Raw genomic sequence first — 57,671 nt, 5'->3', positions numbered from 1 at the left:
GTTCAATATTTCCCGGGAAGATCAAGACCTTTTTGCCTTTCGCTCCCAGGAGAAAGCTTCTAAGGCGCAACAGGAAGGACGCTTCGCCGAGGAAATCGTCCCGATCAGTATCCCGCGCCGTAAGAAAGAGCCGCTTGTATTTGACACCGACGAGCATCCGCGCAACACGACTCTAGAAAAGCTCGCTGCCCTACCCACCCCGTTCCGGGACAACGGCAGCGTGACCGCTGGCAACGCTTCCGGTGTGAATGACGGTGCAGCCGCCATGTTTGTGGCCAGCGAAATCGCTGTAAAAACCTACGGACTGAAACCAATGGCAAAAATCCTCGGCATGGCCTCCGCCGGGGTTGAACCCCGGGTCATGGGAATTGGGCCGGTTCCCGCCGTGCGCAAGCTGCTGGAGAAACAGGGCATGCGCATTGATCAAGTGGATCTCATTGAGCTCAACGAAGCCTTTGCCGCACAAGGACTGGCCGTATTGAGAGAACTCGGGCTGGCCGACGACGATCCCCGGGTGAACCCCAACGGAGGCGCGATCGCGCTGGGCCACCCACTGGGTATGTCCGGTGCAAGACTGCTGCTGACCGCCGCCCACGAACTTAAGCGCAGCGGTGGCCGCTATGCGCTGTGCACCATGTGCATTGGGGTTGGCCAAGGCATTGCCACACTCATTGAAAGAGCCTGAGGCTAGGATAGTACACAGCGTTTCTGAAGTACGAAGACCATCCGGTCTGATACCGTCTGCTAGGTGACCTCGACAAACCGCTGCTAGTAAAAGACACCCCTAGGTATGACCCAGGGGTGTGGGATGGACACATGATTCCTACACTTCTGGACAAATTCCGTATTCTGACTCGAGATTTGCCTGGGCACGGAGCAAGCGCAAGCTAGCCAGATGAATCCGACAAGAATACCCCAAGGCCTGACCGAGGAAGCCTTGGCGCTCGCAGCGGCGGCCAGCGCAAAAAAATTCCTCTTTGTCGGAACATCCATTGGTGGTGCTATCGGCCAGAAACTCATCAGCCAGCATCCTGACCGGTTGATTTCCGTCACGCTCACCAATACCGGTGCCATTACCGGTACATTCGAGGCTTAGGATACCCGCTCCGCCCACGTACTGGAGCTTGGCCTCATCACCATGGCGGTGGCTATCATGCCCCGCTGGTTTGGCCCGTCGGTTCGTGACCGACAGCCAGCTGCGGCGGAAGGGTGGCGCAAGATCACGGGGCGTGAAGATAATCGCAGTTACGCCCTGTTACGCGAAATGCTGGCGTATCGACTTTCGCGATCACCTCAGAGGCCACCGCGTACCACTCCCTTTGATTGGTGGCTCCGATGACGTTACCCCACCTTCGGAAACGCTGAAAGCACTGGCCCACTGCAGTAGTGCACCAGTTTGAATATCTTTCGGAATCTTCTTGGGAAACCAGTCTATCCAATCGTGCCTGTCTTTAGCTCCAAAATACATCGTTCCGCCAGCCAGGGTAATCCCCTACCCTCTTCCGAGACAGCGGGGAACTCATCAAACACCCCTTTCGCTCTTTGATTCCAACTCGTATGCTAACGAACTCGCTCAGAAACCAAGACCTGTCCATTTCCAGACACCAGAAACCGGACAGGATTGAAAGTGTTGAATATGAGCAATGCGTAGGCCAGCCTTTATTGGACAAGTGGAGCGCAGCGGTCGGTAGTTTCAAGACAAAGCTAACCGGACAACCATGTCCCCAGAAGCGACGTAAATCGTGCAACCAACGTTGATATAGGGGTTTTCTAAGAGCTCAAAAGTTGAAACCAACCGATTGAATATCTTGTATTGTATTAAATTCGATTAACCCCGCATGAAAACACCAAGTAATAACGCCCTCCAGAGGCAACGGTCTCGGGTTCGAATCCTGACTTCCTCCTTGTGACTTCGCGTCTCCTAACAGACTGTCTCCAGAAGCGTCTCCAGTGTCCATCGGAACCTCTATAACCTCACGTGATCTAAACAGCCCACAGTCATTGTTAAAACCACCGTTTTCTTGATGTCGGACGACGTGACTCGTACGTGCTGGTAGACCCGTTGGGTGAGCGAATGCCGATTGAAATGTTCTTCAATGCGTTCGATATCAGCCGTTCCAGCTGCTACGAATACCGCCAACGGCGAAACCATGTGGTTAGTGAGCGCCTGGCCCTGAGGACTTAGATAAATCGTCTGTACACGACGAGCCGCAGCTCTGCCGGTAGCCGGACAATCAAAGGCCAGCTCCGCGAAGAAGGCGCTGTTGGTCACTTCAAGGTGCAACGTCTGATGAACGAGTTAGGGCTGATCTGTAAGCAGCCAGGCCCTGATGCTTACGCGCAGGTCACCGTCGAACGACCGGATATCCCGACCACTTGGCCCGTGAGTTTACGGAGTACAATACTGGAGCCAGAGATGTGTTTTTGGCGGCTAATTAACCGTTTCCCGCAATTAGCCGCTTATTACTCATTTATTGCTTGCTTCTTTTGCCAGAGGTCGATGAAAGGTACTTCTCATAAGCGTTCATCAACTTCCTGCGTTTTTGGACGAGCTGGTCCCGTTTATAGGCCTCTCGTGTGGACGAAGTATCGATATGCGACAGTGCAAGCTCCGATACGTAGTCCTCCGCATGGTTAATCTCAGTGGCCCAATCTTTGAACGCCGACCGCATCCCGTGAGCAGTTGCTATTCTCCCCGACTCGGGGTCCAGAAATCCATTTCCTCCATTCTTGATGTCAATCTCGTGAAGCTCTTTGACAGCATTGTTTAGAGCATTCTCACTCATTGCTGGTTTGCCACGATATCCGGGGAAGACATATGCCCCATTACGCGGCATCGACTTGAGAATCTCGATGGCCCGTTTCGTGAGCGGAACTTTATGAGGTTTTTTCTTGTCTTTTCGACCCTTTACTTTCCATCCGGGAATTGTCCATAACCTGTTTTTGAAATCTATTTCGTCCCATTCTGCAAATCTAATCTCTCCCGGACGACCTGCTGTGAGTTTTTGGAACTCCACCCCCCTTTGCAGGAATGGTATCGCGCTTCTGAAGCAGCGCCCAAAAACTGGGTATTGCTTTATACCCGACAGTCGGCTGGTGTTCTTCATCATGAATTGCAGCAGGAGATGCAAGGAAATTCTCAAGGTTTCCACGCCACTGGGCTGGGTTCAATCCGTTCCGCAGCACGCCATCATTTCGAACAATCTCACACACATTTTGTATCGTGATTCGTACACGCTCAGCAGTGGGATTCTTCTCCATCCAAATCTCATTGAGTGCCTGCACCACCTGTCGGGTTTCAAGGTCTGAGATTAAGATTTGGCCAAGCAACGGTAGGCAATAGTCCTGAAGGTGCTGTTTAAGTCTCCGCGCCTGTTGTTCCGGTTCGCGCCCCTTAAACTCCAGGCACTTTTTCTCGTAATACTGCCATGCCAGATCTGCAAACGTTCTCTGTTTCGCTTGCTCGGCTAGCAGCTTCGATTTGACTTCTTTTTTTGCCGCTATCGGGTCATAGCCTTCAACACGGATTCGTTCTTTGAGCTCTCCAGCCTTCTCTCTCGCCTGGGCCAAAGAAACCTCAGGGTAAGGGCCCAATCCCAGATCAACACGCCGTGACCCAACGACCGTTCTTAATATCCAAGAGCGTGCCCCAAACCCGGCCGATCCATTTGGTGGCCGGCAATACAAACAAAAGCCTGAAACACCACCTACCGGATGAAGCGCTGGACACGGGTCGCCAATTTATTTGCCATTCTTCGCTCTTTTAACTGTCCCGTGTTTTAGCCGTTTAACTTGAACAGCCGCCAATTCTACTGCAATTTTAGGCATTCTCTGACCTCCCGAAGCTCGATGCCCCATCATCTGTCCCATCATTAACCGAGCGATTGACCGCAATCGGATAAGACAAAACGATACTGAAATTTAAGCGAATAGGAAGATTTAATAATACAGATCAGACAGTTACCGACTTCTTGCGGCGGGATGAGACATGAAAGTGGTGCCGCCTCCGGGCACCAAGATTCAGTTACTGGGCAGTTGTTTACCCCCTTTCTCTCACTCATTCAGTCAATGCAAATCCCGCTCGATGCTTCCGGCGCGCCGTATTTGAACAAAACTTGATCAATCAGGCTATAGATCTACACTTGGTTTGTGAACGTGCGTTCAAGGGCGGTAAGCACGCTGGAAAATCCTCAATAACGATGGGAGCGAACTGCAATGTCTCAAAAACTGCCCAAGCGGTATCTTGGCCTATTCGCAGCTACTGTCCTGGTTGCCAGCCTGCCGATGACCGCGAACTCAAACACTGACACCCCGAAGCTTGACCAAACCACCGTGCTATCCGGCCTGGAAAGTCCATGGGATATGGCTTTTCTCCCTGACGGAACCATGTTTTTCACCGAGAAGTGTAAAGGCCTGTCGGTACGGTTGCCCGACGGGAGTGTTAACAACCTGCTGGGAATGAGGGACTCCGAAGGCTATGCGACCAAGGCTGACGATCTAGCCTGCGAGGGGCAGGCAGGGATGAACGGTGTTGCCGTCGACCCTGACTTCACTGACAACCGAATGATCTACCTCTACTCAGCCTCCAGGATGAGCAGCCCCCCTACCAACCGGGTACTCAGGCTGGAAGTGAACAGTGATCTCAGCGGTGTCTCAAACCGCACGGATATTGTCGAAGACATCCCTTATAAGGAAGCCGCCAGTGACCATCCGTTCGGCGATCCTGGTGCGCACAACGGCGGACGCATCCGCTTCAGTCCGGATGGCTACCTGTATGTGCCCACTGGCGATAACCATAATAGTGCACTGCCCCAGGCCGGGGACAAGCTTGGTGGCAAAGTACTGCGTATAGACAGGAACGGCAAAGCAGCACCCGATAACGCTGCAGCCACACCGGAGGGCTTCGACCCGCGGATTTTCACCTACGGACACCGCAATGTTCAGGGCCTCGCCTTCCATCCGGAAACCTCTCAGCCGATCATAACCGAACACGGCCCCTGGCATACTGATGAGATCAACGCTCTTGTGCCTGGCGCCAATAGCGGCTGGGATCCACGCCCAAACATGGCCGGACGGGGCGATTGCCCGGACGACTACTGCGGCTACCAACCGAATCAGAATGAAGGCATGGATCCGGAAAAAAGGTCTGACTACATGCCGATGACCGACACCAAAACCTACCCTGACGCCATGACACCTGTGTGGGACAACAATGGCCTCTCTCAGGGCATCAGCAGCGCTGCCTTCCTGACTGGCGAGCAATGGGGTGCCTGGAATGGTCGCCTGGTCGTGAGTTTCCTCGGCATCGGCTTCGGGGAAACGCCTGTCGGACAGCGGATTAATGTTATCGATCTCGAGAAGAACGCCACTTCGGTAGGAGATATTGCCGAAATGAGTGTGCCCGAGGGCTCGGCACGCTTCCGCGCACTGGTCCTCGGACCAAACGGCGATCTGTTTACTGCAGTGGATGAGGGGCAGATCTACAGGCTCACTCCAAACTGAGACTGCTGCTGAGCGGCACTGTCCGTAGACGGTGCCGCTTCTAACGATTGCTGGCCGGATTGGGCCGCCACTTTACTTCACAACACAGGTGCCCGCTCTGCGCTCGAGAATCGCCAGCGCATCTTCCAGCTTGCCAATACCACTGACACCACCGTTTTCGGCAAAGTTGCCCGCGGCCGCCATTTTGGGCCCCATGGAGCCGGCTGGCAGCTTCAGCTTGCGGGCTTCGTCGAGGGTCAGCTCATGGATGGGTGTGGCGGACTCCTTGCCGAAGTCGCGGTAGATGGCATCCACGTCGGTGAGCAGCAACAGGGCATCGGCACCCAACTGGCTGGCCAACAACCCGCTGGCGGCATCCTTGTCGATGACGGCTTCGATGCCGATCATACTGCCATCATCCCGGCAAAGAATGGGGATACCCCCGCCTCCGGCGCAGATCACCACAACGCCCTGTTCCAGCAGCAGCTGGAGCACCCGCATGTCAGGTATTTCCAATGGCTTGGGCGAAGGCACTACCCGACGCCACTTGTCGCCATCCTGGGCGATGTGCCAGCCCGCGGCTTCGGCTTTATTCTCGGCTTCTTCCTTGTCGTATACCGGCCCGACAAACTTCGTGGGTTTGCTGAAGGCGGGGTCCTCCTTGTCCACCAGTACCTGGGTGAGCAGGGTTGCCACAGGCCGGTCGTGGCCCAGGGCGTTTTCAAGCTCCTGCTCGATGATGTAGCCGATCATGCCTTCGGTTTCCGCGCCCAGTACGTCCAGCGGATAAGCTTCGTCCGGCTTATAGGCGGCTCCCTGAAGCGCTAGCAGGCCTACCTGTGGACCATTACCGTGAGTGACCACCAACTGGTGGCCGGCGCGGACAATTTGGGCCAATGATTCGGCGGCGATTTTCACGTTGGCGCGCTGGGCCTCAGCTGTGAGGGGCTCACCGCGCCGCAACAGGGCATTACCTCCTAGTGCTGCTACCACAAGCATGTCGATCTCCTTGTCTCAGCTTCCAAGAGTGGCAACGAGCACCGCCTTGATGGTGTGCATCCGGTTCTCGGCCTGATCAAACACGATGGAAGCAGGGCTTTCAAAGACGTCGTCGGTGACTTCCATGGCGTCGATGCCGAACTCCGCCTGCATCTCCTTGCCCACGGTGGTTTCCGTGTTATGGAAGGCCGGCAGGCAATGCATGAACCTTGCACGGGGGTTGCCGGTTTTCTCCATCAGGGCGGCGTTGACCTGATAGGGCTGCAACAATTTGATCCGCTCCGCCCACTTTTCCTTGGGTTCACCCATGGACACCCAAACGTCGGTGTAAACAAAGTCCACGCCCGCAACGGCGGCATCAATGTCTTCGGTGATCATGATCCGGGCGCCGGTTTCACTGGCAATAGCCTGTGCTTCTTTCTGAATTGCCTCACTGGGCCAGCAGGCTTCGGGGGCACACAGGCGTACGTCCATTCCCATCTTGGCACCGCCAATCAGCAAACTGTCACCCATGTTATTGCCGGCGTCGCCAATGAATACAAACGCCACCTCCCTTAGTGGCTTTTCCACGTTCTCCTGCATGGTCAGGAAGTCCGCGAGAATCTGTGTAGGGTGGAATTCGTTGGTCAGGCCGTTGTAAACCGGCACGCCTGCGTATTGTGCCAGCTCCTCAACCACCGCCTGGCCAAACCCCCGGTATTCGATGGCGTCGTATACACGCCCCAGCACCCGGGCCGTGTCCTTCACGGATTCCTTGTGTCCGATATGGGTGCCCGTCGGGCCCAGATAGGTTACCCGGGCGCCCTGATCAAACGCTGCCACCTCAAACCCTACCCGGGTCCGGGTGGAGTTCTTTTCGAAGATCAGTGCTATGTCCTTGCCCTGCAACTGTGGCACCTCGGTGCCGGCGTACTTGGCGGTTTTCAGGTCGGCGGAAAGCTTGAGCAAAAAACTGATTTCCCGGGGCGTAAAGTCCCGCAGGGTCAGGAAATGCCGGTTCTTGAGATTGAAAGCCATGGTTCTATTCCTTCCTTGTCAGACTGCGTCTCGTATTGTCGGGCAGCTCATGCAGCGGCCACCGCCCCGGCCCCGGCCCAGTTCCGCGCCAGGGATGGCGAGCACTTCTATTCCGGCCGCTTCCAGGGCAGCATTGGTGTCGTCGTTGCGGTCGTAACCGATGACAACACCCGGGCTCAGGGCCAGTACGTTGTTGCCGTCGTTCCACTGCTCCCGTTCCCGCTCTGCCGGGGTATCTCCGCCGGTGGCGACCACCTCCAGGGACGGGTAACCAAGTACCTCTGCGACAACGTCAAACAGCGGCCGGGGGTCCGGGCTGAACGAGAGGTGTTTATCACCCTTACCCGGTCGCAGGTCGTAGCACACCATCTGGTCGGCGACTTCCTTGAAGGTTGTCACTACATTGCCACCACAGAAGGTGAACACGGTATCCAGGTGCATGGCGGAGCGGGTTTTCGGAATCTGGCAGGCGATCACCCTGTCCGCCGTGCCGTTGGCAAACAGCGCCCTGGCCAGCTGGCCGATGGCTTGCGGGGAAGACCGCTCCCCCATTCCCACCAGTACAGCGCCATTACCCACCGGCATGATGTCTCCTCCTTCCAGGGTCGCCAGGGCATGATCAACAAGAGGGTCGCCCCAATGCACGTTCACCTTGCCGGCGAATTTCGGGTGGAAGCGGTAGATCGCGCTCATCAGTAGCGTTTCCGGTTTGCGCGCCGCCCAGTACATCGGGTTCAGGGTGACACCCCCATAGATCCAGGCGCTGTTGTCCCGGGTGAACAGGAAGTTTGGCAGTGGCGGCAGTACGAACCCGTGCGGCCCCAGGTGATTACCAAACAGTCCGGAGGGATCGAAAGGCAGATCTCCCACTTCCAGGCCGCCGATGAGGAACTCCGCCAGCATCTGGCTCGGAAGTTCATCCATCCAGGTTCGGAGGTCGGAAACCATGCCTACCCCGATATGATTCCAGGTGATCCGGTTATCCAGAATCCAGGCGCGTGCCTCGGGAATCCCAAGGGTGTCCGCCAGCAGTTCGTTCACGTCCAGCACATCCACGCCCTTGGCGCGCATGACTCCGGCGAATACGTCATGATCCTTCTGGGCCTGCTTGACCCAGAAGACATCGTCAAACAGCAAGGCATCGCAGTTGGACGGGGTCAGCCTGCGGTGGGCAAGCCCGGGGCGGCAGACAATCACCTGCCGCAGGGTGCCGGTTTCGGAGTGAACTCCAAGAGTCTGTTCAGCCATGTTGCATGCTCCTTTGCTCTGGATTAAAGAAACGCTCCGATGCTGATCACCACGGTGATAAACACAGTGAGAATCAGCAGCAGGGGCCAGATGAATGCCAGCCAGCGGTCGTAGGAAACACGGCCGATGGCCAGGCCACCCACCACCACGGCAAAGGTCGGGTTTATCAGGTTTACCAGGCCGTTGGCCGACTGATAGGCGGTGACCACGAGATCACGTCCCACGTTGGCAAAGTCCGCCAGCGGCGCAAGGATCGGCATGGAGAGTACCGCCAGGCCGGACGAAGAGGGCACGAAGAAGCTCATACCCACTTCGATCCAGAACATCAGGTTGATAAAGGCCAGTTGCGGTAACCCGCCCAGAGTGGTTTCGGCGCTGTGAAGGATGGTGTCCGCAATCATGCCCTGCTCCATGATCACCACAATGCCCCTTGCCAGACCAACTACGAGGGCCACACCCAGCAGGTCACGGGCACCGTCAACAAAGCTGCTGGTCAGTTTTTTCTCACCCAGCCGGGCGATGATGCCGATCACAATGGCGGCACCAAAGAACAGTGCGCCCATTCTGGCCATCCACCAGCCCTGAGAGGAAACACCCCATATCATTACGATGAAGGTCAGTGCGAAGATGACCAGGGCGATTTTCTGGGTGCCGGTGAGTTCGAAATCTTCCAGCTCATCGTGGCCCTGAAGGAAGAGTTTGCGGTGGGCATCCCGCTGTTTGGCAACCACGGAACGGGACGGGTCCGCTTTTACCCGCTGGGCATAGCGCATAACGTAGGCCGCACAAATAATCAGCCCACCCAGCAGAAGTACAAACCGCAGCACAATGCCGTCTGTAAAGGGAATATCCGCAGCGTTGGAGGCAATGACCGTTGCAAAGGGGTTGATCGTTGACCCCAGCACACCAATACCGGCCCCCACCAGAATGATGGCCACTCCGGTAACGGCGTCATAACCCGCCGAGATGATCACCGGAATCAGAATGGCATAGAACGCCAGGGTCTCCTCTGCCATGCCGTAGCTGGTCCCCCCTAACGCAAACAGCGTCATCAGAATCGGTATCATCCATATTTCGCGCCCTTCCAGCCTGTGCATGGCGCTGCGAATGCCTGTGTCGATGGCCCCGGTGGCGTTCATCACGCCGAGAAAGCCACCGAGAAACAGTACGAACAAGGCCACGTCAATGGCGTTGGCGGCGTAGCTGTCCGGGTCGTAGAAGCCTGCCGTAGGTGCCAGCATCACATCCACAAAGCCCTGAGGATTGGGGTCAACGGTCTGATAGGTGCCGGGCACCGCAACTTCACGCCCAACCTCTTCGTTCATCGAGCGCTCATATTGCCCCGCCGGAATAATCCAGGTGAGTGCTGCCACCAGAATGATCAGCAGAAACAGGATGGTATAGGCGGTTGGAAATCGTGTCGCAAGGTCTTCCTCGGGGTTCGAGGAAGGGAGTTTTTCATCAGTCACGTGGCGTCTCCTGTCCATTGTGGCTTACTGATGGGGCTTTCCACCGTTTCAAGTATGGCCCTCGAGGTCGTTCCAGAACCTGATTAGCGTCAATTCCACATCAAGCTGACATTGCCACTACTACCTATCCGCATAACTGCTGAGATGGAAGAATCGAGGTTTGCGTCTAACATCCTCACCACCCAGAATGACTCAGGTCATTCAACCTGCTGACCCTATCGGCACATACTCAAGGAACTACCATGCTTCTCTCGTTTCTGGCTATAGTCGCCGGCCTTGCTTTACTGGTGTGGAGCGCCGGAAAGTTTGTAGAGGGCTCGGCAGTCACCGCCGGGCACTTTGGTATGCCCCCACTGTTGATCGGTATGGTGGTGGTTGGCTTTGGCACTTCGGCGCCAGAGATGGTGGTATCCGCACTGGCCGCAACACAGGGCAATCCTGGCCTGGCCCTGGGTAACGCCTACGGTTCCAATATCACCAACATTGCCCTGATCCTGGGCATTACGGCCCTGATCAGCCCGATCGCAGTACATTCACAGGTGATGCGCAAGGAACTGCCGATCCTCACGGCAGTGACAGCACTGGCGGCCTGGCAGTTATGGGACGGTGAACTGACATTTGTGGATGCCCTGGTGCTGCTGGGCGTGTTTTTCCTGTTGCTGGCCTGGTCCATCCGCCAGGGCCTGACCCAGCAATCCGACGCCCTGGGCGCGGAAATGGCCGATGAAATGATTCACCGAACCATGCCACTTCGTACTGCGATAATGTGGTTGATTGCCGGCCTGCTGGTACTGATTGTCAGCTCGAGGATTCTGGTGTGGGGCGCGGTTGAGATTGCCCACGGCTTTGGGGTGAGCGATCTGATTATCGGCCTGACGATTGTCGCGGTGGGTACCTCCCTTCCGGAGCTTGCATCGTCTGTGATCGCTGCCCGCAAGGGAGAACACGACATTGCATTGGGCAATATCCTCGGCTCCAATCTCTTCAATACCCTGGCGGTGGTGGGCATCGCCGGCACTATCAGCCCTATGGCGGTGGCTCCGGAGGTGTTCTACCGGGATATTGCGGTTATGTCTGCGCTAACGCTGTCTCTGTTCGTTCTGGGCTATGGTTTCCGAGGCCCAGGGCGGATCAACCGGATTGAGGGCGGGTTGCTGCTGGCCTGTTTCGTTGGTTACACGGCCTATCTTATTTCAACTACCTTCACCTCATGAGCCGACCGGGCCGGCTCAGCCAAGCATGCACTCCCGTGACAGCTTCTGGCTGACCTCCCGACGCTGTCGTCGCAGACGGTTACCCTTATCGTTGGAGTAGCCGGCCCGCAGCTGCTGCTGAATGCGCTCAAGCCGTTCCCGGTATCCGGCGCAACGGGCATTTTTGCGCTTGAGCTCGCGGGCTTCCTGCTGCGCGGAGGCCTTCTGCTTGCCACCATCGTTCGCTTCCAGGCTGCGATTGACCTGGCGATTGATAGTGCTTACCCGCTCGCCCCGGCTGATGTTCTCGCGCATGGGGATAAGCGAAGGGGGCCTCAGCTCCACCTGCCTGTGCTCGCGGTCACTGGGTTTTATATCCGTAAAATGAGCGACACCCTGCTCGTCGATCCAGGTGTACATTTCAGCTGTTGAAACGGCTGGAATCAAAAGCAATAGAAATATGGCGGCCTGCCTCCATGGCATTGGAATCCACTCCCTGTGGTCTGTTTAATGGCCCCGGCATTATAAACAAAACCACAGGCGAGTAAGAGGTGCACGCCACACATCAGGCGTCCAGTAATTCAATCCAGTGCTGAACCGGCACCTTTGCCTTTGTTTCCAGGTGCATCTGGCAGCCGATGTTGGCAGTCACAATCTTGTCCGGGTTATCCACAGTCAGGGCCTTGAGCTTGTTGTTCAGCAGGCGCTGGCTGAGTTCGGGCTGAAGGATGGAGTAGGTTCCTGCCGAACCGCAGCACAGGTGTTTCTCTCTGGTTTCCGCCAGTTCGATACCCGCCTTGCGCAGCACCTGATCCACAACCCCGCTTTGCTGCATAGCGTGCTGGAGCGTGCAGGGGCAGTGGAAGGCAACCTTGCCGGCCGACTTCGGAACATTCAGTTTTTCCAGGTCCTGCTTTAACAGGAAGGCACCAAGATCAATGGTCATATCGCTGACTTTCTGGGCCTTCGCGGCGTATACCGGGTCGTCTCTCAGAAGGTGGCCATACTCCTGCACCATGGCGCCACAACCGGAGGCAGTCATGATGATGGCTTCGGCGCCGGCATCAATAGCGGGCCACCAGGCGTCGATGTTGCGGCGCATGGCGTCGAGGGCTTTTTCGTGTTCCGACAGGTGGTGATTGACGGCACCACAGCAGCCAGCTTCCGGCGCTTCCACCATGGTGATACCGAGGCGGTCGAGCACGCGGGCAGCCGCCGCGTTGGTGTTCGGGGTGGCGGACGGCTGAACGCAACCGGCCAGGGCCAATACAACGCGGTCGTGACTGGCCGAAGGCCATGGACTGGCCTTTTTTCTTGGTGGCACTTTGGTTCGCAATACCTGCGGAAGGACCGGGCGGAAAACCTGCCCCATTCTCAGCAAAAGGCCAAATAGCTGGCGATTGGGGAGAACCCGGGCCAGTGACCAGCGAACCCATCGCTGCTGAGGGGGCCGGGGCATTTCCTGTTCCATCAGGCCACGGCTGATGTCCAGCAGGCGCCCATATTTGACGCCGGATGGGCAGGTGGTTTCGCAGCTGCGGCAGGTAAGGCAGCGGTCGAGGTGTTCGCGGGATTTTTCAGTGACTTCTTCGCCTTCCAGGAACATTTTCATCAGGTAGATGCGGCCTCTTGGGCCGTCACGTTCGTCGTTCAGCTCCTGGTACGTTGGGCAGGTGGCGGTGCAGAAGCCGCAGTGTACGCAGGCTCGCAGGATGGATTCGGCTTCCTGGCCTTCCGGAGTGTTGGCGAATTGTTGGACTAGGTTGGTTTGCATCTTTTACCTGCTTTCTGAATTTGGAGCACAAGTGAGCGTTTGGAGCACAAGTGAGTGGTACCCCCTTTTCTGAAACACGCTCCTTCGGCACGTCCATGTGACGCTTGGACTCCGCCATCCATGGCTCCGTACAGTTTCAGAAAAGGGGCTACCACTCACTTCCCGGGCATCTCAGAAGGGCCGCTCATCTTCCGTCACATATCACTGGCTGCTACAGCCAGCTATACAGTCTCCCCGGGTTAAAAATACCATCGGGGTCGAAGGACTTTTTCAGCCGTCGCTGGATTTCCTTTAACGCCCTCGGCTGATGGTGCATCACCTCGTCCGTGCGGTCACCACCACGGAACAGACTTACCTGGCCGCCGGCGCGCTGGGCCAGGGTTTCCAGTTGGGCCATGTCGGCGTCTCCGCGGTACCAGCGCTGGGAGCCGGCCCAGTCGATCAGCCAGGGGCCATCGAGCTTGGGGTTCTCTGCGGTGGAGCCAACGGAGAAGCGCCAGAGGGGGTCGTCTCCGGCAAAGAAATCGTGTTGCATATGCTGAAGTTGATGCCAGAACTGATCGCCCTGCTCCATTATCTCTCCGGACCATTTTTCTGCGGTGGCTTCTACCGCGGATTTGGCGCCTGCCAGGCGCAGGTAGACTTTTCCATCCACCCAGGCAGCCCCGGTAATGGGTTTGGGTTCCTTGGCGCGGCTGTTCATGTAATCAATAACATCGTCTATCGGCATGTCCTGCACCAGGGTCAGGGACATGGCCGGTCTGGGCATGACTTTCAGGCTGATTTCGGTGATGGCACCCAGGGTGCCCATCGCGCCGGCCTGGAGCCGGGAGGTGTCGTAGCCGGCCACGTTTTTCATGACCTGACCGCCAAAGCGCAAGTGCTCCGCCTTGCCGTTGAGCAGTCGGATACCCAGGACCTGGTCTCTTACCGAGCCGGACCACGGCCTTGCGGGACCGGAAAGGTTGCAGGCCAGGGTGCCTCCGAGAGTAGAACCGTCACCAAACCTGGGTGGCTCGAAGTGGAGGCACTGGCCTTCTTCCGCCAGGGTGGCTTCGATTTCCGCCAGGGTGGTGCCCGCGCGGGCCGTCAGCACAAGTTCAACCGGGTGGTATTCAACAATGCCGGTATGTTCACCCAGTTTCAGGGTGCCGGCCTCTGTGTCGGCGGCGCGCCCCATAAAGGCCTTGGTGCCACCGCCCTGGATATTGAGTTTCTGGCCGGATTGCCGGGCCTGGAGAACCTGCTCTATCAGCGCCTGTGAGATATCAGCCATGGGCAGCGTCCACCGTGTCGTGCTTGTGTTGTTTGTGTTCCAGCGAGCGGTATTCCTGGCAGAAACGCAGCGCCGGCACCCCTTTGCCCGGGTTGAGGATACCGGCAGGGTCGAAGGCGGCTTTCACGTCGTGGAACTGTTGTAGCTCTTCATCATTGAACTGCACCGCCATCTGGCGGATTTTTTCCACGCCCACCCCATGCTCCCCGGTGATGCAGCCGCCAACGTCCACGCACAGGTTGAGGATTCGGCCACCGAAGGCTTCGGTGCGTTCAAATTCCCCGGGTACGTTGGCATCAAACAGGATCAACGGGTGCAGGTTGCCATCGCCGGCGTGGAATACGTTGGCGACCCGCAACCCGAACTCTTCCGACATCTTTTCCATTTCCAGCAGCACATGGGCCAGGTACCGCCGCGGGATGGTGCCATCCATGCAGTAATAGTCCGGCGATATACGGCCTACCGCCGGAAACGCAGATTTGCGGCCCTTCCAGAGCAGTGCCCGTTCTTCCTCGCTCTGGGAGGTCTTTACCGACGTAGCCCCCAACTCGCGGAACAGGGCTTCTGCCTGTGCAATATGCTCGTGCACTTCTTCTTCCGTGCCATCCACTTCACACAACAGCAGTGCCTTTGCCTCCCGCGGATAACCCGCCTGGGCGAAGTCGTCGGCGGCGATAATGGCGTGGCCGTCCATCATTTCCAGGCCGCCCGGGATAATACCGTGGGAGATGATGCCTCCCACGGCGTCGCCCGCTTTCTGTACGCTGTCGAAACCGGCCATCACCACCTGGGCTACCTCCGGTTTTGGCAGCAGCTTCACTTTCACTTCGGTCACGATACCCAGCAGGCCTTCAGAGCCGGTCATCAAAGCCAGCAGGTCCATGCCGCAAACATCCAGAGCGTCACTGCCAACGGTAACCCGCTCACCCTCCGCTGTGATCATCTCCACGCTGAGGATATTGTGAACCGTCAGTCCATACTTGAGGCAGTGCACGCCGCCGGAGTTTTCGGCCACGTTGCCACCAATGGTACAGGCGATCTGGGAGGAGGGATCAGGGCCGTAATAGAGACCGAACCGGGCGACTTCCTCGCTGATCGCCAGGTTGCGAACCCCCGGCTGCAGTCGCGCCGTCCGTGCCAGCGGATCGATGTCGAGGATGCGGTTGAACTTGGCCAGCGACAGCACCACGCCCTCCTGGTGTGGCATGGCGCCGGCACTCAGCCCCGTACCCGCGCCACGGGCAACCACGGGCACCCCGTGCTCGTTACAGATGCGCATTACCCTCTGCACCTGCTCGGCGGTTTCCGGCAGCACCACGAGCATGGGCATCTCGCAGTACATGGACATACCATCGCATTCATAGGGCTTCATGGTTTCGTCATCGGTGATGACAAAGTCCGGGTCTATAAACGCGCGGAACTGTTCCGCCAGGTCCGCTCTGCTCACTTTCGGCTTGATGGTCATATCGTTCTCTGGAGTGATGGGCTTCAGGTGTGACAGCCCTCAACCACGTTTGGTTTCAAAATAATCGATGCCCGCCTGCGCACAATCCATGTCCTGCTGCGGCGTGCCGGAGCTGATGCCAATGCCCCCGACAACCTCACCGTCGACAATCACTGGCAGGCCACCACCTACAGAGCTTATGCGGCCACCCACCTCGGTGTGGATGCCGAATGCCAGCTTTCCGGGCACGTTGACAGCGTTGTAGTCGTGGGTCGCCTTCTTCGCGGCCGACGCAGTGAACGATTTGTCCTGGGCAATGGTCACACTGGTGATCTTGCCGCCGTCCATCCGCTCGAACGCAATCAGGTTGCCGGACTCATCCGTGATGGCGATGCACATGGGCACGCCGATTTCACGCGCTTTCTCCGCGGCACCCTCGATCAATAGTCTGGCGTCCGCCAGATCAAGACGTTTAACGGTCAACATAAGACATTGCTCCTCTTTTTAGCCATAAACCAGATTGGGCAGCCAGGTAACGACGCCCGGGATGAGCACACAGATAAACAAACCGAATGCCTGGATGGCAAGGAATACCAGGGATGATTTGAAGATCGTACCCATGGTGATGTCAGGCGGGCACACGCCCCGGATATAGAACAGTGCATAGCCGAAAGGAGGGCTGAGAAACGACATCTGCATGTTCACCAGGTACAGCACACCGAACCAGAGCACCACGTCGGACCCTTCCACGCCTGGCAGTCCGAACAGGCCCGGAAACTCCAGGGCCTCCACTATCGGGATGAAAATCGGAACCGCCAGCAGCAGGATGCCCACCCAGTCCAGGAACATGCCCAGCACTACCAGCAGCACCATCAACAACAGAAGGACGGCGTAAGGAGACAGGCCAATGCCCAGGATTGACTCGGTAATGAAGTCCTGGCCGCCCTGCAGGATATAGAAGCCGACAAAAACCGAGGCACCGAACATGATCCACAGCACCATGGCCGACGCCTTCGCGGTGGTTACCGACGCGTCACGCAGGGTGGCAATGGTGAATACCTTGTGTTTCATCGCCACCAGAATTGCCCCAAAGGAACCGATACCCGCAGCTTCAACCGGGGTGGCGACACCGCCGAACAGAAGGCCCAGAACCAGGAACACCAATATCAGTGGCGCAATCAGATCCTTCAGCAGAAGCAGCTTGTCCTTGAGACCGATGCGTTCCTCCTCTGGCACGGGCGGGCCCAGTTCGGGGTTCAGCCAGGAGCGGATTCCAACGTAGAGAATGTAAAGCGTGGACAGAATCAGACCGGGAAGCACCGAGCCCAGGTACAGCTCGCCCACTGACTGCTGCGCTACTACCGCGTACAGAATCGCCAGAATCGAGGGGGGAATCAGAATGCCCAGCGTTCCCCCGGCCATTATCGACCCCAGGGCGATCTTGTGGTCATAACCGCGTTTGAGCATCGCCGGCAGCGCAATAATACCCATGGTGACCACTGCCGCCCCGATAACCCCCACCATGGCCGCCAGAATCGTGGAAGCGACGATGGTTGCAATGGCCAGACCGCCGCCAATGCCGCCCATCCACTTGTAGACCACATTGAACATTTCCTCGATCAGTCCCGCCCGTTCAAGCATGGACGCCATGAAGATGAACAGCGGAATCGCCGCCAGGTCCGAGTTGGTCATCATCGGGAAGATCCGGCTGGGAACGATGTTCAGCATCATCGAATCGCCCACCAGATAGATAAAGGCAATGCCCAGACCACCAGTAACAAACGCCAGCGGCAGGCCCATCATCAACAGCACGGCCAGAGAGCCGAACATGATATAGGTCAGCGGTCCTATCCTGATATCCGACATACTGCCCGAGAACTTGAACAGGAATTTCTCATCGCTGAACGGGTCGTAAAACAGGATATTGATCACTTCAACCAACATCACAAAAGCAAGAGCAACCGTGGCGATAATCATCAACCAGGTGCCGAGCTTACCAGTCAGGGAGCCACGCCCCTGTGTGCTTGCCATATCGGAACTCATGCGTGTTGCTCCCGGCCAAGTTTTATAAATATTGAGATATCCTTCAGCAGCTTGGACAGGCCCGCCAGGAAGAGCAGTGTCGAGCCCAGCAGCATCACGGCCTTCACCGGCCAGTACTGAATGCCCCAGGTTTCAACGGTTCGTTCGTCCATCGAGTAGGAGTTCTCAAAAAACGTCCAGGAGGTAATCATCAGCGCGATGGCGAACATGAAAAAGAACATGGACGTAAAGATGTCCATGCCCACGCGACCACGCAGAGGCAGGAAGTTGTACACCACGTCGACCCGCACATGGGCGCCGTGGAGCAAAGCAAAGGCACCAGCCATCAGGTACTGCATGCCAAACAGCAGGAAACTGGCCTCATGCACCCATATGGTGGGTTGGTTGAACGCGTAGCGCATTACCACTTCGAAGAAATAGAACACCACCGCGTTCACCGTCCAGAAGGAAATGAACACGCCGGATTTCTCGCTGATCCAGTCCACCGCTTTGGTGAACCAGTTGCCAACGTTGCTGTAGTCAGCGCTTTTCTTCAGTTCTGCTTCAATCTGCTGAAGCTTTTCATTGGCCTCAGCATTTTTGTCGACGGCTTCCACGCCGCGCCGGGACAGCCACCGGTCAAGCGCCATCATGATCAGCGGCATGACCGCCAGCCAGCCCCAGTAAAACCAGTGAGGCATTACAAAGCCGAACGCACTCAGGTCAGACATGTTTTGTCACCTTAATCACAGAGCGGGGAAGGCAGGTTGCGCCGCAAGTGCACTCCCTGGCCTTCCCCGTGATCAGTTTTGTTATGGTTATACAGGCTTACATGCCTTTGATGTCTTCCTCGTCGATATAGCCGACGGTCTCGTTCATCATGTATTCAAGCTGGATATCGAGAATCGCCCTGGCATCGTCATTCTTGCTGGCCCAGTTGAACCAGATCGGAATGGCTGCCTTACGGAATTTCTCAAGATCCTCCTGGCCAAGACGAGTCACCTTGGAGCCGTCTTCCTTGAACTTCTTCATGGCCTCGATGTTCCGCTTCTGAATGGTCAGGTAGTGCTTCTGGGAATAATTGCGCACCTCATCCTCAACCAGTTGCTGCAACTCCGGGTCCAGTGCATTCCAGGCCCGCAGGTTGACGGTCAGGTCCATCAGGTCCACCGGCTGGTAGATGGACATTACCCCTGGAGGGCCGAACATGATGTAGTCAGTCACCTGGGAGAAGCCCAGTTCATAGTTCACGGCGGGGCCAACATAGTCCGCCGCATCGATGGTGCCCTTCTCCAGGGCCGGGAAAATATCGGAACCCGGCAGGCTTACCGTTGACACACCGAACTGCTGGAAGACCTCGGCCACCATGCCGCCCGGCACCCGCATCTTCATGCCTTCCATATCGGCGAGGCTATTAACCGGCTTTTTGGAGTGAATGATGTTGGCGTCGTGCTGAATCGGTCCAACATAGAACAGGCCGAACTTCTCATAGATTTCCCGCGTCTTTTCCAGCATGCCCATGGAATAGAACATGATGTCCCACTGATGGGGCTGATCAGGGCCTGCGGGATAGGACGACAGGAAGACCGAGGCCGGTATTTTTCCGGACCAGTACAGGGTGAAAGGGTTCATGCCCTGCAGAACACCGTTGCGAACGGCTTCGAAGAGGGCGTTGTTGTCCGCTGCCACCGACTTGGCCGGGTAGGGCTTGATGATCAGTTCGCCACCGGACTTCTCTTCCATGCTGTCCGCCCATTCCTCGAACAGGTCATAGCCGACAGTGCCGGCATCCCAGACAGACTGGATTTTCCAGGTGGTTGCGGCATAGGCCTGGCCCGCGCCCAACAGGGTCGCTCCACAGAAGGTGGCGGTCAGTGCGGCTGTTTTGAGAAAGCTGCGCCTTGGGACGACGGTTTGCTCAGTATTGTTGTTGGTACTCATCGACACATCTCCGTTGACGTTGTTGTTATCTGCGTCAGGTAAACGCCGACAACTGCCGGCATTAAATCGATATTCGTAGCCCGGCCGGTTTTAGTCCAGAAGAATGCCCGGTGGTCTGACCAGTTTCGTAAATGGCCGATGGACGAATGCCCCGGAATGAGCCATATTTACTGACCCCGGAAGAAAATCTTCGGTTAACGGGGAAACAAAAATAACTGGTCAGACCAGTAGGCATAAACAGGAAAACCATGGCTATTGCGCAGGACATTTCCTATCGACTCGAACGGCTGATTCTGGATGGCGGCCTGGCCCCCGGGCAGAAAATGCCCTCGGAGCGACAACTGGCAACACGGCTGAGCGTATCCCGCGCCATCATCCGTGAGGCATTGCATGAACTGCAGGGCCGCGGCGTCATTGAGACCAAACACGGTAAGGGTTCTTTTGTGGCGCGAATCGTGCCCGGTGTTGAAGAAGACGGCGGCGACAGTCCGTTGCTGCAGATGTTCAACGGCCATCCCCGCACCCTCTATGACCTTCTGGAAATCCGGGAGCAACTGGAGGGCCAGGCGGCGTACCTTGCAGCAAAGCGCGCCACCACCCAGGACCTGCACCGCATTACCAAGGCCTACGCCGCACTGGAACAGACCGACCCACTCTCTAACGCCAGGCCAGACCACAACTTTCATCAGGCGATTGTGGAGGCGTCCCACAACCCGGTGCTGGTGCATGTTCTGAACGGCCTCAAAAACCTGATGCTGTTGACAGTGCAGGCATCGGTGGCCAACCTGAACCCTCGAGAGGAAATGCGCAACAAAATCGCCCGGCAGCACAAACGTATCTACCAGGCAGTGATGGCAAAGAAACCCGAGGCAGCCAAACGCATTGCCATGGCTCACGTACGCTTTGTCAGCGACGCCATGCGGGAAATCGAACAACAGGGTACGGCTATCATCCGGGTGCCCGTTAATGCGCCAGCCTCCAAGGCTGCCGCCCCGCAAAACGCATAATTGGCGGAATACTTGCGCGATGGCTCCAGTGATTCACAATTACTGGGTATTGATTTTCGGGACCACTGTCCGTAAAACTTGCGCCTTTGTTCAGACAGCCTCAGGAGCCATCTATGGCGGAAACAGCGCCTCTGATCTGCAGGGATATTCACAAGACCTTTGACCAGCTGGAAGTACTCAAGGGTATTTCGCTGGAAACCAGGAAAGGCGATGTCATATCCCTGATCGGCAGCTCCGGCTCCGGTAAAAGCACCTTTCTGCGTTGCATCAACATGCTGGAAACCCCCACATCCGGCGACATAATTGTGCACGGCGACCCGATTCGGTTCACAACCAACCGCAAGGGTGAGCGGATACCCGCGGACAACAAACAGGTGGAGCTAATTCGCGCCCGGTTGTCCATGGTGTTCCAGAGCTTCAATCTGTGGTCCCACATGACGGTGCTGGAAAATATCATTGAGGCCCCTGTTCACGTTCTCAAAGTCCCTAAAAAAGAGGCGATTGAAAGAGCGGAAGCCTATCTGAACAAGGTGGGTATCTATGAGCGCAAGGACTACTACCCCGCCCAGATGTCCGGGGGGCAGCAACAGCGGGCGGCGATCGCCCGGGCGTTGGCCATGGAGCCGGAAGTCATGCTGTTTGATGAACCGACCTCGGCACTTGACCCGGAACTGGTAGGCGAAGTGTTGAGAGTCATGCAGAACCTGGCCGATGAAGGCAGAACCATGATCGTGGTAACCCACGAAATGTCTTTTGCGCGGGATGTGTCGTCCCAGGTCCTGTTCTTGCATCAGGGTGTGATCGAGGAGCAGGGAACGCCGGATAAGGTCTTCGACAATCCGGATTCAGAACGGATGAAACAGTTTCTGGCTCCCAACTTTTGATGTGCGTGCTATCTTGAAATCAGCAAAAAGGCAGACTACTGCCGATAATAAAGCCCACAAGGCAAATAACGACTGGAGAAGTGACTCATGAGAAAACTGATTGTTGCAGCAAGCGTTGCCCTCGCCATGATGGCAGGCGTTGCTCACGCCCAGGAACGTAATCTACGCATCGCATTCGACGTGCCTTACGAGCCGTTCGAATACAAGGACGAAAACGGCGATCTGACCGGTTTTGAAGTGGAACTGGCTGAAGCCATGTGCGAAGAAATGAACGCCAACTGCGAGTTCGTCATCCAGGCGTGGGACGGTATGATTCCGGGCCTGCTGGCACGGAAGTTCGACCTGATCATGTCCTCCATGTCCATCACCCCGGAGCGCGCGGAGCGGGTGCTGTTTTCCGACCCGTACTACAACACCCCGGGCGGCTGGTTCGGCCCTGAAAGCTTCAATACCGACGTGACCGACATGGAAGCCATGGAAGGGAAAACCGTGGGTGTGCAGCGCGGCACCACCATGGACACCCATGTGACCGAGGAAATGGGCGGTGTGGTTTCCATCAAGCGCTACACCACCGCGGATGACATGGTTCTTGACCTGGAAGGCCAGCGCCTGGACGTGGTTTTTGTGGACTACCCTGTCGGTGAACAGACCGTGCTGAGCAAGGACGGCTTCAAGGAAGTGGGCGAGCCGGTCAAGCTGGGCCAGGGCGTAGGTGTTGCCATGCGCAAGCGTGACAAGGAACTTGCCGAAGAGGTGAACGCGGCACTGGCTACCCTGAAGGAAGATGGCACTTACGACACCATCATGGACAAGTACTTCAAATACGATATCAAGATGTAAAACAGGCCGAGGGGCAGCCGTTTTGGCTGCCCCTGCTCACCGGATGTTCCCATGATTGATTTGAAAGGCTATGGGCCGGCTCTGCTGGACGGGGCTGTGGTCACCATTCAACTGGCCTTCCTCTCCCTTGCTCTCGCATTGGTTCTCGGGCTTATTGGCGCCTCCGCCAAGCTGTCCAGAAGCCGGGTAGCCATAGGGATTGCCACCACCTATACCACTCTGATCCGTGGCGTACCGGATCTGGTCATGATGCTTCTGTTTTACTACGGTGGTCAGGTGGCCGTGAACAACCTGTCCGATTATCTGTATGACGCCTATGGCATAGACTTCTTTTTCCAGTTTGATCCGTTTATTGCGGGCGTTCTCACGATTGGCCTGATCTTTGGTGCCTACATGGCAGAAACCTTCCGCGGCGCCTTCCTGGCCGTTGAAAGCGGCCAGATTGAAGCGGCCCGGGCTTACGGCTTCAGCCGCTGGCGCACGTTTCACAGAATCATATTTCCCCAGATGCTGCGCCACGCCCTGCCCGGCATTGGCAACAACTGGCAGGTACTGCTGAAAACCACGGCACTGGTTTCCATTATCGGCTTGACGGATATGGTCCGTGTGGCGGAGGAAGCCGCCAAGGCGGAGCGCATGCCGTTCCACTTCTTCATCCCGGTGGCATTTGTCTACCTCAGCCTGACAGCGGGCTCCGAGCTCTTCATCAAATGGCTGGACAAGCGCGCCAATGTCGGCGTGGTACAGGGGAACTGAACCATGCCTGACTTTATTGCTGAACTGCTCAACCGCAACGATATCTTTACCGCATGGACCATCATGGAATACTGGGGCGGCCTGGTCACTACCGTCCAACTGGTCTTCCTGTCGCTGGTTCTCGGCCTGGTGCTTGCCGTTCCGCTGGCAATCATGCGCACGTCGAAAAATCCGCTGATCAATGGTCCGATCTGGTTCTATACCTATATTTTCCGCGGCACACCGCTGCTGATCCAGCTCTACATCATTTACTACGGTCTCGCCCAGATCGAGGGTATCCAGCAGACATTCTGGTGGGACATCTTCCGGGAAGCTTTCTACCCTGCCCTTCTGGCCTTCACCCTCAACACGGCGGCCTACACCACGGAGATCATTCGCGGCGCCATTGTGGCGACCCCCAGCGGTGAGATTGAAGCGGCCAAGGCTTACGGCATGAGCTGGGCATTGCGGATGCGCCGGATCATTCTGCCCAGTGCCGCCAGGCGGGGAGTGCAGGCGTATTCCAACGAAGTCATTTTCATGCTTCACGCCAGTGCGATTGCCAGTGTGGTGACGCTGGTGGACCTGACCGGCGCGGCACGGAATATCTATTCCCGGTTCTATGCACCCTTTGACGCCTTCATTTTTGTGGCGCTGCTGTACATGGCGTTAACTTTTTTACTGGTGTTCGCATTCCGCAAACTGGAAAACTATCTGTTGCAGCATCAGCGGCCAGTGAGTGGCTGACATTCAGATCTGGTTCCTGGGATAACGGGGAGTCACATGAGCGTTCGTGAATTACTTTTTGGTCCTGGTCGCGACTGGCTTTCCCATACCCTGTCTACCGCCGAGCATGCGTCTTCAGAAAAGGTTGTGGTACTGGATGATGGCACCGGCCTGCAGCTACAGGACTCGGGGCTTTTATACCTGGAACCGCCTGCCGGCCGCGCTAACCCCGATAATGAGGCGCTGATAGTCTCCGCCGGCATTCATGGCAATGAAACGGCACCCATCGAGGTGCTGAACAATCTCCTCAACGAACTGCTCGACAACCAGTGGCAACTGGCCTGCCCCATGCTTCTGATATTGGGTAATCCGCCAGCGATGGACGCCGGTAAGCGGTTCATCGATGCGAATCTGAACCGGCTGTTCGGCGGCGCCCACCGCAACCCCGAATACCAGGGTCTGCCTGAGGCAGATCGGGCACAGGTTCTGGAGCGAGCCTGTGACGCGTTTGCCGCAAAGCATTCCACCAACCTCTGTCACTATGATCTGCACACCGCCATTCGCCCTTCCCTGCGGGAAAAATTCGCACTTTATCCGTTTGTTGACGGGCGGGATGTGCCCGGGGAACAGGTGGATTTTCTACTGGAGGCTGAGGTCGACACCCTGTTACTGCAGCATCGCGAGGGCACTACGTTTGCGTCGTTTTCCTCAACATCGCTGGGGGCCGAGAGTTTTACCGTGGAACTGGGCAAAGTAAGGCCGTTCGGGCAGAACGACCTCACCCGGTTTACCGGGATCAGCAATGCGCTGCGACGGCGCATGAAAGGAGAGAAACCACCGGTGCGGGATAAAGCCTCCGACCAGATAACCGTGTTCGAGGTGGTGCATGAAATCCTCAACACCGGGGACAGCTTCCGCTTTCATGTACCCGATGACGTCGCCAACTTCACGATGTACGACCCCGGCACCGTGATCTGGGAAGACGATACCAGCTGCCACAAGGTTGGCAGCTGCCCTGAGGGTATTGTCTTCCCCAATCGCCATGTGCCGGTGGGTCAGCGCGTTGGCCTGATGGTGAAGCGCCGTAACTAGCTAGGCCGGCGCGTTTTCAGGCTCAGCCACCTTACAACTGATCACATGGGTACACACAGACGGTACCACCAGCAATGTCAGCACCGTGGAAGCCAGCAAGCCGGAAATGATAGCCCAGGCCATGGGCGGCCACAGCGTGGAACTGGAGAATGCCAGCGGCAGCAAACCCGCAACCGTGGTGCCAGTGGTCAGCAGGATGGGCCGGGTGCGCTGCTCTACCGCCTTGCGAACCGCATCGCGGATGTTGTCCCCTTTTTCCAGCTGCCGGTCCATCACATCCAGCAGTACAATGGCGTTGTTAACCACAATACCCACCAGCGCAATCACACCCAGCAACGACTGAAAACCGAAGGGCGAACCGGAGAACACCAGCCCCGGGAAGATACCCACGGTCGCCAGTGGCACGGTCAGCAGGATGATCCCGACGCGCCGGAACGAATTGAACTGTATCAACAGGAAGAACAGCAACAGCAGTACCCCGATGGGCGCGGTGGTCAGCAGGGCATTGTTGGCATCGCCCGAGCCCTCGGCATCACCGCCCATTTCCAGCCGGGTTCCGGGGGGCAACGGGTTGTCCTGAAGAGCGGCATCCAGCCCTTCCAGGGCCTGACTGAAACTGTAACCGGTATGCAGGTTGGACCAGACCGTGTTCATCCGGGTGCCGTTACGCTGATACCGGGCAGCGGACTGCCATGAGGTTTCCACCGAGGCAATCGCTGACAGGGGTACGGCATCACCCTGATCGTTATAGATATTTACGGACAGCAATCTAGGCAGCGAAAGGCTGGTTCCTTCCCGCGACCGCAGCACCAGTGGGATCGGATCGTCCTCCTGCCGGTACTGCTCCGCCACCACGCCAAAGCTCTGACCGTACAGGCTCTGGGCCACATCCGATCTGTTCAGGCCATAGCGGGCAGCACTGGCGTCGTCCACGTTAATGGCAAGGCTGGGAACCCCCATATCCAGGTTATGGCGCACGTCCACGGTGCCCTCAACACTGCGAAGGGCTGCAAATAGCTGCTCCACCGCCCGGGCACGGGTTTCGTCGTCAGCGTGATAAACCCTCACCTCGACAGGTGCTGCCCGAGGCGGCCCCTGGCCAAGAATACCGGCGGTTACCTGCAACTCGGGCATTTCCTGCGCGGCATATTCCCGTATCCACCGCACCAGGCCCGTGGTTTCCTCCAGGGTGGGTGTCGCTACCACGATACGCCCACGATTCGGCGCCTGGGGTTCCCGCTGCAGGTTGTAATAGAAACTGGGGCCGGTAAAACCGGTGAACCGGTGCACTTTGAGCGCCTCTGGGCGGGAGCGTATGGCCCGTTCAAGGTCGGCGGCCACACTGGAGGTGCGCTCCTGGTCCGTGCCTTCCGGCATGTACAGCTCTACCACAACTTGCGGGCGATCAGCGTTGGGGAAAAACTGCTGCTTCATGAACGGTGTCAGGGAAAGGCTGAAAACCACAAGTGCGGTACCCGCCAGAATCAGCGTTCCAGGCCGCCGCGCGACCAGGCTTCCGAGAAAACGGGACAGGCCGATCAGCCTGTCTTCCCTGGCGTCTACTTTACGGGGCTTGAGGAAACGGGCTGCCAGCAAGGGTACGGCGGAAATGGCCAGCAGGTAACTGACGGACAATGTAAGCATGATCATGACTGGCACACCACGGGTAAAGTCCGCAGTGCCGCCCTTGGAGAGCAGCAGGGGCATAAACGCCGCTATGGTGGTTCCCGTAGAGGCGCCCAGCGGCCCCGCGAGTTCCCGTACCGATCGTTTCAGGGCATCCAGCCGCCGCATGCCGTCATCCAGATACCCCTGGATGCTCTCCACAATCACAATGGCGTTATCAATCAGTATGCCCAGTGAGATCACCATGCCGATGACGGCAATCTGATGCAGCACGCCGCCGCCCAGGTCGTAGAGGCCAATACTGATCAGTGCCACCATGGGCAGGATGGAGGCCACCAGAATACCCATGCGGATACCCATGCCGGTGAATACCACCGCCACGATGATGATTACCGACATAACCAGGCTCCACGCAAGGTTATCCAGCCGCTCTTCCACCTTGTCGGGCTGGAAGAACATCTCGCGGATGTCGTAAGGAGCGAACTCGTCACGAATCAGCGACAGCCGCTCGCGGACTCGCTCTCCAAAGCGTATGGCATCCGTGCTGCCCTCCTCCATGATCAGCGAGACCAGTACCACCCGCTCGCCGTCGTACCAGGCCTCGGGCTGCCTGGGTTCGGCCGGCCCCCGCCACACTTCTGCAGCGGCAGCCAAAGGCACCTGTGAGCCGTCAGGCAGTTCAATGGGTGTGGCGCGAATGGCTTCAACACTGGTGAATTCGCTGTTGGGCAACACCGACAGACGGCGCCCATCCGCCACGATAAAACCACCGGGAGTGGTCTGGTTACGGCGGGAAAGGGTTTCCAGAACCCGGGCCGGTGATATACCCAGCCGGTACATGGCGGCATCGTCCAGCGCCAGGGTGATCTGCTCGTCCGCATCGCCGTCCAGCTCAATACGGGAAACCCCGGGAATATCCGCCAGGTTCTGCTTCAGGCGTTCAGCAACGTCGCTCAGCTCTGTTACCGAACCCGAGCCGCTGACAGCCAGGGTAATTGCCGGAATATCGATCATGCGATCATCCAGCACCATCTGGCCGACATCATCCGGAAAATCCAGCCGCGCCCGGTCCATCGCCTGGCGCACCCGGTCCCACGCGGAATCCGTATCGTAGATGGTATCGTTCAGGCGAACATTGAAAACGGCCACACCGGTTCGTGCGGTGGCCTGGGTGAAATCCACCTCTTCCACCTGGCGAAGCTCATCGGAGAGCGGCTGCAGTACCAGGCGCTCTACGGCCTCGGCACTGGCCCCCGGGTAATTAATGGTGATCAGGCCGGCACGGTAGGGAAAGGAAGGGTCTTCCTGACGCGGCATAGTGCTGTACGCGGCGATGCCCAGCAGACACAGCATGGTCACCACCATGCCCAGCAAACGCTGGAAATTCAGCAGGCGCACTGACATTAGCGCACCTCCACCGCATCGCCGTCGGAAATCCGGGTCATACCGGCATAAACCACCTGGTCACCGGCTGTGAGGTCATTGGCGTCCACTACAACGCGCTCGCCGATGATCCGTTGAACCGTAACCGGCACCCGGCGGGCAATGCCATCGGACACACGGAACACACTGGCACCGCCATTGGATTTCATTACCGCCAGTAGCGGTACAGTGGTGGCGACGGTTTCCCTGGGAGTAATCCCTACCTCTACTGGCTCACCGGGCTCCAGAGTGTCTGCAGGAAGGCTTACAAGCACCGGATGCAGCTCCCCGCGTACACCGCCGGACTGGGCAATTTCCACGATCGATCCGGTTTCCGGCGCGCGGTTGCGCTCCTGCACTGACCACACCGGCAATAGCTGCCCCAGTGAGACATGGTTAAGCATGTAGGCTGGCACCCGAACTTCCACCTCGCGGCCATCGGGAGACGACAGGCGCATCACCGGCTGTCCGGCCGCCACAAACTCGTCCCGTTCCACCAGCAGGGCTTCAACACGGCCATCGAACGGGGCTTTCAGTTTACTTTCCTGCAGCAGGCGCGTGGCTTCCGCGAGGGAAGCTTCCGCAGTCGCCATGCTGGCTTTCAGGCTGTCACGCCGTGAGGCCAGTTGTTCCAGCCCCTGCTCCGACACCACGCCCCGTTCATGCAACCGGCGGGAACGCTCCCATTCCCGCTGGGCCTGCTCATACTGGGTTCGGAGTTCTTCAAGCCGCGCCGCAGCGGAATCCCGGGCCGGCTCCAGTGCCGGATTGTATACCCGTGCCAGCAGGTCACCGGTTTTCACCGTCTGCCCCAGTTCAACCGCCCGCTCACGCAGGGTACCGCTGACCTGAAAGGTCAGTGTTGCCCGCTGGGCCGCCCGCACAATGCCGGAGAAACGAAGCGACACACCTTCTGTCTGGCCACCGGTCACCTCGGCAGCACGCACGGTGACAGGGGCAGCGCCCTGATCCGGCGCCGGCTCACTGGATTTACAGCCGCTGGCAAGCAGGACGGCAAAAGCCGCGGGAAACAGGATGGCGGAACGCCAGATGGTGTTCATTGAGAGACCCTCTCTTCCATGTTCATGATGTTTGTTACTCGCCCATCCGGTGGACAAAATATTATTATCAGACATAATGTCATTCTTTGACAATTTGTCAATAATCAGCTTTCATTCCCAACCATGTATCATGAGAATGCCGTCCCAATAATCCGGAACCCCTATGAGTGAGCCGTTAAAGACCCGTAGAGAGAAAGAAAAGCAGGCCAGGTACGAGGCCATTCTGGATGCCGCGGAACTGGCGTTTTCGGAGAAAGGCTACGAGCGCACGTCGATGGATGACATTGCCCGCACCGCTAGCCTGAGCAGGGCGTTGCTGTACGTTTATTTCAGGGACAAGGCCGCCATCCAGCGTGGCATCATGCTGCGCGCCGGCCACAGCCTGTGTCGCCGTTTCGAGGAGGCACGCCAGACGGCAGACACCGGCCTGGCGCAGATTCGGGCCATGGGGGCGGCCTACTACCAGTTCTATCGCGATCAGCCGGATTATTTCTCGGCCCTGACGACGGCTTCGACAGCCATGGCAGAAGCAGACGACGAGTTGGCAGACGAGATGTTCTGCTGCAAGACACAGACCATGGACCTGATGGTCGGCGCAATACATCTGGGCCTGGAAGACGGCACCATGAACCGCAACCGCATCCATGATCCGGTAGAAACGGCGCTATACCTTCGGGGCGCCCTGCACGGAGTGATCATGCTGTGCCAGAGCGAGATGGCCGAAAGCGGCCTGGAAGAGAGCTTTCCCGCCGAATCACTGATTCGTCACACCATGGAGATGCTGACGTCTTCTATTGCGTCCTGACCCGGGAGTTATCAATGCCTGTCGGATTAGCCGAAGGCGTAACCCGACAAAACTATCACAACTGAAAGTCGTAAATCGATCCGAGCCCCAGAATCCCGGTCAACTCATCCAGGGCCTTGCGAACCTCTTCGAGCAACATCGGATCCCCCAGGTCATCCTGGGACAACTCCTCCCGGTAATGCGCCTCCACCCAGGTGGTCAGCCGCTCATAAAGCGCATCAGTGAGCAACACACCATGATGCATGGCCTTGAGCTCGTCGTCATTCAGCACCACCCGCAACCGTAAACACGCCGGGCCACCGCCGTTGCGCATGGACTGTTTGACGTCGAACACCTCCACCGAGGTGATCGGCCCCACCCCGTCCACAAGCTCGTCCAGGTAACGGCTGACCGACTCGATTTCCCGGCACTCTCCTGGCACCGCCAGCATCATGCCATCAGGCGTGTTCAGCAACTGGCTGTTGAACAGATACGAGGCCACGGCATCTTCCAATGGCACCTGGTCACTGCTGACGCGAACCGCTTCCAGCTCTGCTCCGGTCAGGCGAGCGCGGATGTCGGCAAGCACCCGCTCCTCATCCAGAAACGCCATCTCGTGGTAGAAAAGGGTATTGCCATTGCCTACCGCAATCACGTCGTTGTGGAAGACGCCAGCATCAATGGCTTCGGGGTTCTGCTGCGCGAAGACCACATGACTGTCTTTGAGGCCATGCAAACGGGCGATAGCCTGGGAGGCTTCCAGGGTCTGGCGCGCCGGGTAAAGCCTGGGCGCCGGAGCCTGGTCGTTAAAGGCGATCTGGCCGTATACAAACAGCTCCACGCCCGGCTCGCCATACCCCCTGCAAAGTCGGGTGTGATTGGCCGCACCTTCGTCACCGAACTGGCTGACCGATGGCAGTGCCGGATGGTGGGCAAACCAGGAGTCGTCCGAAAAGATCGATTTCAGGGCCCGGCCAGTGACCGGGTGTTCGATGGAGCGATGAAACTTGGCACTCAGGTTCGCGGGCGTAAAATGCACCCGGTGGTCAGAGGTATCAGCGCTGGGGGAAACGGTGGCGGCATTGGCCGTCCACATGGTAGAGGCCGAAGACACTGCTGCCAGGATAGATGGGCTCTGCTCGGCGACAGCCCGTAGTACGTCGCTGTCAGAACCGCTGAAGCCCAGTGCCCGCAAGGTCGGGATATGCGGGCGTTCGTGGGGTGGAAGCACACCCTGCACGTAACCCCGGTCTGCCAGCCGTTTCATCTTGGCCAGGCCCTGTAACGCCGCTTCCCTGGGGTTGGAGACGGACCGCACGTTGGACCTGGAAGCCACATTGCCCCAGGACAGGCCGGCGTAGTTATGGGTGGGCCCTACCAGGCCGTCGAAGTTGGCTTCTACCGCATGCTTGGCCATATTTCGTTTCCGTCAGTCGAAATTCAATCCCGGTGCAAGGCTATCCGGCATTTCGCTCTTTTTTGCCTCCAGCGAGGCCATCGGCCAGGCGCAGTAATCAGCAGCGTAGTAAGCACTGGGGCGATGATTGCCGCTGGCACCAACCCCACCAAAAGGAGCTGCACTGCTGGCCCCTGTCAGTGGCCGGTTCCAGTTAACGATGCCCGCACGCACTTCGTCCGCAAGCCGCTCGTAAAGCTTGTGGCTATCCGTCAGAATACCCGCGGACAAACCATAACGGGTGTTATTGGCCAACTCCAGCGCTTCGTCAAAGCTCTTGTAGCGGTAGACGGTCAGCAGGGGACCAAAGAACTCCTCGTCCACCAGATCCAGGCCAGTGGCATCTACAATACCGGGCGACAGCAGGCCTGTGTCCTGCTTCAGCTGTTTCATTTCCAGCAGGGGTTTGCCGCCGTGGGTCAACAGAGTGCTCTGGGCCGACAGCAGCTTGTCGGCCGCTTCAGGTGATATCACCGAGCCCATGAAGGGCTGCGGGTCTGCGTCGAACTCACCCACTTTTATGCGGCTGACGACCTCTGTGAAGCGTTCCAGGAACTGGTCACCCTTGGTACCTTTGGGCACCAGCAAGCGGCGGGCGCAGGTGCAGCGCTGACCGGCAGACAGGAAGGCCGACTGCAGTGCATGGTGCACCGCGCCATCCACGTCATGGATGTCCTGCACAATCAGGGGGTTATTACCGCCCATCTCCAGAGCCAGGATTTTCTCGGGCTGGCCACCGAACTGCTTGTGCAGCAAATGCCCGACGGTAGAACTGCCGGTAAAGAACAGACCATCGACGCCGGGATGAGAAGACAGGGACATACCGGTTGCCGCTGCCCCCTGGACAAGATTGATCACACCGGAAGGGATGCCGGCCTTCTCCCACAGCTTCACTGTCATCTCGGCGACGCCCGGAGTCAGTTCACTGGGTTTGAATACCACGGTATTGCCTGCCAGCAAGGCCGGCACGATGTGCCCATTGGGCAAGTGCCCGGGGAAGTTGTAGGGGCCGAACACCGCCACTACACCATGGGGTCTGTGTCGTAGCACGGCGTGGCCGCCAGCCACGTCGGACTCGGAATGGCCGGTACGGTCGTGGTAAGCCTTCACGGATATCCCGATCTTGCCGATCATTGCGGCCACTTCGGTGCGGGATTCCCACAGGGGTTTGCCCGTCTCCAGTCCAATCCGGTACGCCAGGTCTTCCTTGTTCTCCTCCAGCAACCTGCCAAACTTTTCCACCAGTGCCTGGCGCTCCTCGAACGGGCGCTTGCGCCAGTCAACAAACGCGGAACGGGCTTCGCGCACGGCGGCGTCGACATCTTCGATACTGCCGCTGACGCCTTCCCACACTGTCTCGCCGGTAACAGGCTGGAGGGATTCAAACGGGTCTCCGTGGCCTTCCAGCCAGAGCCCGTCAATAAATAATTGACCGCTCATGTTATCCATTCTCGCTACCTCCTTCCGGTATCTTTCAAAGGGGCCAGCCGCACACGGTCCCCGGATTCAACCTCCAGCGCCTCTGCCACTTCGGCCGGTATACTGACAGTATCAAGCTCGACACATCCGGCGGGTATGGTGGTTACCCGAAAGTCCCGAAAAGAACCGTTGGATATCATCACCTGATCTTCCGGCGGCACGTTCGAATCCAGGGGCTTCTTGCGGATCATCACATGGCGGTTGATACCTTCGCGTACAGTGCGGATGTTATGGATAAAAGCCTCCACCACCGGGCCACCATCAAAAATATCCACCATTCCGTTGAAGTTGAACCCTTCCGCCTGCAGCATCCTGAGCGCCGGCGCGGTGTTATCGTGGACCCGGCCAATCACAGCCCGCGCTGCGTCTGGCAGCATTGGCAGGTAAATGGGGTATTTCGGCATCAGTTCGGCAATAAACGATTTGTTGCCCAGGCCCGACAGCATATCCGCTTCGCTGAACTCCATATCGAAGAACTGGCTTCCGAGGGCATCCCAAAGCGGGCTCTGGCCGTTGCCGTCGGAAACGCCCCGCATTTCAGCGAACACTTTCTCCGAGAAATGCTTTCGGAAATCATCCAGGTACATGAACCGACAACGGGACAACAGCAGCCCGGCGCCACCGCCACGATGGGAGCCGGACAGCAGCAATGAACAGATCTCGGTGGTATCCGTCATGTCATTGGACAGGTGCAGCGTTGGCGTGCGCACATGCACGCCCAGCTCACGTGACGCATTCACGGTGACGCTCAGCCGGTAGTTGTAGAACACCTCATCCAGACCAACCCGCGCCTGAATGCCGCTGATACCCACGCACCGTTTCAGTTCGGTATCCTCCAGCGCAAACAGATAAAGCCCGGCTTCCGGGGCGCATCGCTGGTTGAACGTTTCCCGGGCATGGGCGATTTTTTTCTGCAGCAACTCCCGGTCTGCGGGCAGCGTGGTCAGCCCCTTGCCGGCTCCCTGCGCCATGGCATACAGGGCATCCAGATCGTTTTCCTGTAGTGGTCGGATCAACAACATACCGGCCTCCTGCGTGCGATCGCCCTGTTCATAATGGAGTGATCCTTACCTCGTCACCAGAGCTCCTGCCCAGGCACTTCCAGGTTTTCAGTGGCACTTTAACCTCGTCAGCGAGGCCTTCGGCCAGTGGTGTCAGCGTACAGCGGAAGTCTTCCCCTTCACCGCCGGAAATCAGGCATAGCTCGCCGTCGTCAGTATTTGCGGCATGCAGAATTTTCGGGTGGCTGGTAACCACGGATTTGAGCGCGTCGGTGCGGGCTTCAAGCACCGGCCCGGCATCAAAAATGTCCAGGTAGCAGCCGCAGTGGAAGCCCTCATGCTGCAGTAGCTGAAAAGTTGCACGGGTCTGTTCGTGCGGCTGCCCCAGAGCTTGCCTTGCCGCCTTGCTCAGCAAGGTGACATAGATCGGGTTGGGAGGCATGAGTTCAGCAATAAAGGTTTTGCTCAGCATGCCGGAATACTGGTCCGCGGTTTCAAAGTCCATATTGAAGAAATGCCGGCCCAGACTGTCCCAGAACGGCACTTCGCCACTCTCCGTCTGCACGCCCTGTATTTCCACCACGGTGTGATCCGTGAACAGGTGGCGGTAAGCCGCAATAAACAGCATTCTGGCCCGTGACAGCAATTCGAAGGCGTCCGTGCCACGCAACTCCGGTTTGATGGCAAACGAGCACAGCAGGGTGTGGTCGGTCAGTGCATGGGAGGGGTAAAGAACTTCCACCCGCCGCGAGACGCCCAGCTCGTGGGACGCATGGATCAAAGCGTCTCTACGGTAGTTGTAGAATGGTTGTCCGTTCCCCGCCCGGGCATCGATACCGGACACGCCATGGACTTTGCCGGTGGCAGTGTCTTCCAGCACGAACAGGAACCGTTTGGCTTCATCCGACCTGTTGTTGCCGGCAAACGAGCGGGCGGACTGATCAATCTTGAGGGACAGTGCCTCTTCTTTTTTTGGCAGCGTGGAGGACATCCGTGGGCCCTGGCCCCCGGCGATGTCGAGAATATCTTTCAGGTCACCCGGCTGAGCCGGACGTACCAGCCACATAGGCAGCTCCCCTGGTTACTTCCTGGAATTTATTTCCCGCAAACCTTTTTAACGCCGGCCTCAAACCGCACCAGTGCTTCGTCAATATCCGGCTCTGGAATAATCAGCGATGGTGCCAGCCGAACCACGTTGGGGCCGGCAATCAACACCATCACACCTTCCGCCAAGCCGGCATTGAGAAACTCCTTGGCCTTGCCTTGCCATTTTTCCGTCAACACGCAGCCCAGCAGCAGGCCTGAGCCACGCACTTCGCTGAAAATCCCGTAACGCTCACCGATATCCACCATGCCTTTGCGCAGCCGGTCCGAACGGGCTGCCACGCCCTTGAGGATGTCTGGCTGGCTGACGGTGTCGATTACCCGCTGAGCAACCGCACAGGCCAGGGCGTTGCCCCCATAGGTACTGCCGTGGGTGCCGACACCCAGGCTTCTGGCAACTTTTTCAGTGGTCAGCATGGCCGCTACCGGGAAGCCCCCGCCAAGGCCCTTTGCCGTTGAGAGAATATCCGGCGTTACTCCGTACATCTGGTACGCGTATAGATGGCCGGTACGGCCAACCCCGGACTGGACCTCATCAAACACCAGCAGGGCATCGTTGTCATCGCAAAGCTTACGCAGGCCCTTCAGGAACTCCGCATCCGCGGGCATAACGCCACCTTCACCCTGAATTGGCTCAACCACCACTGCGCAGGTTTTCTCTTTGGAGATCAGCTTCTTCACAGATTCCAGATCGTTGTAATCGGCGTGGTGAATGCCGCCCGGTGCCGGCTCGAAACCCTCCAGGTATTTGGGCTGGCCACCGACGCTGACAGTGAACAGGGTGCGGCCGTGAAAGGCATTTTTGAAGGCGATGATTTCGTTCTTTTCCGGGCCAAAGTGTTCCCAGCCGTAGCGACGCGACAGCTTGAAAGCGGCCTCGTTGGCCTCACCGCCGGAATTGGCAAAAAACACCCGTTCCGCAAAGGTAAGGTCACACAGGGTTTTTGCCAGCCGCAGGGCCGGCTCGTTGGTCATCACATTGGACAGGTGCCAGATTTTCTCGGCCTGCTCGGTCAGAGCGCTCACCAGACCCGGGTGCGAGTGCCCAAGACAGGTCACCGCGATACCGCCCGCCAGATCGATATATTCCTTTCCTTCCTGGTCCCAGACGTGGGAGCCTTCCCCTTTTACAGGAATCACCCCCCCCGGTGCGTAGTTGGGGACCATTACCTCATCGAATAATTCACGGCTGACGGGTTCTCTGTTCATTGGTGTCTCTCAAACAAAACGTGAAAAAGTAAATTTAATCATACGCCACTCAGGGCATGAGCACATCCGGTGTGCCCACCGCGCCCAGCTCCATCACCTTCAGCGACCGGCCATCCCGGCCCATCAGCGCCTTGACCAGCAGCTTGTAGGAGTCGAGGTCGAAATTGACGGCCTGGCCCCGCAACGACAGGGTGTCCAGTTCCTCCATGCTGTCCAGCGTCGCGACATGCATCCAGTTATAGACCACCAGAACATCGGTCTGCCCGGTTCTTGGGTTGTGTTCCAGAACCCCCACCGGCCCCTTCCAGGGCCAGGTTTTCAGGCGCAACGCATGAAACGCAATCTGCACCCTCAGGTTGTACTTCACCACATCCTCACCGCCATCACAGGCCCCTTTGCAGCGCCCCAGTGTACGTTGAAAGCAGGGGCCCTCGTATTCAGGCTCCAGCCCCAGCAGCTTGTTGCAAAGGTCATTTTTCGCGGCAATGCCACTCAGTGCCTTTTCCGCATCCCTCTTACTGCGGAACAGCCCGAAATAGTTCCCCAGCCGGTGAGGCTCGATTTCACGAACCAGCCGGGCCTGCAGATAGCCGTCACCATTCGCTGCAAGTTCAATGCTCACCAGGTTCTTGGCGGCCCGGGAGCGGCGATTGAACAGTGGCTTCAGATTCTTTATCTGCTTTAATTCAAGCAGTAACGCGCCCAGCTCGCCAGCGGTTTCGGTCCACTCCACCCGCCGCAGGCTTTCAGACATACGGATACCGCGGCTGGAATTGTGGTCTCCGGAGAAGTGGGAGGCCACTCTCTGGGCGATGTTAGTACTTTTACCTACGTACAGAAGAACGTCGTTTTCGCCATAGAACCGATACACACCCGGCCCGCGCGGAAGATCCTGCAATACATCGACCGGCAGACTGGATGGAATGCTCGGCCGCTGAAGCAGCTCGGCAATGGCAGTTTCCATGGTGTCTACGCCTTTTTCCGCCAACGCATGCTCGAAGAAAGCCAGCATGGCGGACACGTCCCCGAGAGCCCGATGCCGCTGAACCTGGCCCAGCCCGTGGCGCGCGATCAACGCATCCATATTGTGGCGGCGGAACCCGGGGTAGAGTTTGCGGGACAGCTTGACGGTGCAAAGCACCTTTGCTGAAAACAGCAATCCCAGCCGGCGGTACTCGGCCTTGATAAAACCGTAATCAAAGCGGGCATTGTGGGCGACAAAAAGGGTGCCTTTCAGCTGGTCTTCCAGCTCACCGGCGATGTCTGCGAACACCGGAGAGCCCGCCACCATGGCATTGGAGATGCCGGTCAGGCTCTGAATAAAAGGGGAAATACGGGTTTCCGGATTGATCAGGGTCTGCCACTCGCCCACTACTTCTCCTGACCGCCAGAAACGGATGCCGATTTCCGTAATACGGTCGTGGGAATGGTTGCCACCGGTGGTCTCAATATCGAGAAACGCGAAGGTGGCCGTGTCGAGAGTGCGGGTTTTCTTTTTCATGGGAGACAGGTACGCAAAGCCGGAAATAACCGATGTTTTGCCCTACTGGCGCACGGAAATAAACACAATCCTCAAAAAGTTCCCCTAACCCACCGATTTCGTTGTATAGACATTCGTCTAATTAATGCAATAAATTATTTGAAATGTCATGAATTCGTAACTACTTTGAAGTGGGTCCAACAAAAATAATGTGTGGAGACAACAACGATGCAAAGCAACAAATTAAGAATGGCAATTCGCTCAACGGCTGCGGTAGCAATTCTGGGGTGGCTGCACAGGCACAAGCTTTCAGCTTCAGCGCTGGTGATGTAGATGCAAGTGTTTACGGCTACGCTCGCCTGAACATGAGCTACGACCTGGATGAAAATGTCGCTAATTCAGGTCACCGAGGCGGCACTTTCCCAACTGTCGACGATAGCCAAGACGTAGACGGCCATTTTGGTGCCGCTGCTTCTCAGAGCCGGATTGGCGTGAAAGCCACCAACTCTGACGGTGTTATGGTTAACATTGAAGGCGATTTCATGGGTGCCGACTATAAAGGTGGAGCTCTTCGCCTTCGTCACGCCTACGGGTCCTACAACGGCATTCTGGCTGGCCAGACCTGGTCCAACTACAACAGCTTTGTCGGCACAACCTCAACACTGGACTTTGACGGCGTGGCAGGCGTAGCGGGCTTTGGATCACGTACTGCCCAGCTTCGTTACACAACCGGACCTTTGTCGTTCTCTATCGAGGACCCTAAAGGCGGTGGCTTCGACGACAGTAAAAATGGCATGCCGGCTCTGACCGCACGACTGGAAGATGGCACTGGTAATTTCTCCTACTCTGCCGCTGCGCTGGTCAAGCAAAATGAATATGACGATCCGGTCAACGACACTGATGACTCGGCTATGGGATATGCGGTGTTTGGCGCTGCAAGTATGGGCCTGTCCGACATGATCACGATCCGGGGCGCAATCAACTACACTGACGGCGCTAATGCTTACCTGTACCGCTCTGGTGGCGACGATGCCTACATTGACGCCAACGGCGACCTGGAAACTATTTCCGGTATGGGTGGTACTATTGGCGCGTCCCTGAGCCTGGGCGGTGGCCGCACGATTAATGCCACTTATGGTATGACCAAGCTGGACGTAGATGACCTGAACGACCCCACTGCTGGCGAAACAAACACAAACGCTTTCATTAACTACCAGTGGATTCCGATCGAGAATGTCATGATGGGTATTGAGTACGGGTACTACAACGCTGAGAATCAGGGTGGCGACGACGACGCTAACCGTCTGATGTTCGCAGCCCAGTACAACTTCTAATCGTTCCGTTAGAAGTTAGTTAACTCAGCAGAAACCCCGGCTCCGGCCGGGGTTTTTGTTTATGGCTATTGAAATTACTCCCCCGCCCGCAATCTTGTTCGCACACCACGACTGGTCATCACCGTCAGCACTTCCATGAGAGACAGTACCCCGCGATCGTGTTTCCTGGGCGTCCTGCCCTTGCCCATTCGCCCCAGCTGCCGCGTGTACCAGCTCACCTCCATCAGTGCCATATCATCAATCATGCGGATGCCCGTGCGAATCGGCCTCACAGAACTGGTGAACGTCTCCCCTGAAATAATCCGTTTCGGGAAATCCGGCTCCACCGCCAACGGCCGTGCCAGCCCTACCAGGTCCGTCGCACCCGAAGCGACCGCCTCTGCCATACCGGTTTCGGTGCGAAATCCGCCGGTGACCATCAGTGGCACATCCACTCGCTTGCGGACCTTCTCTGCGAACTCCAGAAAGTAAGCTTCCCGGGCTACGGTACTTGCCTTGTTTCCTTTCGCCATTGCCGGGTTCTCATAGTTGCCCCCGGAGACCTCTACCAGATCAATCCCAAGGCCCGCCAGAGTGTCGATGACCTCCAGCGATTCCTCCTCGGTAAACCCGCCGCGCTGGAAATCCGCAGAGTTCAGTTTGATGCCAACCCCGAACTGCTCGCTGGTCGACGCCCGAATCGCCTTGTACACCTCCACAACAAACCGCATCCGCTTCTCGGGGCTGCCACCCCAGTCATCCTCCCGCTGGTTGTGATGGGGCGAGAGAAACTGGCTGACCAGATACCCATGGGCCCCATGAATCTGCACCCCGGCAAATCCCGCCTTCTCCGCAATCGCCGCACTGGTGGCAAACCGCCGGACAACCTCCTCAATCTCCGGTGCTTCCAACGCCCGAGGCGTCGCAAACATCGCCTGCAACTCTTTCCGGAACGGCACCGCACTGGGCGACACAGGCGCCCTGTTCAGCATCTTCGGGCTTTGCTTGCCAGGATGATTGAGCTGCATCCACAACTGACACCCGTTCCGCGACCCTTCCCGCGCCCACTCCTGCAACAACGCCAAATCCTGCTCATCCTCCAGCACCACATTTCCCGGTTCCCCGATATGGCGGCGGTCGATCATCACGTTCCCGGTAATGGAGAGCCCAACGCCCCCTTCCGCCCAGGTCCTGTAAAGCCGCGGTAGTTCCTTCGTGACACGATTATCCATCGTGCCCAGAGTTTCACTCATGGCGGACTTGGCAAAACGGTTGGGAATCACCGCCCCGTTTCTCAGGGTCAGCGGTTGCGAAAGAAGTTCAGCGGCGTTCATTGATCGGTCTCCTTAGGATGCCTGGGGTTATCTGAAGGCGAGACCCGATCATGGAGAGGAAACACTGTGGCTACATTGGCCGGAATGCCGAGGAGAATCCAGTCAACAACAAGTCCGCCGCCGCAGTAACCAGGCGAGAGTGCGATATTACCGGAGCCAAAACAAGCGAGGCCGGTAAGGCTATTCAGAACCGTGGAGGGCCATGGATGGCCCGACCGAGCCTACATGGACGTACTCGCGGCGTGTTCTGAATAGCCTTACCGGCCTCGCGATCGCTCCGTAACCCGAAGACTACAAAGCGATCAATCACCAAAAGTCAGAGAAGAAGAGAGCGAATATCCCCCATCAACTGACTCAACAGGGAAGTAAACCGGGCCGCATCCGCCCCATTCACCGCCCGGTGATCATAGGACAGCGACAATGGCAGCATCAGCCGCGGCTGGAAAGCCTTGCCATCCCAGACCGGCTTCATCGCCGCCTTCGAGACACCAAGAATCGCCACCTCCGGCGTATTCACAATCGGCGTAAACGCCGTGCCACCAATACCACCAAGACTTGTGATGGTAAAACAGGCACCCTGCATCTCCGCCGGCTTCAGCTGCTTATCCCGGGCCTTCTGGGCCAGGTCCGCACTTTCCGCGGCCAGTTCCCAGAGCCCCTTTTTGTCCACATCCCTGATCACCGGCACCATCAGCCCATTGGGCGTATCCACCGCAATCCCGATATGAATGTACTGTTTGCGAACCACCTCCTTGCGATCCATGTCCAGCGACACATTGAACTGAGGCAGCTCCGCCAGCGCCGTGGCACAGGCCTTCAGGATGAACGGAAGCGGAGTCATTTTCACCCCTTTCTTCTCACCCGCCGCCTTCTGCGACTTGCGGAAGTCTTCCATATCCGTGATGTCCGCGTCCTCGAACTGAGTGACGTGGGGCACGTTCAGCCAGCTGCGCTGCATGTTGTTGGCCGTGGCGAACATCATGCGTGACATGGATTCACGCTCAACCTCACCGAACTGGCTGAAGTCCGGCAGCTTCACACCGGGAATGCCGGCACCACCGCCACCGGCCACCGTACTGCCCTGCTGCGTCTGCTGCAGCTGGCTCTTCACGTAGGCCTGCACGTCGTCTTTCAGAATGCGGTTCTTGGGGCCAGAGCCCTTGATACGGGCCAGATCCGCCCCGAATTCACGGGCCAGCTTGCGAACCGCCGGGCCGGCATGGACCTTGGCACCCGGAGTAGGCGGCTCATAGGTGGCTGATGCCGGCTCAGGCCTTGGCTCCTCGCTCTCACCTTTCGACTCCGCTTTGCTTTCCTGCTTCTCATCACCGGAAGACTCAGCCGGCTCGGACGAAGCTTCTTCCTCTTCGCCGCCTTCATCGCCTTCACCGCCTTCTTCCACAACGGTCATTTCGAGCAGGTCCTGGCCTTCCGAGATCTTGTCGCCCTCTGACACCAGGACCTTGCCGACCTTCCCCGCATAGGGAGACGGAATTTCCATGGTGGCCTTGTCGGACTCAACAGTGACCAGCGGATCGTCCACTTCGATTTCGTCGCCCTCACTGACGTTGATCTCGATAATGGGCACATTATCGAAGCCGTCCAGCGCTGGCACCTGGACGGTTTCCTTGCGGGAACCACCAGATTTTTTCGGGGCCGGCTTCTTCTCTTCGGCTTTCTCTTCCTTGTCGTCTGACTCGGCTTCAGCTTTTTCATCCTTGCCAGAGCTGGCTTCTTCACCAGAATCCTTGTCGTCATCGGAACCACCAGAGTCATCACTGGCTTCCATCATCCCGACAACGTCGCCTTCCTTGACCTTGTCACCCACCTTGACAGTGATTTTGGTGATCTTGCCGGCACCCGGTGACGGCAGCTCTACGGACGCCTTGTCGGACTCTATCGTCAGTATCGGATCTTCTTCCTCAACCGAATCCCCCTTGCTGACGAGGACTTCGATAACCTCGACCTCGTCTGCACCGCCGAGATCCGGAACCTTGATTTCCTGTTCACTCATGGCGGTCTCCTTAGCTCAGCACCGGGTTCGTTTTGTTGCGGTCGATTCCGTACTTGCGCATAGCGTCGAGAACCACGTCATTCTTCACTTCACCATCCCGCGCCAGGGCCGCCAGCGCGGTCACTGCCACGTAGTAGCGATCCACCTCGAAGTGGCTCCGCAGTTTTTCGCGGGTGTCACTGCGGCCGAAGCCGTCGGTGCCCAGGGTCAGATAGGTTTTGGGGATATAGGCCCTCACCTGTTCGGATAACAGCTTGATGTAGTCCGTGGAAGACACCACCGGCCCCTGCTGCTTTTCCAGGCACTGGGTGATGTACGCCTTCTTGGGCGTGTCGTCCGGATGCAGGCGATTCCAGCGCTCAACGTGCAACCCGTCCCGCGCCAGCTCGTTGAAGCTGGTGACGCTCCAGACATCACTGGCAACGCCAAAGTCATCCTTCAGCAGCTCGGCGGCGGCACGCACCTCGTTGAGGATAGCGCCGGAACCCATCAGCTGAACCCTGGGGGTTTTCTTACGGCCCTTGGTTTCAACGGAATCCAGCAGGTACATACCCTTGATGATGCCGTCTTCCACTCTCTTGGCTTCCTTGCCTTTCGGCATGGCGGGCTGCTCGTAGTTTTCGTTCTCGATGGTCAGGTAGTAGAAGACGTTCTGGTTGTCTTCAAACATTTCCTTGATGCCATGCTGGACGACCACGGCCATTTCGTAACCGTAGGCCGGGTCATAGGCCTTACAGCTGGGAATGGTCTGGGCCAGGATGTGGCTGTGTCCGTCCTGGTGCTGCAGGCCTTCACCGTTGAGCGTCGTGCGCCCGGCGGTGCCACCCACCAGGAAACCACGGGCCTGGATATCGCCGGATGCCCAGGCAAGATCCCCCACACGCTGGAAGCCGAACATGGAGTAGAAGATGTAGAACGGCACCAGCGCGAAGTTGTTGGTGCTGTAGGATGTGGATGCCGCCATCCAGGCCGCCATGGAACCGTCTTCGTTGATACCTTCCTCGAGGACCTGACCTTTCTTGTCTTCCTTGTAATACATGATCTGGTCACGGTCTTCCGGCACGTACTTCTGGCCTTCCGAGGTGTAGATACCCAGCTGGCGGAACATGCCTTCCATACCAAAGGTACGAGCCTCGTCCGGCACAATCGGAACCACCCGCTTGCCGATGCGCTTGTCTTTGGTCAGCGCCGTCAGCAAACGCACGAAGGCCATGGTGGTGGAAATTGCACGGCCATTGGAGCCTTCAATCACTGCCTTGAAGGTGTCCAGTGGCGGCGTCTGCAACGGCTGGCAGTCCTTGCGGCGCTTGGGATAGAAACCGCCCAGTTCCTGCCGGCGTTTGTTCATGTAGACAATTTCAGGGCTGTCCGGCGCGGGCCGGTAATACGGCACGTCCTTGAGCTCTTCGTCTTTCAGCGGCACGGCAAACCGGTCGCGGAAGGCCTTGAGCTGCTCCATGTCCATCTTTTTCAGGGAGTGCGCTGTATTCTGGGCCTCGCCGGCGGTGCCGAACCCGTAACCCTTGATGGTATGGGCCAGAATCACCGTGGGCCGCCCGCCATTGTTGTGAATGGCGTGGTGATAGGCCGCGTAAACCTTGTAGGGGTCGTGGCCGCCACGGTTGAGCTTGTTGATGTCCTCATCGGTGAGGTTTTCCACCATCTTGGACAGCTCCGGGTATTTGCCGAAGAAATGCTTGCGGGTATAGGCCGGGCCGTTGCTCTTGAAGTTCTGCAGGTCGCCGTCCACCGCTTCGTCCATCACCCGTTGCATCAGGCCGTCCTGATCTTGTTCGAACAGCGGGTCCCACATGCGGCCCCAGACCACTTTCAGCACGTTCCAGCCGGCCCCCCGGAAGACACCTTCCAGCTCCTGGATAATCTTGCCATTGCCCCTCACCGGGCCGTCCAGGCGCTGCAGGTTGCAGTTCACCACGAAGATAAGGTTGCTGAGGTTCTCGCGGCCAGCCACGGAGATGGAGCCCAGGGTTTCCGGCTCGTCGCACTCGCCGTCGCCCACGAAGCACCACACCTTGCGGTCGCCCATGTCGATCAGTTCACGGCTGTGCAGGTACTTCATGACGTGGGCCTGGTAAATGGCCTGAATCGGCCCGAGCCCCATGGACACCGTCGGGAACTGCCAGTAATCCGGCATCAGCCAGGGGTGGGGATACGAAGACAGGCCATTGCCGTCCACTTCTTCCCGGTACTTGTCCAGCTGCTCCTCGTCAAAACGGCCTTCCAGGTAGGATCGGGCATAAATACCAGGGGAAGAGTGACCCTGGAAGTAAACCAGATCCGATTCCCGCTTGTCGTCGCCACCGTGGAAGAAATAGTTGAAGCCAACATCGTAAAGCGTGGCCGCCGAAGAAAATGACGAGACGTGCCCGCCAAGTTCACCGGGGCGCTGGTTGGCACGCAGTACCATTGCCATGGCATTCCAGCGGATCAGGGAACGGATGCGTCGTTCCATGAACAGGTCACCCGGCATGCGGGCTTCCTGGGTCACCGGAATGGAGTTGCGGAACGGCGTGGTAATGGAATAGGGCAACTCGGTGCCGTCGCGGCTGGCTCGTTCGGAGAGCCTTTCGAGAATGTACTTGGCGCGATCAACGCCCTCCTGTTCGATCAGAGACTCCAGCGCATCCAGCCATTCGCTGGTCTCAATGGGATCATCGTCCTGGTACATCAAACCTCCCCTTGCCATAAAAAAGTGCGGCGCGTGCCACGATCAGCAGCTGAACGCCTTGCAGTGTCGATAAGCTGCGATGGAATGCAGAACGTTTTGTTGTGGGTGTTCGCCTGTTTCTTTCCTTGAACAAGCATAGAACACGATTGCCAGTTTTACTGCCTGAGGCGCCTTGCTTTAACGGCTTTTGGCCTGCCACATTCAGACGGTGACAACACGTCCGCTGATACAATCCGAGAATTACGTAGTATTTTTACTACATTTTGGTGCGAAATTTCAATTTAATGAACAAATTTACGCCTGACTACCGGACTATTTCGGTTACTTACGCAAGAATGGCGCCTTTTTCGTATTCAAACAAGCATATTCAGACCAAGGTCGTAGGATTCCTACGGCAGCCTAAACCTTAACGGGCTAAAAGAAAAACAGCCCTGAATCCTCGACACTTTCTGGCTGATATGGAGTTTTAATCTTTTTTATCAAAGCGTTATCGATCAACAAAATCCTATTGAAGCGACACTTTTAATTAGACCTGAAAATGCTTTTAGATTTATGTATACTCGCCTGCCCGTTTTTTAACCAGCGGAGCGGTGGCGAAACCCATCCTCCTGAATTTGGCGCACAGACAAAGAGGGCGAGCTATGAACTCCATCGTCACGTTCCCGAACCGCATCCCGACTGCCGAGTTCGAAGAGCGGCGTTTCAAGGTCTACACAGACCGCCAGCTCGACAAGATCGACGTTATACAGAATCTCCCGGAGGAGACCCTGTTCGAAATGAAAGTGGTATCCAGTGTGCTGCCCTTCCGTGTCAATGAATATGTCATCAATGAACTGATCAACTGGGACAAGGTGCCCAACGACCCCATCTACCAGTTGGTATTCCCCCAGAAAGGCATGCTGAAGGACGAGCATTACGAGCGCATGGCAGCAATGCACCGGGAAGGCGCCGATAAGAAAGAAATCCAGGCAGTGGCGAAGGAAATCCGCGACGAACTGAATCCGCACCCCGCCGGCCAGATGGAAATGAACATGCCGGAACTCAACGGCGAAGTTCTGGATGGCGTACAGCACAAATACCGGGAAACCGTACTGTTCTTCCCGGCCCAGGGCCAGACGTGCCACTCCTACTGCACCTTCTGCTTCCGCTGGGCGCAGTTCGTGGGTGACAAAGACCTGAAAATGGCCAGCACCGAAGCCGAAAAGCTTCATGGTTACCTGCAGGAGCACACCGAGGTGACCGACCTGCTGGTCACCGGGGGCGACCCCATGGTGATGAAGACCAAGAATCTGGTGCAGTACCTCGAGCCGCTGCTGCAACCGGAATTCGACCACATCCAGACCATCCGTATCGGCACCAAGGCCCTGACCTTCTGGCCATACCGCTTTGTGACCGACAAGGACGCAGACGAGCTGATCGACCTGTTCGCCCGTCTGGTGGATGCCGGCAAGCACGTGGCCATCATGGCCCACTACAACCACTGGCAGGAAATCACCACCGACATCGCGGAAGAGGCCATTCGCCGCCTGCGAGCCACCGGTGCTGAGATCCGTGCCCAGGGCCCACTGATCAAGCATGTGAATGACAACGCCGACGACTGGGCAAAGTTGTGGAACAAGGAAGTGCAGCTGGGCATCATTCCCTACTACATGTTTGTGGAGCGGGATACCGGCGCCAAGAACTACTTCGAAGTACCTCTGGTGGAAGCCTTCCGCATCTACCGCGAGGCCATGAAGCAGGTTTCCGGCCTGGCACGTACCGCACGCGGCCCGTCAATGAGTGCCGGGCCCGGCAAGGTAGAAGTGCAGGGCATCACCGAGATCAACGGCGAAAAAGTCTTCGTGCTGCGGTTTATCCAGGCCCGCAACCCGGACTGGGTACAGCGCCCGTTCTTTGCCAAATACAGCGAAACAGCCACCTGGCTGCATGAGCTGGAACCGGCCCTTGGGGAAGAGAAGTTCTTCTTCGAGGATGAGTATGAGGAAATGAAGAAGGGGAATGGCTAACGGCCGCCCTTGTTTGCAAACGGCCCCTTCTTGGGGCCGTTTTTTTGAGGGGCACCTAGTGCATAAGGGTATACAGCTTACGCCGGTATGTGCGCACGTCCGGGTTATTGTTGCCCAGCTTGTCGAATAGCTCGATCAACGTGGTTTTCGCCACTTCATCCTTGTACTTGCTATCCACCTGCATCAGGCGAATCAGCAGCTCCATGGCTTCGGGATTGTTCTCCTGAAGGATGTGATGCAGCGCCAGCAGATGCAGAGCGTTGGGGTCTTTCGGGTCCTTGTCCAGTGCATCCTCCAGCTCATGGACCGGGGGCAGCTCGGCGGACGCCTTGAGAAACTTGATGCGGGCCGCCAGTTGCTTGGCCTGGTGCTGCATTTTTTCTTCCGGCGGCAGACTTTCCAGAACCTGTTCGGCCGTTTCCAGGTCGCCCAGTTCGGCCTTGAGCTGGGCCAGATCGATGAGCACTTTCAGATCTTCAGGGTTGTTCCGGTTCATCTCCGTGAGAACGGCCAGGGCGGCTTCCACGTCGCCTTCCTCCCACAGGCGATGCGCCTTGTCGTAGGGGGCTTCCTCGTCTTCCGGTATTTCAATGTGTTTGTCCAGGATCTTGCGAATCTCGCTTTCGGGCAGCGCGCCATTGAAGCCGTCAACGGCCTGGCCGTCTTTAACCAGAATCACCGTGGGCAAGCTGCGCACGCCCAGGCTGCCTGTCAGTTGTTCCTGCTCATCAGCGTTCACTTTGGCCAGCATGAAACCGCCACGGTACTCCTCCGCCAGCTTTTCCAGCAGTGGCATCAACTGCTTACAAGGGGCGCACCACTCCGCCCACACATCAATCAGTACCGGCGTTCTGGACGACGCTTCCATGACATCCTGCTGGAAGTTGTCCATGGTGGCTTCAAAAATATACGGCGAATTGCTCATGAGTGGCACCTGAAATTGGTTTTCTGGAAATAGTTTCCTGAAATGTCGTAAACGGATTGTTGATGGTTGTGGGGGCTGGGCGCGGAAATTCAAGGTTGCAACGCCCCGCCCTGATTCGTGCAAATACCACTACCTGCCTTGAAATAATCGCTGCTGCCGCTACATAGGCTGTAGACCCGGGAGCACTGCTCCCAGGATTCACATTCCCGGAGGATGCTTGCACGGTATGAACGACGACAACCGCAACGACTCTTTTGAAGCGCCCGAAGAAGACCTGACGGAATACATCGGCAAGGACGAAAACAGCAAAAGCCTGGTGTTGCCGAAACAGCATATGCCCCGGCGCATGTACGTTCTGCCAGTCTCCAACCGGCCATTTTTCCCGGCCCAGGTGCAGCCAATTGTAGTGAACCAGAACCCCTGGCAGGAAACTCTCAAGCGCGTGGGTGAAACCGATCACAAGGTTCTGGGCATCTGCTTTGTGGAGGACACCGACCCGGAACAGGGCATCCCCGGTAGCGAGGAGCTGGAAACCGTCGGCTGTGCGGTGCGGGTGCATCATGCTCAGGGGGAAAACGGCAAAGTCCAGTTTATTGCCCAGGGCCTGCAACGATTCCGCATTACCCAGTGGCTTCGGCGCCGCCCCCCTTACCTGGTGGAAGTGGAATACCCGGAAGAGCCGGAAGAAGCGGCCGACGAACTGAAAGCCTATACCCTGGCCATCATCAGCTCCATCAAGGAGCTGCTGCGCACCAACCCGCTCTACGGCGAGGAAGTGAAGCAGTACCTCTCCCGGTTCGGGCCGGACGACAGTTCTCCCCTGGCAGACTTTGGCGCCTCCATGACCAGCGCCCCCGGGAATGAACTGCAGGAAGTGCTGAATACCGTTCCCCTGCTGCGGCGCATGGAAAAAGTGCTGCTGCTGATGGCGAAAGAGCAGGAAGTCGCGCGCCTGCAGAGTGAAATCAGTGAGGAAGTGAACGAGAAGGTCCAGAAACATCAACGAGAGTTCTTCCTCAAGGAACAGCTCAAGGTTATCCAACGCGAACTGGGCATGGCCAAGGACGACAAGACCGCCGACGCCGAACGCTTCCGTGAGCGCATGGAAAAACTGAGTCCGCCTGAACAGGTACGGGAACGCTTTGACGATGAATTGCAGAAACTCCAGGTACTGGAACAGGGCTCCCCGGAATACGGCGTTACCCGCAACTACCTGGACTGGCTCACACAGGTGCCCTGGGGCCTGACTTCGGAAGATCACTTTAACCTGGCCGAAGCCCGGCGCATTCTGGACCGCGACCATGACGGCCTTGATGACGTAAAGGACCGCATTGTCGAGTTCCTGGCCGAAGGTACCTTCAAGGGCGAAGTCAGCGGCTCCATCCTGCTGCTCGTAGGCCCGCCCGGCGTGGGTAAAACCTCCATCGGCCACTCTGTAGCGGATGCCCTCGGCCGCAGGTTCTACCGCTTCAGCGTGGGAGGCATGCGTGACGAAGCCGAGATCAAGGGCCACCGGCGCACCTACATTGGCGCCATGCCCGGCAAGTTCGTGCAGGCCCTCAAAGACTCAAAGGTGTCCAACCCGGTGATCATGCTGGACGAAATCGACAAGATTGGCGCCTCCTTCCAGGGCGACCCGGCCTCCGCGCTGCTGGAAACCCTGGACCCGGAGCAGAACCGCGAGTTCCTGGATCACTATCTGGACGTGCGCATGGACCTGTCCAAGGTTCTGTTCATCTGTACCGCCAACCAGCTGGATACCATTCCCCGGCCACTACTGGACCGCATGGACGTTATTCGCCTGTCTGGTTACATCGCCGAGGAAAAACTCGCCATCGCCAAGCACTATCTGATGCCCAGGCTGCTTAAGCGGGCCGGTTTGCTCAAAAAGCAGATGAACATTACCGATGCTGCGATCAAACAGGTCATAGACGGTTATGCCCGGGAAGCCGGCGTACGTGGCCTGGAGAAGCTGCTGCACAAAGTGATCCGTAAGGGCATTGTGCGGTTGCTGGAGAATCCGGACCAACCAGTGAAAGTCGGCGTGTCCGACCTGCACACCTACCTGGGGCAACCCGCGTTCCGGAAAGAAAAATCCCTGAAAGGCACCGGCGTAGTGACGGGCCTGGCCTGGACCGCCATGGGCGGCGCCACCCTCAGCATCGAAGCGTCCCGTATCCACAGCACCCAGCGCGGCTTCAAACTCACCGGGCAGTTGGGCGAAGTAATGAAAGAGTCCGCCGAAATCGCCTACAGCTACGTGTCGTCAAACCTCAAGCGCTTCAAGGGCGACCCGACCTTCTTCGACAAATCCTTCGTGCACCTGCACGTGCCCGAAGGCGCGACCCCGAAAGACGGTCCCAGCGCCGGCGTCACCATGGCCACCGCCCTGCTGTCGATCGCCCGTAAGGAAGCTCCCCAGCAGAACATCGCCATGACCGGCGAGCTGACCCTCACCGGCCAGGTGCTTCCGGTCGGCGGCATCCGCGAGAAAGTCATCGCCGCACGACGCCAGAAAATCAGCAACCTGATTCTTCCTGACGCGAACCGGGGAGACTATGAAGAGTTGCCGGACTACCTGAAGGAAGGGCTGACGGTGAACTTCGCCAAGCAATACAGCGATGTGTTTCAGGTGTGTTTCGGGGATAAGCCGAAAAAAGGCGCGTCCGTGCACTAATTTTGGTGATAGTCGAGAGGTAAGATCGGTTTGGGGGTGGTGATAAATTTTCTGCCGGAACAAAGGTGTCTGAGCGCAGCGATTTCTTTTTCCAAAGAAAATTTATCACCACCCCCGAACCAGCCACCATTACTCAAGCCTTGGCCTTCCACCCATCCTCACGAAGCACTGGCCCCACATCCAGAACCGGCGACGCATCAATATCATCGGCATCCATCATATTGGCCACCCGCTGAAGCGACGCCAGAATCATCGTCTGCTCCCACTCCGCCAGGCTCTGGAACTTCTTGATGAAATCCTCCTGAAGTGGTTCCGGAGCACGAGCCAGAATGTCGACGCCTTCCTCAGTCAGGTGCGCGTGCACCTTCCGCTTGTCCCGGGTGCTGCGAACACGGTAAACCAGCTTACGGTGCTCAAGCCGGTCCAGAATCGTGGTTACGGTGGCCTGGCTGAGACTGACCTTGTCCGCAATGGTGCCAATCGTCACCTCGCCCAGGTCGCGGATACTGCGCATGATCAACAGCTGCGGGCCTGTCAGCCCCGCATGCTTGCTCAGACGTTTGGAATGCAGGTCAGTTGCGCGTATCACCCGTCGCAACGCCACCAAAACCTCTTCATAATTGTTCAACGCATCGCTCCACTGCCAGATCACCAAGTTATTTATACCACTAACTATTAGAGGTCTTTACTCCGGATTTTGCAAGCCAGTAGTCACCGCAACCCGACACCCTATTGCACTGACATAACGGCTCTTTTACCAATTTCAGCATTTTTTCCGCTGGCCACTATGCTAAGGTCACTACCTTGTTGAATTTCCGCAAAACGGACACGGCCAGATGAATACCCGAGCACAGAATATCGCCCCCCGCTGCCCTTCCGGGACACGCCTCACAGCCCTCATTGCCTCCTGCCTTCTGGCGCTGTTTTTCACGACAGGAGCTTTGGCACAGGAGCCCCCGGAAGATCTGACGGCGGAAGATGTACAGCAGCGCATCGACACTCTGGAAAAGCCCATGTACACCCCGTTTGTCGAGCTGTACCTATTGGAAGAGAGCAAGGCGCTGCGCAAGGAAATGATGAACACCCGCGCGGAGCTGATAGAAAAGGTGGTCGACAAAGAACTGTCGGTGGCGGACAAAACCATGTCCTACGCCACGGACACCGTCACCTACTTCTTCTACCTCATCGCAGGTGCCACCTCCATTCTGGTCGTGATCGGCTGGAATTCCATCCGCGACATGCGCAATCAGTTGACCACCCTGGCCGAAAAGCGGGTCAACGAACTGGTGGTGGAGTACGAAAAACGCCTCGAGTTCATTGAAGACCAGCTACGGCAGAAATCGGATATCATCCACCAGAATCAGGCGGAGATTGAGCGCACCAACGAAGTTCACTCCCTGTGGCTCAAAGCCAGCCAGGAAACCTCCCAGCAGAACAAGATTGCCGCCTACGATACCATCCTGGACCTTCGACCGGATGACGTGGAGGCACTAAGCTACAAGGCAGACGCGGTGCTGGAAATGCAAGAGCCCCTGTGGGCCATCAGTCTTTGCCAGCGCGCCCTTAAACTCGCCCCCGACAACGGCCATGCTCACTATCAGCTGGCCTGCGCCTATGCCGAAATCGGGCGATGGGATGACGCAGTTGCAACGCTGAAGAAGTCGATTGATATTTCCGAGGCGTACAGGGACGATGCCTCAGTGGATCCCAGCTTTGAGCAGCTGCGGGATCACGAAAGCTTCCGGAAACTTATTTTCCCGGAAGATGAGGAGCAGTCCGACACCTGATTGCTTGACAACCAAGCATGTGTGGTGTTTGTTTACATCGCTGAGACCATAAGAATAACCCTGAAACAGGACAGACCCAATGAGCACACCAGTCAAAAAACTCGTAACTGCTATTGCAACGTCAGTCGCCGTCATGGGCGCCGGACATGCTGCCGCTGAAATCAAGATCGGCATCGCTGGCCCAATGACCGGCCCCGTCGCCCAGTATGGCGACATGCAGTTCTCCGGTGCCCGCATGGCGATCGAACAGATCAACGCCAATGGCGGTGTTATGGGAGAGGAACTCGTCGGCGTTGAATACGACGACGTGTGTGACCCCAAACAGGCCGTAACCGTTGCCAACAACATGGTCAACGAAGGCGTACGCTTCGTGGTCGGGCACCTGTGTTCCAGTTCAACCCAGCCGGCGTCCGATATCTATGAGGACGAAGGCATCCTGATGGTCACACCGGCCTCGACCAGCCCGGAGATTACCGAACGTGGATATGAGCTGGTTTTCCGCACCATCGGCCTCGACAGCATGCAGGGCCCGGTTGCCGCCAATTACCTGATCAGTCAAAACCCGGAACGCGTCGCGGTAGTACACGACAAGCAGCAGTACGGGGAAGGCATTGCCACAGCGGTGCGTGACACCCTCGAAGAAGGCGGTGTTGAAGTGGCCATGTTTGAAGGCATTACGGCCGGCGCAAAGGACTTCTCGTCACTGGTCACCAAGCTCAGACAGGCTGATGTAGACTACGTCTATTACGGCGGCTACCACCCGGAACTGGGCCTGATCCTGCGCCAGGCGCAACAGGCCGATCTTGACGCCACGTTCATGGGCCCGGAAGGCGTTGGTAACAAGGACATCAACACCATTGCCGGCGAAGCAGCTGAAGGTCTGCTGGTAACCCTGCCACCGAGCTTCGACGAGAAAGAGGAAAACCAGGAACTGGTCCAGGCCTTTGAAGAAAAAGGCGAGGATCCGTCCGGTCCGTTCGTGCTTACCTCCTACACTGCCGTACAGCTCATCGCTGATGGCATTGAAGCTGCCGAATCCACCGATCCGTTCGAGGTAGCCGAAGCCCTGCGCGAAGGCACCTTCCAGACACCAATCGGTACCGTTGAGTACGACAGCAAGGGCGACATGGAATCGTTCGAGTTTGTTGTCTACGAATGGCATTCAGATGGCAGCAAAACTCCGGTAAACTGAGCCAAAATCGTTAACAAACGGTAATCATGAGAACACCTTCTCACCGCGATCCGGGAGAAGGTGTTTTTCTAGGCTCCTGTTGATCCTGCAGTCTGAGCGCCCGGCACACCGGGGTCATGCCTGAATGCAGTGAAGGGAGCAGGCTATCGGAGTCCCACACAGATGCAAGATCTCCTTTATTTTATACAGCAGCTCATTAACGGGCTGACGATCGGGAGCACCTACGCCCTGATCGCCATCGGTTACACGATGGTTTACGGCATCATCGGCATGATCAACTTTGCCCATGGTGAGATCTACATGATCGGGGCCTACACTGCCCTTATCGCCATTACCGGCCTCGCCGCGCTGGGTATCGCCTGGCTGCCGCTGATTCTTATCGTGGCACTTGTCTGCGCGATGATCGTCTCCAGTTCCATGGGGTGGGCAGTAGAACGGGTCGCCTACCGACCAGTGCGAGGAAAGCATCGGCTAATTCCGCTGATCTCGGCGATCGGCATGTCCATATTCCTGCAGAACTATGTTCACCTTGCCCAAGGGTCCCGCAACATCGGTTTTCCTGCACTGATTGAGGGCGGCTTCCGCTTCGGTTCCGACGATTCGTTCCAGACCTCAATTACGTACATGCAGATCACTATTTTTGCGACCACCCTGGTTTGCATGACCATTCTCTCCCTCTTCATCTCCCGTTCCCGCATTGGCCGCGCCTGCCGTGCAGTATCCCAGGATCTGGGCATGGCCAATCTTCTGGGTATCGACACCAATCGGATTATCTCGGCCACATTCGTCATTGGCGCCGCGCTGGCAGCAGTCGCCGGCCTGCTTCTGGGCATGTACTACGGTTCCATTGACCCGTTGTTCGGTTTCATTGCGGGGCTAAAGGCCTTTACGGCCGCGGTGCTTGGGGGCATCGGCAGCATACCGGGCGCCATGCTTGGGGGCCTTATACTCGGCGTTGCCGAGAGCATGACCTCCGGTTACCTCAGTGGTGAGTACAAGGACGTGGTGTCCTTCGGGCTGCTGATCCTGATCCTGCTGTTCAAACCCACCGGCCTGCTTGGCAAACCGGAGGTTGAGAAGATCTGATGGCTGCTTATAACCTGAAACACGCGCTGTTCTGCGCCATTGTCACCCTGATAATTTCCTATCCCATTCTGGGATTCAACCTCGTGAGCGAGGGTATAGACGTCACGATCGAGGGAGCAAAAACCTCTACAATACTCGGCGTATTGCTCGCTGCGGTTATTGTTTTCCTGTTCCAGCTGTTCCGGGACAACATAATGGGGTCCCTGCGCCAGTTGCCCGCAGTCAACCCGCTTGCCAATCGAAAACCCATGGAGCAGAGCAAACGGCTGAAACTGGAATCCGTCCTGCTCACTCTGATGGTCATAGGGGCACTTATCTGGCCGTTTGTTGCCTCCCGTGGTGCTGTCGACCTGGCAACACTGGTGCTGATATACGTCATGCTGGCCCTGGGCCTGAATGTGGTGGTGGGGCTGGCCGGCCTGCTGGACCTGGGCTATGTGGCTTTCTACGCTGTCGGTGCCTACACCTTCGCCCTGCTGTCGCAGTATTACGGCATATCCTTCTGGTTCGCCCTCCCCATAGGCGCTGCATTGGCTGCCCTGTTCGGATTGGTGCTTGGCTTTCCGGTGCTGCGATTACGGGGCGACTACCTCGCCATCGTGACACTGGGCTTTGGCGAGATCATCCGTATCCTGCTGAACAACATGACCAGCCTCACCGGTGGCCCCAACGGCATTGGCGGCATTCCCGACCCAACTCTGTTCGGCATGGAGTTCGGCCGCCGGGTCAAGGAAGAAGGTAACACCTCATTCCACGAGACCTTCGGCATAGCCTACAGTGGTGAACACAAGGTGATCTTCCTCTACCTGATTGCCCTGGTACTGGCCGTGATCACGGCTATCGCCATCCGTCGCCTGATGCGCATGCCGGTGGGCCGTGCCTGGGAAGCCCTGCGGGAAGATGAAATCGCCGCCAAGTCCCTGGGTCTGAGCCGCACAGCAGTGAAGCTGTCGGCATTTACCATCGGCGCCTTCTTTGCCGGCTTTGCGGGCACCGTCTTCGCCTCCAAGCAGGGTTTTATCAGCCCTGAGTCGTTCGTGTTCCTGGAATCGGCCATTATCCTGGCGATTGTGGTCCTCGGTGGCATGGGTTCCCAGATGGGGGTCATCCTTGCCGCAATCGCGGTCACCATCCTGCCGGAACTGGCACGGGAGTTCTCCGAGTACCGGATGCTGATATTCGGTGCCGCCATGGTGTTGATGATGGTCTGGCGCCCCCAGGGCCTGATGCCCATGCGACGCATCCACATCGAACTGAAACGGCAGGAGTGACGGGTAATGCTTGAAGTACAGAATCTGTCAATGCGCTTCGGCGGCCTCCTGGCGGTGGATCAGGTGTCGCTGGACGTAAAGGAACACGAAATTGTTGCGATTATCGGCCCCAACGGGGCCGGCAAAACCACTGTCTTTAACTGCATGAGCGGGTTCTACAAGCCCTCAGGCGGCAAGATCCTGTTCGAAGGTCGCGAGATCCAGGGCAAACCGGATTACAAGATTTCCCGCCTTGGCCTGGTCAGAACCTTCCAGCACGTGCGGCTTTTCAGCCGCATGACGGTGGTGGAAAACCTGCTGGTGGCCCAGCATCGCCACCTCAATACCAATCTACTCTCAGGTATTCTCAAGACACCGAATTATCGTGAGAAGGAGCAGAAATCTCTCGACCGGGCGGCCTACTGGCTCGACCGGGTCGGCCTGATGGATATGGCCAACCGGGAGGCCGGCAACCTTGCCTATGGCCAGCAGCGAAGGCTGGAAATCGCCCGCTGCATGGTTACCGAGCCCAAGCTGCTGATGCTGGACGAGCCAGCTGCCGGCCTCAACCCGGCCGAAACCAAGGATCTCAACCAGTTGATCATCAGCCTGAAGGAAGACTACAACGTTTCCGTGGTGCTGATTGAACATGACATGAGCCTGGTGATGGATATCTCCGACCGCATCAACGTGATCAACCAGGGCCGCCCCCTGGCCAGCGGGACGCCGGATGAGATTCGCCGGAACGACGACGTTATCAAAGCCTATCTGGGTGAGGCCTGAGGAATAACCATGCTTGTACTAGAAGATGTCCATACCCATTACGGCAAGATTGAGGCGCTCCATGGCGTCTCTGTTGAAGTAAAGAAAGGTGAGATCGTGTCCCTGATCGGCGCCAATGGCGCCGGCAAAACCACGCTGCTGATGACCGTCTGTGGTAACCCGCAGGCGACCTCCGGCCGGGTTACTTTCCAGGGACGCGATATCACCCGGGACCTGACGTCGAATATCATGCGTTCAGGGATTGCCATTGTGCCCGAAGGCAGGCGCGTCTTTTCCGGCCTGACCGTTGAAGAAAACCTCCACATGGGCGGTTTTTTCAATACCAAATCGGAAATCCGCAAAAGCCAGGAGCACGTCTATGAGCTGTTTCCGCGCCTGAAAGAGCGGGAGCACCAGCGAGCCGGCACCATGTCCGGTGGTGAGCAGCAGATGCTGGCTATCGGGCGGGCGCTGATGAGCAAACCCAACATGATCATCCTCGATGAGCCGTCCCTGGGGTTGGCGCCGCTGGTGATCAAACAGATCTTCGAGATCATCGGCAAGCTGCGGGAAGAAGGCATTACCGTGTTTCTGGTGGAACAGAACGCCCACCAGGCTCTGAACCTTGCAGACCGTGGATACGTGCTGGAAACAGGACGCATCCGTCTGCACGATACCGGGAAGAACCTGCTGGCCAACCCCGACGTTCAGAATGCGTATCTGGGTGGCTAGTGTCCCGTCTGGGTAATCCATTTATTTATTATCAATGACACTCAGCTTTGCTCGCGCCACTGAAGTCATAATCGATTCTGCGCTCTTGTGCCAGCGGAATGGCTTCGCCAGCTTCTCATTATGAGTTTGGATAA

Annotated in this window: 47 protein-coding genes and 1 pseudogene (1 of these 48 running past the window's edge); 21 read left to right on the top strand and 27 right to left on the bottom strand. The window is 57.5% G+C overall.

What is annotated here, in order from left to right; all coding sequences use genetic code 11:
- The 3 genes and pseudogenes from pcaF to ABJM11_RS22475 all read left to right on the top strand — a co-directional run.
- On the top strand, window positions 1-685 hold the 3' portion of the coding sequence (gene pcaF, locus ABJM11_RS06125) for a 3-oxoadipyl-CoA thiolase (protein WP_348294003.1). It extends 518 nt beyond the left edge of the window; 685 of the gene's 1,203 nt are visible here — the last part of the coding sequence; its start codon lies beyond the left edge, outside the window; it ends in the stop codon at window positions 683-685.
- A 210-nt stretch (window positions 686-895) separates the two neighbouring features.
- Entirely contained in the window at window positions 896-1,096 is a 201-nt protein-coding gene (locus ABJM11_RS06120) for an alpha/beta hydrolase (RefSeq protein ID WP_348294000.1), read from the top strand.
- 1,089 nt (window positions 1,097-2,185) lie between these two features.
- A pseudogene (locus tag ABJM11_RS22475) lies at window positions 2,186-2,311 on the top strand (IS3 family transposase); the annotation flags it as partial.
- A gap of 160 nt (window positions 2,312-2,471) precedes the next feature.
- Here ABJM11_RS22475 and ABJM11_RS06115 read toward each other — a convergent pair.
- Complete coding sequence (locus ABJM11_RS06115) at window positions 2,472-3,017, bottom strand: tyrosine-type recombinase/integrase (RefSeq protein WP_348293998.1); 546 nt, start codon at window positions 3,015-3,017, stop codon at window positions 2,472-2,474.
- Window positions 2,974-3,687, bottom strand: coding sequence for an Arm DNA-binding domain-containing protein (locus ABJM11_RS06110; RefSeq protein WP_348293996.1), 714 nt, complete (start codon window positions 3,685-3,687; stop codon window positions 2,974-2,976). The genes ABJM11_RS06115 and ABJM11_RS06110 overlap by 44 nt, the downstream gene beginning before the upstream one ends.
- 528 nt (window positions 3,688-4,215) lie before the next feature.
- Here ABJM11_RS06110 and ABJM11_RS06105 point away from each other — a divergent pair.
- Window positions 4,216-5,502, top strand: coding sequence for a PQQ-dependent sugar dehydrogenase (locus tag ABJM11_RS06105; RefSeq protein ID WP_348293994.1), 1,287 nt, complete (start codon window positions 4,216-4,218; stop codon window positions 5,500-5,502).
- Window positions 5,503-5,574: 72 nt separating this feature from the next.
- On the opposite strand, the gene arcC is transcribed toward ABJM11_RS06105, so the two are convergent.
- The 4 genes from arcC to ABJM11_RS06085 are packed head-to-tail and all read right to left on the bottom strand — an operon-like array spanning window position 5,575 to window position 10,214.
- Window positions 5,575-6,480: a carbamate kinase gene (arcC, locus tag ABJM11_RS06100; protein ID WP_348293992.1), complete on the bottom strand. Its 906-nt coding sequence runs from the start codon at window positions 6,478-6,480 to the stop codon at window positions 5,575-5,577.
- 15 nt (window positions 6,481-6,495) lie between these two features.
- The gene (gene argF, locus ABJM11_RS06095) at window positions 6,496-7,497 is read right to left on the bottom strand and encodes an ornithine carbamoyltransferase (protein WP_348293991.1); all 1,002 of its coding nucleotides are present in this window, start codon (window positions 7,495-7,497) and stop codon (window positions 6,496-6,498) included.
- A gap of 18 nt (window positions 7,498-7,515) precedes the next feature.
- Window positions 7,516-8,745 carry an arginine deiminase gene (locus ABJM11_RS06090; protein ID WP_348293990.1) on the bottom strand — a complete coding sequence of 410 codons (1,230 nt, stop codon included), beginning with the start codon at window positions 8,743-8,745 and terminating at the stop codon, window positions 7,516-7,518.
- Window positions 8,746-8,768: 23 nt separating this feature from the next.
- Window positions 8,769-10,214 carry a YfcC family protein gene (locus ABJM11_RS06085; RefSeq protein ID WP_348293989.1) on the bottom strand — a complete coding sequence of 482 codons (1,446 nt, stop codon included), beginning with the start codon at window positions 10,212-10,214 and terminating at the stop codon, window positions 8,769-8,771.
- 242 nt (window positions 10,215-10,456) lie between these two features.
- Between ABJM11_RS06085 and ABJM11_RS06080 the strand changes: the two genes are divergently transcribed.
- On the top strand, window positions 10,457-11,428 hold the full coding sequence (locus ABJM11_RS06080) for a calcium/sodium antiporter (RefSeq protein ID WP_348293988.1): 972 nt from the start codon (window positions 10,457-10,459) through the stop codon (window positions 11,426-11,428).
- A 15-nt stretch (window positions 11,429-11,443) separates the two neighbouring features.
- On the opposite strand, the gene ABJM11_RS06075 is transcribed toward ABJM11_RS06080, so the two are convergent.
- From ABJM11_RS06075 to dctP, 8 genes are all read right to left on the bottom strand, one after another.
- Entirely contained in the window at window positions 11,444-11,890 is a 447-nt protein-coding gene (locus tag ABJM11_RS06075; protein WP_348293987.1) for a DUF4124 domain-containing protein, read from the bottom strand.
- An 82-nt stretch (window positions 11,891-11,972) separates the two neighbouring features.
- Window positions 11,973-13,181 (bottom strand): glycolate oxidase subunit GlcF, encoded by a 1,209-nt coding sequence (glcF, locus tag ABJM11_RS06070; protein ID WP_348293985.1) that lies wholly within the window; start codon window positions 13,179-13,181, stop codon window positions 11,973-11,975.
- Between the two features lie 211 nt (window positions 13,182-13,392).
- Window positions 13,393-14,457, bottom strand: coding sequence for a glycolate oxidase subunit GlcE (gene glcE / locus ABJM11_RS06065; RefSeq protein ID WP_348293983.1), 1,065 nt, complete (start codon window positions 14,455-14,457; stop codon window positions 13,393-13,395).
- Complete coding sequence (locus tag ABJM11_RS06060; RefSeq protein ID WP_348293981.1) at window positions 14,450-15,922, bottom strand: FAD-linked oxidase C-terminal domain-containing protein; 1,473 nt, start codon at window positions 15,920-15,922, stop codon at window positions 14,450-14,452. The genes glcE and ABJM11_RS06060 overlap by 8 nt, the downstream gene beginning before the upstream one ends.
- 39 nt (window positions 15,923-15,961) lie before the next feature.
- Complete coding sequence (locus ABJM11_RS06055; protein ID WP_348293979.1) at window positions 15,962-16,387, bottom strand: heme-binding protein; 426 nt, start codon at window positions 16,385-16,387, stop codon at window positions 15,962-15,964.
- An 18-nt stretch (window positions 16,388-16,405) separates the two neighbouring features.
- Window positions 16,406-17,932, bottom strand: a complete 1,527-nt coding sequence (locus ABJM11_RS06050) for a TRAP transporter large permease subunit (protein ID WP_348293978.1) — start codon at window positions 17,930-17,932, stop codon at window positions 16,406-16,408.
- Between the two features lie 8 nt (window positions 17,933-17,940).
- Complete coding sequence (locus tag ABJM11_RS06045) at window positions 17,941-18,654, bottom strand: TRAP transporter small permease subunit (RefSeq protein WP_348293976.1); 714 nt, start codon at window positions 18,652-18,654, stop codon at window positions 17,941-17,943.
- A gap of 97 nt (window positions 18,655-18,751) precedes the next feature.
- Window positions 18,752-19,864: a TRAP transporter substrate-binding protein DctP gene (gene dctP / locus ABJM11_RS06040; RefSeq protein ID WP_348293975.1), complete on the bottom strand. Its 1,113-nt coding sequence runs from the start codon at window positions 19,862-19,864 to the stop codon at window positions 18,752-18,754.
- Window positions 19,865-20,112: 248 nt separating this feature from the next.
- On the opposite strand from dctP, the gene ABJM11_RS06035 reads away from it, so the two are divergent.
- The 6 genes from ABJM11_RS06035 (at window position 20,113) to astE (ending at window position 25,148) form a co-directional block, all read left to right on the top strand.
- Window positions 20,113-20,871, top strand: a complete 759-nt coding sequence (locus tag ABJM11_RS06035) for an FCD domain-containing protein (protein WP_348293974.1) — start codon at window positions 20,113-20,115, stop codon at window positions 20,869-20,871.
- Window positions 20,872-20,984: 113 nt separating this feature from the next.
- Complete coding sequence (locus tag ABJM11_RS06030; RefSeq protein WP_348293973.1) at window positions 20,985-21,755, top strand: ABC transporter ATP-binding protein; 771 nt, start codon at window positions 20,985-20,987, stop codon at window positions 21,753-21,755.
- Window positions 21,756-21,842: 87 nt separating this feature from the next.
- Window positions 21,843-22,595, top strand: coding sequence for a transporter substrate-binding domain-containing protein (locus ABJM11_RS06025; RefSeq protein WP_348293972.1), 753 nt, complete (start codon window positions 21,843-21,845; stop codon window positions 22,593-22,595).
- Between the two features lie 51 nt (window positions 22,596-22,646).
- Complete coding sequence (locus tag ABJM11_RS06020; protein ID WP_348293971.1) at window positions 22,647-23,351, top strand: ABC transporter permease; 705 nt, start codon at window positions 22,647-22,649, stop codon at window positions 23,349-23,351.
- A gap of 3 nt (window positions 23,352-23,354) precedes the next feature.
- Window positions 23,355-24,077, top strand: coding sequence for an ABC transporter permease (locus tag ABJM11_RS06015; protein WP_348293969.1), 723 nt, complete (start codon window positions 23,355-23,357; stop codon window positions 24,075-24,077).
- A gap of 36 nt (window positions 24,078-24,113) precedes the next feature.
- Window positions 24,114-25,148 (top strand): succinylglutamate desuccinylase, encoded by a 1,035-nt coding sequence (astE, locus tag ABJM11_RS06010; protein ID WP_348293968.1) that lies wholly within the window; start codon window positions 24,114-24,116, stop codon window positions 25,146-25,148.
- Here the strand turns inward: astE and ABJM11_RS06005 are convergent, their stop codons facing one another.
- Together ABJM11_RS06005 and ABJM11_RS06000 are read right to left on the bottom strand one after the other, a co-directional pair.
- A complete protein-coding gene (locus ABJM11_RS06005) occupies window positions 25,149-28,178 on the bottom strand; it encodes an efflux RND transporter permease subunit (protein WP_348293966.1) in 3,030 nt (1,009 codons plus the stop codon).
- The gene (locus ABJM11_RS06000) at window positions 28,178-29,257 is read right to left on the bottom strand and encodes an efflux RND transporter periplasmic adaptor subunit (protein WP_348293964.1); all 1,080 of its coding nucleotides are present in this window, start codon (window positions 29,255-29,257) and stop codon (window positions 28,178-28,180) included. The genes ABJM11_RS06005 and ABJM11_RS06000 overlap by 1 nt, the downstream gene beginning before the upstream one ends.
- A 163-nt stretch (window positions 29,258-29,420) precedes the next feature.
- Between ABJM11_RS06000 and ABJM11_RS05995 the strand changes: the two genes are divergently transcribed.
- Window positions 29,421-30,062: a helix-turn-helix domain-containing protein gene (locus tag ABJM11_RS05995; RefSeq protein ID WP_348293962.1), complete on the top strand. Its 642-nt coding sequence runs from the start codon at window positions 29,421-29,423 to the stop codon at window positions 30,060-30,062.
- A gap of 55 nt (window positions 30,063-30,117) precedes the next feature.
- Here ABJM11_RS05995 and astB read toward each other — a convergent pair whose 3' ends face one another.
- From astB to ABJM11_RS05965, 6 genes are read right to left on the bottom strand one after another with little or no spacing between them, the layout of a single operon-like run.
- The gene (gene astB, locus ABJM11_RS05990; RefSeq protein WP_348293961.1) at window positions 30,118-31,458 is read right to left on the bottom strand and encodes an N-succinylarginine dihydrolase; all 1,341 of its coding nucleotides are present in this window, start codon (window positions 31,456-31,458) and stop codon (window positions 30,118-30,120) included.
- 12 nt (window positions 31,459-31,470) lie between these two features.
- The gene (astD, locus tag ABJM11_RS05985) at window positions 31,471-32,946 is read right to left on the bottom strand and encodes a succinylglutamate-semialdehyde dehydrogenase (protein ID WP_348293960.1); all 1,476 of its coding nucleotides are present in this window, start codon (window positions 32,944-32,946) and stop codon (window positions 31,471-31,473) included.
- A gap of 5 nt (window positions 32,947-32,951) precedes the next feature.
- Window positions 32,952-33,998 carry an arginine N-succinyltransferase gene (astA, locus tag ABJM11_RS05980; protein WP_348293958.1) on the bottom strand — a complete coding sequence of 349 codons (1,047 nt, stop codon included), beginning with the start codon at window positions 33,996-33,998 and terminating at the stop codon, window positions 32,952-32,954.
- Between the two features lie 28 nt (window positions 33,999-34,026).
- Window positions 34,027-35,043, bottom strand: coding sequence for an arginine N-succinyltransferase (locus ABJM11_RS05975; RefSeq protein ID WP_348293957.1), 1,017 nt, complete (start codon window positions 35,041-35,043; stop codon window positions 34,027-34,029).
- Between the two features lie 29 nt (window positions 35,044-35,072).
- On the bottom strand, window positions 35,073-36,290 hold the full coding sequence (locus tag ABJM11_RS05970) for an aspartate aminotransferase family protein (RefSeq protein WP_348293955.1): 1,218 nt from the start codon (window positions 36,288-36,290) through the stop codon (window positions 35,073-35,075).
- 49 nt (window positions 36,291-36,339) lie between these two features.
- The gene (locus ABJM11_RS05965; protein WP_348293954.1) at window positions 36,340-37,791 is read right to left on the bottom strand and encodes an exonuclease domain-containing protein; all 1,452 of its coding nucleotides are present in this window, start codon (window positions 37,789-37,791) and stop codon (window positions 36,340-36,342) included.
- Window positions 37,792-38,057: 266 nt separating this feature from the next.
- On the opposite strand from ABJM11_RS05965, the gene ABJM11_RS05960 reads away from it, so the two are divergent.
- The gene (locus tag ABJM11_RS05960; RefSeq protein WP_348293953.1) at window positions 38,058-39,104 is read left to right on the top strand and encodes a DcaP family trimeric outer membrane transporter; all 1,047 of its coding nucleotides are present in this window, start codon (window positions 38,058-38,060) and stop codon (window positions 39,102-39,104) included.
- A gap of 74 nt (window positions 39,105-39,178) precedes the next feature.
- Here ABJM11_RS05960 and ABJM11_RS05955 read toward each other — a convergent pair whose 3' ends face one another.
- From ABJM11_RS05955 to aceE, 3 genes are all read right to left on the bottom strand, one after another.
- Window positions 39,179-40,417, bottom strand: a complete 1,239-nt coding sequence (locus ABJM11_RS05955; protein WP_348293952.1) for an NADH:flavin oxidoreductase/NADH oxidase family protein — start codon at window positions 40,415-40,417, stop codon at window positions 39,179-39,181.
- 316 nt (window positions 40,418-40,733) lie between these two features.
- Entirely contained in the window at window positions 40,734-42,431 is a 1,698-nt protein-coding gene (aceF, locus tag ABJM11_RS05950) for a dihydrolipoyllysine-residue acetyltransferase (RefSeq protein WP_348293951.1), read from the bottom strand.
- A gap of 10 nt (window positions 42,432-42,441) precedes the next feature.
- Window positions 42,442-45,120, bottom strand: coding sequence for a pyruvate dehydrogenase (acetyl-transferring), homodimeric type (gene aceE, locus ABJM11_RS05945; RefSeq protein ID WP_348293949.1), 2,679 nt, complete (start codon window positions 45,118-45,120; stop codon window positions 42,442-42,444).
- Between the two features lie 641 nt (window positions 45,121-45,761).
- On the opposite strand from aceE, the gene ABJM11_RS05940 reads away from it, so the two are divergent.
- On the top strand, window positions 45,762-47,126 hold the full coding sequence (locus ABJM11_RS05940) for a lysine 2,3-aminomutase (RefSeq protein WP_348293948.1): 1,365 nt from the start codon (window positions 45,762-45,764) through the stop codon (window positions 47,124-47,126).
- A gap of 55 nt (window positions 47,127-47,181) precedes the next feature.
- Here the strand turns inward: ABJM11_RS05940 and ABJM11_RS05935 are convergent, their stop codons facing one another.
- Window positions 47,182-48,051, bottom strand: a complete 870-nt coding sequence (locus ABJM11_RS05935) for a co-chaperone YbbN (RefSeq protein WP_348293946.1) — start codon at window positions 48,049-48,051, stop codon at window positions 47,182-47,184.
- A 226-nt stretch (window positions 48,052-48,277) separates the two neighbouring features.
- Here ABJM11_RS05935 and lon point away from each other — a divergent pair, with 226 nt between their 5' ends.
- Window positions 48,278-50,728: an endopeptidase La gene (gene lon / locus ABJM11_RS05930; RefSeq protein WP_348293944.1), complete on the top strand. Its 2,451-nt coding sequence runs from the start codon at window positions 48,278-48,280 to the stop codon at window positions 50,726-50,728.
- A gap of 133 nt (window positions 50,729-50,861) precedes the next feature.
- Here the strand turns inward: lon and ABJM11_RS05925 are convergent, their stop codons facing one another.
- Window positions 50,862-51,356 carry a MarR family transcriptional regulator gene (locus ABJM11_RS05925; protein ID WP_348293942.1) on the bottom strand — a complete coding sequence of 165 codons (495 nt, stop codon included), beginning with the start codon at window positions 51,354-51,356 and terminating at the stop codon, window positions 50,862-50,864.
- Between the two features lie 208 nt (window positions 51,357-51,564).
- On the opposite strand from ABJM11_RS05925, the gene ABJM11_RS05920 reads away from it, so the two are divergent.
- From ABJM11_RS05920 to ABJM11_RS05895, 6 genes are all read left to right on the top strand, one after another.
- Window positions 51,565-52,515, top strand: coding sequence for a TPR end-of-group domain-containing protein (locus ABJM11_RS05920; protein ID WP_348293940.1), 951 nt, complete (start codon window positions 51,565-51,567; stop codon window positions 52,513-52,515).
- A 79-nt stretch (window positions 52,516-52,594) separates the two neighbouring features.
- Window positions 52,595-53,707, top strand: coding sequence for a branched-chain amino acid ABC transporter substrate-binding protein (locus ABJM11_RS05915; RefSeq protein ID WP_348293938.1), 1,113 nt, complete (start codon window positions 52,595-52,597; stop codon window positions 53,705-53,707).
- A gap of 162 nt (window positions 53,708-53,869) precedes the next feature.
- A complete protein-coding gene (livH, locus tag ABJM11_RS05910; protein ID WP_348293936.1) occupies window positions 53,870-54,793 on the top strand; it encodes a high-affinity branched-chain amino acid ABC transporter permease LivH in 924 nt (307 codons plus the stop codon).
- Entirely contained in the window at window positions 54,793-56,064 is a 1,272-nt protein-coding gene (locus tag ABJM11_RS05905) for a high-affinity branched-chain amino acid ABC transporter permease LivM (protein WP_348293934.1), read from the top strand. The genes livH and ABJM11_RS05905 overlap by 1 nt, the downstream gene beginning before the upstream one ends.
- 6 nt (window positions 56,065-56,070) lie before the next feature.
- On the top strand, window positions 56,071-56,826 hold the full coding sequence (gene livG, locus ABJM11_RS05900) for a high-affinity branched-chain amino acid ABC transporter ATP-binding protein LivG (protein ID WP_348293932.1): 756 nt from the start codon (window positions 56,071-56,073) through the stop codon (window positions 56,824-56,826).
- A gap of 9 nt (window positions 56,827-56,835) precedes the next feature.
- Window positions 56,836-57,537, top strand: coding sequence for an ABC transporter ATP-binding protein (locus ABJM11_RS05895; protein WP_348293930.1), 702 nt, complete (start codon window positions 56,836-56,838; stop codon window positions 57,535-57,537).
- Window positions 57,538-57,671: the final 134 nt, after the last annotated feature.

It is taken from the genome of Marinobacter sp., from assembly GCF_039977835.1.
Lineage (GTDB): Bacteria > Pseudomonadota > Gammaproteobacteria > Pseudomonadales > Oleiphilaceae > Marinobacter.
Note: the sequence above shows the minus strand (reverse complement) of the source record. Positions and strands in the feature narration are given on the sequence as shown.

What these genes read in the sequence shown, in the direction of transcription:
- ABJM11_RS06025 (WP_348293972.1), top strand. Translation starts at nt 21,843, where the DNA reads ATGAGAAAACTGATTGTTGCAGCAAGCGTTGCCCTCGCCATGATGGCA.
- astE (WP_348293968.1), top strand. Translation starts at nt 24,114, where the DNA reads ATGAGCGTTCGTGAATTACTTTTTGGTCCTGGTCGCGACTGGCTTTCC.
- astA (WP_348293958.1), bottom strand. Translation starts at nt 33,998, where the DNA reads ATGTTGTTGATCCGACCACTACAGGAAAACGATCTGGATGCCCTGTAT.
- lon (WP_348293944.1), top strand. Translation starts at nt 48,278, where the DNA reads ATGAACGACGACAACCGCAACGACTCTTTTGAAGCGCCCGAAGAAGAC.
- ABJM11_RS06055 (WP_348293979.1), bottom strand. Translation starts at nt 16,387, where the DNA reads ATGTTGACCGTTAAACGTCTTGATCTGGCGGACGCCAGACTATTGATC.
- argF (WP_348293991.1), bottom strand. Translation starts at nt 7,497, where the DNA reads ATGGCTTTCAATCTCAAGAACCGGCATTTCCTGACCCTGCGGGACTTT.
- ABJM11_RS05895 (WP_348293930.1), top strand. Translation starts at nt 56,836, where the DNA reads ATGCTTGTACTAGAAGATGTCCATACCCATTACGGCAAGATTGAGGCG.
- ABJM11_RS06075 (WP_348293987.1), bottom strand. Translation starts at nt 11,890, where the DNA reads ATGCCATGGAGGCAGGCCGCCATATTTCTATTGCTTTTGATTCCAGCC.
- ABJM11_RS06015 (WP_348293969.1), top strand. Translation starts at nt 23,355, where the DNA reads ATGCCTGACTTTATTGCTGAACTGCTCAACCGCAACGATATCTTTACC.
- ABJM11_RS06045 (WP_348293976.1), bottom strand. Translation starts at nt 18,654, where the DNA reads ATGTCTGACCTGAGTGCGTTCGGCTTTGTAATGCCTCACTGGTTTTAC.
- ABJM11_RS05915 (WP_348293938.1), top strand. Translation starts at nt 52,595, where the DNA reads ATGAGCACACCAGTCAAAAAACTCGTAACTGCTATTGCAACGTCAGTC.
- ABJM11_RS06050 (WP_348293978.1), bottom strand. Translation starts at nt 17,932, where the DNA reads ATGGCAAGCACACAGGGGCGTGGCTCCCTGACTGGTAAGCTCGGCACC.
- ABJM11_RS05955 (WP_348293952.1), bottom strand. Translation starts at nt 40,417, where the DNA reads ATGAACGCCGCTGAACTTCTTTCGCAACCGCTGACCCTGAGAAACGGG.
- ABJM11_RS06120 (WP_348294000.1), top strand. Translation starts at nt 896, where the DNA reads ATGAATCCGACAAGAATACCCCAAGGCCTGACCGAGGAAGCCTTGGCG.
- ABJM11_RS05965 (WP_348293954.1), bottom strand. Translation starts at nt 37,791, where the DNA reads ATGAAAAAGAAAACCCGCACTCTCGACACGGCCACCTTCGCGTTTCTC.
- ABJM11_RS05935 (WP_348293946.1), bottom strand. Translation starts at nt 48,051, where the DNA reads ATGAGCAATTCGCCGTATATTTTTGAAGCCACCATGGACAACTTCCAG.
- ABJM11_RS06090 (WP_348293990.1), bottom strand. Translation starts at nt 8,745, where the DNA reads ATGGCTGAACAGACTCTTGGAGTTCACTCCGAAACCGGCACCCTGCGG.
- dctP (WP_348293975.1), bottom strand. Translation starts at nt 19,864, where the DNA reads ATGAGTACCAACAACAATACTGAGCAAACCGTCGTCCCAAGGCGCAGC.
- ABJM11_RS05970 (WP_348293955.1), bottom strand. Translation starts at nt 36,290, where the DNA reads ATGAACAGAGAACCCGTCAGCCGTGAATTATTCGATGAGGTAATGGTC.
- astB (WP_348293961.1), bottom strand. Translation starts at nt 31,458, where the DNA reads ATGGCCAAGCATGCGGTAGAAGCCAACTTCGACGGCCTGGTAGGGCCC.
- ABJM11_RS06060 (WP_348293981.1), bottom strand. Translation starts at nt 15,922, where the DNA reads ATGACCATCAAGCCGAAAGTGAGCAGAGCGGACCTGGCGGAACAGTTC.
- ABJM11_RS05995 (WP_348293962.1), top strand. Translation starts at nt 29,421, where the DNA reads ATGAGTGAGCCGTTAAAGACCCGTAGAGAGAAAGAAAAGCAGGCCAGG.
- ABJM11_RS06020 (WP_348293971.1), top strand. Translation starts at nt 22,647, where the DNA reads ATGATTGATTTGAAAGGCTATGGGCCGGCTCTGCTGGACGGGGCTGTG.
- ABJM11_RS06030 (WP_348293973.1), top strand. Translation starts at nt 20,985, where the DNA reads ATGGCGGAAACAGCGCCTCTGATCTGCAGGGATATTCACAAGACCTTT.
- livG (WP_348293932.1), top strand. Translation starts at nt 56,071, where the DNA reads ATGCTTGAAGTACAGAATCTGTCAATGCGCTTCGGCGGCCTCCTGGCG.
- ABJM11_RS06005 (WP_348293966.1), bottom strand. Translation starts at nt 28,178, where the DNA reads ATGTCAGTGCGCCTGCTGAATTTCCAGCGTTTGCTGGGCATGGTGGTG.
- ABJM11_RS06000 (WP_348293964.1), bottom strand. Translation starts at nt 29,257, where the DNA reads ATGAACACCATCTGGCGTTCCGCCATCCTGTTTCCCGCGGCTTTTGCC.
- ABJM11_RS06105 (WP_348293994.1), top strand. Translation starts at nt 4,216, where the DNA reads ATGTCTCAAAAACTGCCCAAGCGGTATCTTGGCCTATTCGCAGCTACT.
- ABJM11_RS05920 (WP_348293940.1), top strand. Translation starts at nt 51,565, where the DNA reads ATGAATACCCGAGCACAGAATATCGCCCCCCGCTGCCCTTCCGGGACA.
- arcC (WP_348293992.1), bottom strand. Translation starts at nt 6,480, where the DNA reads ATGCTTGTGGTAGCAGCACTAGGAGGTAATGCCCTGTTGCGGCGCGGT.
- glcE (WP_348293983.1), bottom strand. Translation starts at nt 14,457, where the DNA reads ATGGCTGATATCTCACAGGCGCTGATAGAGCAGGTTCTCCAGGCCCGG.
- livH (WP_348293936.1), top strand. Translation starts at nt 53,870, where the DNA reads ATGCAAGATCTCCTTTATTTTATACAGCAGCTCATTAACGGGCTGACG.
- ABJM11_RS05905 (WP_348293934.1), top strand. Translation starts at nt 54,793, where the DNA reads ATGGCTGCTTATAACCTGAAACACGCGCTGTTCTGCGCCATTGTCACC.
- ABJM11_RS06035 (WP_348293974.1), top strand. Translation starts at nt 20,113, where the DNA reads ATGGCTATTGCGCAGGACATTTCCTATCGACTCGAACGGCTGATTCTG.
- ABJM11_RS05940 (WP_348293948.1), top strand. Translation starts at nt 45,762, where the DNA reads ATGAACTCCATCGTCACGTTCCCGAACCGCATCCCGACTGCCGAGTTC.
- astD (WP_348293960.1), bottom strand. Translation starts at nt 32,946, where the DNA reads ATGGATAACATGAGCGGTCAATTATTTATTGACGGGCTCTGGCTGGAA.
- aceF (WP_348293951.1), bottom strand. Translation starts at nt 42,431, where the DNA reads ATGAGTGAACAGGAAATCAAGGTTCCGGATCTCGGCGGTGCAGACGAG.
- ABJM11_RS05975 (WP_348293957.1), bottom strand. Translation starts at nt 35,043, where the DNA reads ATGTGGCTGGTACGTCCGGCTCAGCCGGGTGACCTGAAAGATATTCTC.
- aceE (WP_348293949.1), bottom strand. Translation starts at nt 45,120, where the DNA reads ATGTACCAGGACGATGATCCCATTGAGACCAGCGAATGGCTGGATGCG.
- glcF (WP_348293985.1), bottom strand. Translation starts at nt 13,181, where the DNA reads ATGCAAACCAACCTAGTCCAACAATTCGCCAACACTCCGGAAGGCCAG.
- ABJM11_RS06080 (WP_348293988.1), top strand. Translation starts at nt 10,457, where the DNA reads ATGCTTCTCTCGTTTCTGGCTATAGTCGCCGGCCTTGCTTTACTGGTG.